Annotated in this window: 55 protein-coding genes (2 of these 55 only partly in view); 24 read left to right on the forward strand and 31 right to left on the reverse strand. The window is 62.5% G+C overall.

What is annotated here, in order from left to right:
* The 12 genes from katG to E4T66_RS12360 all read right to left on the reverse strand — a co-directional run.
* On the reverse strand, positions 1-25 hold the start of the coding sequence (gene katG, locus E4T66_RS12310) for a catalase/peroxidase HPI (protein WP_136849340.1). 2,159 nt of this gene lie to the left of the window's left edge; the window shows 25 of its 2,184 coding nt (coding positions 1-25); its start codon is at positions 23-25; its stop codon lies off the left edge, out of view.
* A gap of 151 nt (positions 26-176) precedes the next feature.
* On the reverse strand, positions 177-764 hold the full coding sequence (locus E4T66_RS12315; protein WP_136849341.1) for an SAM-dependent methyltransferase: 588 nt from the start codon (positions 762-764) through the stop codon (positions 177-179).
* A 17-nt stretch (positions 765-781) separates the two neighbouring features.
* On the reverse strand, positions 782-1,513 hold the full coding sequence (locus tag E4T66_RS12320; RefSeq protein WP_136849342.1) for a queuosine precursor transporter: 732 nt from the start codon (positions 1,511-1,513) through the stop codon (positions 782-784).
* A gap of 81 nt (positions 1,514-1,594) precedes the next feature.
* Entirely contained in the window at positions 1,595-2,764 is a 1,170-nt protein-coding gene (locus E4T66_RS12325) for an osmoprotectant NAGGN system M42 family peptidase (RefSeq protein ID WP_136849343.1), read from the reverse strand.
* Positions 2,736-4,538 (reverse strand): N-acetylglutaminylglutamine synthetase, encoded by a 1,803-nt coding sequence (gene ngg, locus E4T66_RS12330; protein ID WP_136849344.1) that lies wholly within the window; start codon positions 4,536-4,538, stop codon positions 2,736-2,738. The genes E4T66_RS12325 and ngg overlap by 29 nt, the downstream gene beginning before the upstream one ends.
* Before the next feature lie 10 nt (positions 4,539-4,548).
* A complete protein-coding gene (locus E4T66_RS12335; RefSeq protein WP_136849345.1) occupies positions 4,549-6,333 on the reverse strand; it encodes an N-acetylglutaminylglutamine amidotransferase in 1,785 nt (594 codons plus the stop codon).
* 8 nt (positions 6,334-6,341) lie between these two features.
* The gene (locus E4T66_RS21355; RefSeq protein WP_169577597.1) at positions 6,342-6,836 is read right to left on the reverse strand and encodes a MarR family winged helix-turn-helix transcriptional regulator; all 495 of its coding nucleotides are present in this window, start codon (positions 6,834-6,836) and stop codon (positions 6,342-6,344) included.
* 109 nt (positions 6,837-6,945) lie between these two features.
* Entirely contained in the window at positions 6,946-7,710 is a 765-nt protein-coding gene (locus E4T66_RS21360) for a hypothetical protein (protein WP_169577598.1), read from the reverse strand.
* On the reverse strand, positions 7,707-7,907 hold the full coding sequence (locus tag E4T66_RS12345) for a hypothetical protein (protein WP_136849347.1): 201 nt from the start codon (positions 7,905-7,907) through the stop codon (positions 7,707-7,709). The genes E4T66_RS21360 and E4T66_RS12345 overlap by 4 nt, the downstream gene beginning before the upstream one ends.
* A gap of 56 nt (positions 7,908-7,963) precedes the next feature.
* On the reverse strand, positions 7,964-8,905 hold the full coding sequence (locus E4T66_RS12350) for a hypothetical protein (protein ID WP_136849348.1): 942 nt from the start codon (positions 8,903-8,905) through the stop codon (positions 7,964-7,966).
* 27 nt (positions 8,906-8,932) lie between these two features.
* The gene (locus E4T66_RS12355; RefSeq protein WP_211242891.1) at positions 8,933-10,612 is read right to left on the reverse strand and encodes a hypothetical protein; all 1,680 of its coding nucleotides are present in this window, start codon (positions 10,610-10,612) and stop codon (positions 8,933-8,935) included.
* 27 nt (positions 10,613-10,639) lie between these two features.
* On the reverse strand, positions 10,640-11,221 hold the full coding sequence (locus E4T66_RS12360) for a hypothetical protein (RefSeq protein ID WP_136849350.1): 582 nt from the start codon (positions 11,219-11,221) through the stop codon (positions 10,640-10,642).
* 280 nt (positions 11,222-11,501) lie between these two features.
* On the opposite strand from E4T66_RS12360, the gene E4T66_RS12365 reads away from it, so the two are divergent.
* Complete coding sequence (locus E4T66_RS12365) at positions 11,502-14,225, forward strand: tetratricopeptide repeat protein (RefSeq protein ID WP_136849351.1); 2,724 nt, start codon at positions 11,502-11,504, stop codon at positions 14,223-14,225.
* A gap of 102 nt (positions 14,226-14,327) precedes the next feature.
* Here E4T66_RS12365 and E4T66_RS12370 read toward each other — a convergent pair whose 3' ends face one another.
* The 6 genes from E4T66_RS12370 to E4T66_RS12395 form a co-directional block, all read right to left on the reverse strand.
* Entirely contained in the window at positions 14,328-15,764 is a 1,437-nt protein-coding gene (locus E4T66_RS12370; protein WP_136849352.1) for a T-complex 10 C-terminal domain-containing protein, read from the reverse strand.
* A gap of 230 nt (positions 15,765-15,994) precedes the next feature.
* A complete protein-coding gene (locus E4T66_RS12375; protein WP_136849353.1) occupies positions 15,995-16,858 on the reverse strand; it encodes a hypothetical protein in 864 nt (287 codons plus the stop codon).
* 214 nt (positions 16,859-17,072) lie between these two features.
* The gene (locus E4T66_RS12380) at positions 17,073-18,494 is read right to left on the reverse strand and encodes an NAD(P)(+) transhydrogenase (Re/Si-specific) subunit beta (RefSeq protein WP_136849354.1); all 1,422 of its coding nucleotides are present in this window, start codon (positions 18,492-18,494) and stop codon (positions 17,073-17,075) included.
* 10 nt (positions 18,495-18,504) lie between these two features.
* Positions 18,505-18,816 carry an NAD(P) transhydrogenase subunit alpha part 2 gene (locus tag E4T66_RS12385; RefSeq protein WP_136849355.1) on the reverse strand — a complete coding sequence of 104 codons (312 nt, stop codon included), beginning with the start codon at positions 18,814-18,816 and terminating at the stop codon, positions 18,505-18,507.
* 14 nt (positions 18,817-18,830) lie between these two features.
* Positions 18,831-19,958, reverse strand: coding sequence for an NAD(P) transhydrogenase subunit alpha (locus E4T66_RS12390; protein ID WP_136849356.1), 1,128 nt, complete (start codon positions 19,956-19,958; stop codon positions 18,831-18,833).
* 181 nt (positions 19,959-20,139) lie between these two features.
* Positions 20,140-21,021: a DUF6279 family lipoprotein gene (locus E4T66_RS12395; protein WP_136849357.1), complete on the reverse strand. Its 882-nt coding sequence runs from the start codon at positions 21,019-21,021 to the stop codon at positions 20,140-20,142.
* A gap of 44 nt (positions 21,022-21,065) precedes the next feature.
* Between E4T66_RS12395 and E4T66_RS12400 the strand changes: the two genes are divergently transcribed.
* The 8 genes from E4T66_RS12400 to E4T66_RS12435 all read left to right on the forward strand — a co-directional run bounded on the left by E4T66_RS12400 (position 21,066) and on the right by E4T66_RS12435 (position 28,980).
* The gene (locus E4T66_RS12400) at positions 21,066-23,141 is read left to right on the forward strand and encodes an adenosylcobalamin-dependent ribonucleoside-diphosphate reductase (RefSeq protein ID WP_136849358.1); all 2,076 of its coding nucleotides are present in this window, start codon (positions 21,066-21,068) and stop codon (positions 23,139-23,141) included.
* Positions 23,142-23,161: 20 nt separating this feature from the next.
* A complete protein-coding gene (locus E4T66_RS12405; protein WP_136849359.1) occupies positions 23,162-23,926 on the forward strand; it encodes a ribonucleoside-diphosphate reductase in 765 nt (254 codons plus the stop codon).
* A gap of 417 nt (positions 23,927-24,343) precedes the next feature.
* On the forward strand, positions 24,344-25,024 hold the full coding sequence (locus tag E4T66_RS12410; protein ID WP_211242892.1) for a hypothetical protein: 681 nt from the start codon (positions 24,344-24,346) through the stop codon (positions 25,022-25,024).
* A 25-nt stretch (positions 25,025-25,049) separates the two neighbouring features.
* On the forward strand, positions 25,050-25,877 hold the full coding sequence (locus E4T66_RS12415; protein ID WP_136849361.1) for a DUF6602 domain-containing protein: 828 nt from the start codon (positions 25,050-25,052) through the stop codon (positions 25,875-25,877).
* A gap of 79 nt (positions 25,878-25,956) precedes the next feature.
* Positions 25,957-26,868 (forward strand): AbiTii domain-containing protein, encoded by a 912-nt coding sequence (locus E4T66_RS12420; RefSeq protein ID WP_136849362.1) that lies wholly within the window; start codon positions 25,957-25,959, stop codon positions 26,866-26,868.
* A gap of 174 nt (positions 26,869-27,042) precedes the next feature.
* Positions 27,043-27,465, forward strand: coding sequence for a DUF1801 domain-containing protein (locus E4T66_RS12425; protein ID WP_136849363.1), 423 nt, complete (start codon positions 27,043-27,045; stop codon positions 27,463-27,465).
* A 175-nt stretch (positions 27,466-27,640) separates the two neighbouring features.
* Positions 27,641-27,931 (forward strand): sll1863 family stress response protein, encoded by a 291-nt coding sequence (locus E4T66_RS12430; RefSeq protein WP_136849364.1) that lies wholly within the window; start codon positions 27,641-27,643, stop codon positions 27,929-27,931.
* Between the two features lie 119 nt (positions 27,932-28,050).
* Positions 28,051-28,980 carry an MBL fold metallo-hydrolase gene (locus E4T66_RS12435; protein ID WP_136849365.1) on the forward strand — a complete coding sequence of 310 codons (930 nt, stop codon included), beginning with the start codon at positions 28,051-28,053 and terminating at the stop codon, positions 28,978-28,980.
* Positions 28,981-29,145: 165 nt separating this feature from the next.
* On the opposite strand, the gene E4T66_RS12440 is transcribed toward E4T66_RS12435, so the two are convergent.
* A complete protein-coding gene (locus tag E4T66_RS12440; protein ID WP_136849366.1) occupies positions 29,146-29,925 on the reverse strand; it encodes an SDR family oxidoreductase in 780 nt (259 codons plus the stop codon).
* Positions 29,922-30,251 (reverse strand): nuclear transport factor 2 family protein, encoded by a 330-nt coding sequence (locus tag E4T66_RS12445; protein WP_136849367.1) that lies wholly within the window; start codon positions 30,249-30,251, stop codon positions 29,922-29,924. The genes E4T66_RS12440 and E4T66_RS12445 overlap by 4 nt, the downstream gene beginning before the upstream one ends.
* 94 nt (positions 30,252-30,345) lie before the next feature.
* Here E4T66_RS12445 and E4T66_RS12450 point away from each other — a divergent pair, with 94 nt between their 5' ends.
* From E4T66_RS12450 to E4T66_RS12465, 4 genes are all read left to right on the forward strand, one after another.
* Positions 30,346-30,723, forward strand: coding sequence for a winged helix-turn-helix transcriptional regulator (locus E4T66_RS12450; protein ID WP_136849368.1), 378 nt, complete (start codon positions 30,346-30,348; stop codon positions 30,721-30,723).
* 64 nt (positions 30,724-30,787) lie between these two features.
* On the forward strand, positions 30,788-31,957 hold the full coding sequence (locus E4T66_RS12455; RefSeq protein ID WP_169577599.1) for an aromatic ring-hydroxylating oxygenase subunit alpha: 1,170 nt from the start codon (positions 30,788-30,790) through the stop codon (positions 31,955-31,957).
* A gap of 97 nt (positions 31,958-32,054) precedes the next feature.
* Positions 32,055-32,855 carry a phytochelatin synthase family protein gene (locus E4T66_RS12460; RefSeq protein ID WP_169577600.1) on the forward strand — a complete coding sequence of 267 codons (801 nt, stop codon included), beginning with the start codon at positions 32,055-32,057 and terminating at the stop codon, positions 32,853-32,855.
* Positions 32,856-32,988: 133 nt separating this feature from the next.
* Complete coding sequence (locus E4T66_RS12465; protein ID WP_136849371.1) at positions 32,989-33,804, forward strand: GGDEF domain-containing protein; 816 nt, start codon at positions 32,989-32,991, stop codon at positions 33,802-33,804.
* A gap of 157 nt (positions 33,805-33,961) precedes the next feature.
* Here the strand turns inward: E4T66_RS12465 and E4T66_RS12470 are convergent, their stop codons facing one another.
* From E4T66_RS12470 to E4T66_RS12480, 3 genes are all read right to left on the reverse strand, one after another.
* Positions 33,962-35,473: a M28 family peptidase gene (locus tag E4T66_RS12470; RefSeq protein WP_136849372.1), complete on the reverse strand. Its 1,512-nt coding sequence runs from the start codon at positions 35,471-35,473 to the stop codon at positions 33,962-33,964.
* Complete coding sequence (locus E4T66_RS12475; RefSeq protein WP_136849373.1) at positions 35,470-36,762, reverse strand: lipase family protein; 1,293 nt, start codon at positions 36,760-36,762, stop codon at positions 35,470-35,472. Before E4T66_RS12475 ends, E4T66_RS12470 begins: the two co-directional genes overlap by 4 nt.
* 151 nt (positions 36,763-36,913) lie before the next feature.
* The gene (locus E4T66_RS12480) at positions 36,914-38,488 is read right to left on the reverse strand and encodes a M28 family peptidase (protein WP_211242893.1); all 1,575 of its coding nucleotides are present in this window, start codon (positions 38,486-38,488) and stop codon (positions 36,914-36,916) included.
* A gap of 155 nt (positions 38,489-38,643) precedes the next feature.
* Between E4T66_RS12480 and E4T66_RS12485 the strand changes: the two genes are divergently transcribed.
* Entirely contained in the window at positions 38,644-39,468 is an 825-nt protein-coding gene (locus tag E4T66_RS12485; RefSeq protein WP_169577601.1) for a helix-turn-helix domain-containing protein, read from the forward strand.
* Between the two features lie 28 nt (positions 39,469-39,496).
* On the opposite strand, the gene E4T66_RS12490 is transcribed toward E4T66_RS12485, so the two are convergent.
* On the reverse strand, positions 39,497-40,312 hold the full coding sequence (locus E4T66_RS12490; RefSeq protein WP_136849376.1) for a DUF2189 domain-containing protein: 816 nt from the start codon (positions 40,310-40,312) through the stop codon (positions 39,497-39,499).
* 97 nt (positions 40,313-40,409) lie between these two features.
* On the opposite strand from E4T66_RS12490, the gene E4T66_RS12495 reads away from it, so the two are divergent.
* The 4 genes from E4T66_RS12495 (at position 40,410) to E4T66_RS12510 (ending at position 42,964) form a co-directional block, all read left to right on the forward strand.
* Entirely contained in the window at positions 40,410-40,613 is a 204-nt protein-coding gene (locus E4T66_RS12495; protein ID WP_136849377.1) for a hypothetical protein, read from the forward strand.
* A gap of 72 nt (positions 40,614-40,685) precedes the next feature.
* Positions 40,686-41,159 (forward strand): GNAT family N-acetyltransferase, encoded by a 474-nt coding sequence (locus tag E4T66_RS12500; RefSeq protein ID WP_136849378.1) that lies wholly within the window; start codon positions 40,686-40,688, stop codon positions 41,157-41,159.
* A 186-nt stretch (positions 41,160-41,345) separates the two neighbouring features.
* Positions 41,346-42,365, forward strand: coding sequence for a GGDEF domain-containing protein (locus E4T66_RS12505; RefSeq protein WP_169577602.1), 1,020 nt, complete (start codon positions 41,346-41,348; stop codon positions 42,363-42,365).
* A gap of 167 nt (positions 42,366-42,532) precedes the next feature.
* Positions 42,533-42,964: a nuclear transport factor 2 family protein gene (locus E4T66_RS12510; RefSeq protein WP_136849380.1), complete on the forward strand. Its 432-nt coding sequence runs from the start codon at positions 42,533-42,535 to the stop codon at positions 42,962-42,964.
* Positions 42,965-43,035: 71 nt separating this feature from the next.
* On the opposite strand, the gene E4T66_RS12515 is transcribed toward E4T66_RS12510, so the two are convergent.
* Positions 43,036-43,695, reverse strand: coding sequence for a TetR/AcrR family transcriptional regulator (locus tag E4T66_RS12515; protein ID WP_136849381.1), 660 nt, complete (start codon positions 43,693-43,695; stop codon positions 43,036-43,038).
* Positions 43,696-43,841: 146 nt separating this feature from the next.
* Between E4T66_RS12515 and E4T66_RS12520 the strand changes: the two genes are divergently transcribed.
* The 5 genes from E4T66_RS12520 (at position 43,842) to E4T66_RS12540 (ending at position 52,019) form a co-directional block, all read left to right on the forward strand.
* On the forward strand, positions 43,842-44,657 hold the full coding sequence (locus tag E4T66_RS12520; RefSeq protein ID WP_136849382.1) for an alpha/beta fold hydrolase: 816 nt from the start codon (positions 43,842-43,844) through the stop codon (positions 44,655-44,657).
* The gene (locus tag E4T66_RS12525) at positions 44,654-46,165 is read left to right on the forward strand and encodes a carboxylesterase family protein (RefSeq protein ID WP_136849383.1); all 1,512 of its coding nucleotides are present in this window, start codon (positions 44,654-44,656) and stop codon (positions 46,163-46,165) included. Before E4T66_RS12520 ends, E4T66_RS12525 begins: the two co-directional genes overlap by 4 nt.
* An 87-nt stretch (positions 46,166-46,252) precedes the next feature.
* A complete protein-coding gene (locus tag E4T66_RS12530; RefSeq protein WP_136849384.1) occupies positions 46,253-47,821 on the forward strand; it encodes a carboxylesterase/lipase family protein in 1,569 nt (522 codons plus the stop codon).
* Positions 47,822-47,862: 41 nt separating this feature from the next.
* The gene (locus tag E4T66_RS12535; protein WP_169577603.1) at positions 47,863-50,508 is read left to right on the forward strand and encodes a TonB-dependent receptor; all 2,646 of its coding nucleotides are present in this window, start codon (positions 47,863-47,865) and stop codon (positions 50,506-50,508) included.
* A gap of 2 nt (positions 50,509-50,510) precedes the next feature.
* Positions 50,511-52,019: a M28 family peptidase gene (locus E4T66_RS12540; protein ID WP_136849386.1), complete on the forward strand. Its 1,509-nt coding sequence runs from the start codon at positions 50,511-50,513 to the stop codon at positions 52,017-52,019.
* Positions 52,020-52,121: 102 nt separating this feature from the next.
* On the opposite strand, the gene E4T66_RS12545 is transcribed toward E4T66_RS12540, so the two are convergent.
* The 6 genes from E4T66_RS12545 to E4T66_RS12570 all read right to left on the reverse strand — a co-directional run bounded on the left by E4T66_RS12545 (position 52,122) and on the right by E4T66_RS12570 (position 56,695).
* The gene (locus E4T66_RS12545; protein WP_136849387.1) at positions 52,122-52,835 is read right to left on the reverse strand and encodes a hypothetical protein; all 714 of its coding nucleotides are present in this window, start codon (positions 52,833-52,835) and stop codon (positions 52,122-52,124) included.
* A 154-nt stretch (positions 52,836-52,989) separates the two neighbouring features.
* Positions 52,990-54,477 carry a chloride channel protein gene (locus E4T66_RS12550; RefSeq protein WP_136849388.1) on the reverse strand — a complete coding sequence of 496 codons (1,488 nt, stop codon included), beginning with the start codon at positions 54,475-54,477 and terminating at the stop codon, positions 52,990-52,992.
* 57 nt (positions 54,478-54,534) lie between these two features.
* On the reverse strand, positions 54,535-54,846 hold the full coding sequence (gene ppnP / locus E4T66_RS12555) for a pyrimidine/purine nucleoside phosphorylase (protein WP_136849389.1): 312 nt from the start codon (positions 54,844-54,846) through the stop codon (positions 54,535-54,537).
* Between the two features lie 90 nt (positions 54,847-54,936).
* On the reverse strand, positions 54,937-55,110 hold the full coding sequence (locus E4T66_RS12560) for a rubredoxin (protein ID WP_136849390.1): 174 nt from the start codon (positions 55,108-55,110) through the stop codon (positions 54,937-54,939).
* A gap of 230 nt (positions 55,111-55,340) precedes the next feature.
* Positions 55,341-55,514, reverse strand: a complete 174-nt coding sequence (locus E4T66_RS12565; RefSeq protein WP_136849391.1) for a rubredoxin — start codon at positions 55,512-55,514, stop codon at positions 55,341-55,343.
* Between the two features lie 29 nt (positions 55,515-55,543).
* Positions 55,544-56,695: an alkane 1-monooxygenase gene (locus E4T66_RS12570; protein WP_211242894.1), complete on the reverse strand. Its 1,152-nt coding sequence runs from the start codon at positions 56,693-56,695 to the stop codon at positions 55,544-55,546.
* Between the two features lie 482 nt (positions 56,696-57,177).
* Here E4T66_RS12570 and metH point away from each other — a divergent pair, with 482 nt between their 5' ends.
* Positions 57,178-57,671, forward strand: the start of a protein-coding gene (gene metH, locus E4T66_RS12575; RefSeq protein ID WP_136849392.1) for a methionine synthase. The gene runs 3,304 nt beyond the window's last position; the window shows 494 of its 3,798 coding nt (coding positions 1-494); the start codon lies at positions 57,178-57,180; its stop codon lies off the right edge, out of view.

The raw sequence follows: 57,671 nt of genomic DNA on the forward strand, positions 1-57,671 counted from the left end.
CGGGACACTTGCTTTCGGAAGACATCGCGCGCTCCTCAAATCGTCGGGTGGGCTTGCTACGGCGATGACAGTACCGATTGCGAGATATTTAATAAAATTGATTGTTGGTAATTGTTTGATTGTTTTTGACTATGTTCGTGCCGGAAGTGCGGCGTCATGCCGCCCGACGGCAGTGCCTAGATCTTCTTGCGCCTGATGAACTGGACCACGGCGGCCTCGCCGGTGTGGTAGCTGCCTTCACGCACCTCGCGGACCTGCTCGCGCAGCAGCACCGGTTCGCAGTTCGGGAAGCCCTGCGTGATCTTGGCCGGCGTCATCAGCAGATCCAGATCCTTGGGACCGCCGGTATCGCGGCCCAGCTGATCCTCCGAATACGCCTCCAGCAGGATCAGTCCGCCGGGCTTCAACGATCGCTCAACCAGCGGATAGAGGCGGTTGCGGATCACACTCGGCAGGTGCGCAAAAATGGAGATCACCGCGCCGTAGGCGCCGGGCTCCGGTTCGAACTCGGCGAGATCCGCCACCAATGTCTGAATCTCGACGCCCTTGGACTGGGCCAGCGCCTGCGCCTTGGCCAGGCCCACCTCGGAACTGTCGACGCCGAGCACCTTCAGACCCAGCGACGCCAGGTACACACTGTTGCGACCCTCGCCTTCGGCCAGTGACAGCACCGGACCGTGCAGCATCCCGGCGTTCTCGGCCAGAAACGTATTGGGCTCGGTGCCGTAAATGTATTCCTTGGCGGCGTATCGTTCATTCCACATCGGATGCTCCTGCGCGCTTATTCCTGAACCTTGTGCCGGTGACCTTCATCCTTCAGCGAGAACGGTGTGAAGTGGGTACCGTCATCGTAGATGTCCACGCCCTCGGCGTGCTTGAGACGACCGACAACGAAGTAAGTCACCGGCGTGAACACCACTTCGACCGACAGCTTCATCAGGAAGTTGAAGATCACCACCGCGATCAGCGCGTCGTTGGTCCAGACGCCGAAGAACGCGATCGGATAGAACAGCAGCGAGTCGGCGCCCTGTCCGGCGATCGTCGAACCGATCGTGCGCGTCCACAGAAACCGCCCTTGCGTCCACAGCTTCATCTTCGCCATCACGTAGGAATTGACGAAGTCACCGACCCAGTACGCGAGAATGCTGGCGGCAACGATGCGTGGTGTGCTGCCGAAGACGATCTCCAGCGCCGGCTGCAGGGTCTGGTTCCACGGTTCGTCCGGGCTTGGTGTCATGCCGACGACGATGGTCGACATGATCGTGGCGAAAATCATCGCGCCAAAGCCGGCCCAGATCGCCCGCCGCGCGCGGGCGTAGCCGTACACCTCGGTCAGCACGTCGCCGAAGATATAGGCAACCGGAAAGAACAGATTGCCGGCGCCGAAGCTCAGCGGTCCGAACAGCGGCAGGTCGACCGTGCAGACCTTGCCTGGCCCGATCAGGTTCGAGCACAGCAGCACCGCCACCATGCCCGCGACCAGAAAGTCGTAATACCGAAACGCGCGCTGCATGGCGCTCCTCGTGGCTCGATGCGCCCAAGCTAACCGATCGCCCGCCGCTCGGGAATACGTGCGGCGGGCAAAGCGCTGCGCCTACAGGAATTCCTTCGGATGCGGCAGCGGCTCTGGCGCCTCCAGGTCTTCCGGCTTCCACTGATGTGGAAAGCCCTCGATCGAACCCACCACCTTGCGATCACGGGCAATCACCGGACCATTCTGGGCGTACAGCGAAAGCAGTTCGGCAATCGAGACCAAAGCCGACATGTGCGTACGCTCGTAGCCATGCGACGAATCCGCGCCAAAGCCGATCAGCGCATGACGGATGTCGAAGCCCGCGCGCAGCGCCGCAGCCGAGTCGGAGAAGTAGTACGGAAACACATCGCGCTGGTGATCGACGCCGTGCTTCTGGCACAGACCGATCAGCTCGCGCGTCAAGTGATAGTCGAATGGACCGCTGGAATCGCAGATCGCAATCGTCACCCCGTGCTCGCGCGAATTCTGGCCTGGCGCCGGAATCGCGATGTCGATGCCGATCATCTCGCTGATCTTGTCATCGAGAATCGCGGAGGCGCCGAAACCGACTTCCTCGGTGACGGTAAACATCGGATGAAAATACACCGGCAGCGTCACGCCGGATTCGACGATGGCCTTGACCGCGGCCAGCAACGCCGCAACGCCGGCCTTGTCGTCGAGATGCCGCGACGAGATGTACCCGTTCTCGTGAATCTCGGGCTGTGGATCGATCGCGATGAAATCGCCAACGTTGATGCCGAGCTTCCGCAACGCTTCAGTGCTCTGAGCGTACTCGTCGATGCGTAGCTCGACATGGTCCCAGGAGATCGGCTGGGTATCGACACCGTCATTGAACGCATGACCCGAGGCCATCAGCGGCAGCACCGTGCCACGGTAAGAGTTGTGATCACAGAACAGCGTGACCCGTGCGCCCTCGGCGAAGCGGCTCGACCAGGTACCCAGCGGCAGCATCGACAATCGACCATTGGGCTTGAGCGAGCGCACCGTCGCCCCCAGCGTATCCAGATGCGCAACGACGGCACAGGCGGGACGATCAGTCTCACCCTTGATCGTCGCGCGGATCGCACCACGCCGGGTGATCTCGTACGGCACGCCCAACTCGTCGAGCTTGCCGCAGGTGTAGTGCACCACTTCGTCGGTCAGCCCGACCGGGCTGGGAATCGCCAGCAGCTCCAGCATTGTCTGTCGCAGGTACTGCGCATCAATGGGTAGTTTCTGCGTCTTGGGCATAGGTCGTCTCGCGCGTGATGCTGAATGGGAACATGAAATCGAGAAAGCGCTCGGCGGTCGGTTGCGGCTCGTGATTGGCCAGCCCGGGGCGCTCATTGGCCTCGACAATGACGTAGTCGGACAGCGCCGGCGAGCGCACCAGAAAATCCAGACCGGTGACCGGAATCTCCAGCGCCTTGGCGGCATCCACTGCCGCCGCGCACAAGCGCGGATGCAAAAAGTGGGTGACATCGTGCAGCGTCCCGCCGGTATGCAGATTGGCGGTCTTGCGTACCGCCAGCTCGACACCTTCGTCGAGCACGGCATCCATCGCGTATCCGGCCAGGCGCACGCAGCGCTCGGTCTCCGCATCCATCGGAATCGTTGACTCCCCTCCGGTTGCGGCAGCACGACGGCGCGACAGCTTGGCGATCAGCTCAGCGATACTGTGCTGACCGTCGCCGGTGACGACCGGTGGCTTGCGCAAAGCCGCAGCGACCACCTTGTAGCCGATCACCACAATGCGCAGATCCTGCCCCGGGCAGTAGCGTTCAATCAGCACCGTGCTATCGAACTGGCGTGCCCGCTCGATGGCCTCGCGCATCTCGCCGGCATCACGCAGATCCACGCTGATGCCCTGGCCCTGCTCACCGTCGGACGGTTTGACCACAACCGCTCCGTGCTGCTGAAGAAAGGCGACATCATCATCGCTGCCATCGGCCTCGCGCTGCTCCGGCACCGCCAGACCCGCTGCCGAAAGAATGCGCTGGGTCACGCGCTTGTCCTGGCAGCGCGACATCGCTATCGCCGTCGTCAGCTCCGACAACGACTCGCGGCAGGTGACGGAACGCCCACCGAGAGTGAGCCGGAAATAGCCCGCGGACGCATCCAGAATTTCGACGTCGACGCCGCGGCGTCGTGCGGCATTGACGATGATCCGCGCGTAGATATTGAGCGCCGCGTCATCTGGCGCCGGACTGGTGAACAGACGTTCGTTGATCGCGTTCTTGCGCTTGATCGAAAACACCGGCACGCGCTCGAAACCCAGCTTTTCATACAGTGCGATCGCCTGCTCGTTGTCGTGCATCACCGACAGATCCATGAACGCACGATCACGCAGACGGAAATGCTCGGCCAGATGGCACACCAGCGCCTGACCGATTCCCGGCATCGTCGCGCCCGGGTCAACCGCCAGACACCAGAGACTGGAGCCTCCTTCTGGATCGCCGAACGCATGCACGTGATCGACGCCGGTCACCGTTCCCAGAATCGCGCCGCTGAACGGATCTTCGGCAACCAGATACGTGATGTTGGGCGAGTCACGATGCGTCCACAGGAACCCGGGATCAGCCGGCACCATCTGGCGTGCAAGGTAGATGCGGTTGATCGCCTCGGCATCTTCCATCGAATTCAGGCGACGGATGCGGTATGCGACCGCGACATCATCGGGCATCGCGAAGGACTGCAGCGCCAGACGGAACGTATGTGATGGATCGAGAAACAGCTGCTGCGGTGCCTGCGCCAGGATCACATGCGGGTCCCGCACATAAATCGCGATGTTGCGCGCGCCCGCACGCTCGCCCTGGACCTCTCGTGCAACGTCTTCCGGCTGCGCGTAGGTATGCGCCAGGATCAGCTTGCCCCAGCCGCATTCCAGTGCCACATCCTGCCGGTTCGGCTGATCCGCCTCATCGGCAAACGCCGGCCGGTGATGCGCCAGACTCGAAGGACCGATCACCGCATCGCGATCCTTCACGCGGCTACGTGAGCCCGCCCGGGGTTTTTTCGATGTCATGTCGGCACTCCTAGACTTTATGTGCCTGCAACCAGCCTTCCAGCGCAGCCAGTTGCCACAGCTTGGATCCACGCAGCGGCGTGATGTGCGCCTCGGGGTCCCGATACAGCATGTCGATGTAGCTGCGTTGAAACAGCTGGCGCTCACGCGCGACCGGCGCATCCAGCAGCGAACGCGCGTAGTCGAGAAAATCCCCCTGCAGATACTTCAGCGCCGGCACCGGGAAATATCCCTTGGGCCGGTCGATCACCGCCGCCGGAATCACCTTGCGCGCGGCTTCCTTGAGCACGTATTTGCCGCCCATCTCCGGTTGATCCGGCGCGATCTTGTATCGCCCTGGCGTACGTGCGGCCAGCTCCACCATCTCGTGGTCGAGAAACGGCACGCGGGCTTCCAGACCCCACGCCATCGTCATGTTGTCGACGCGCTTGACCGGGTCGTCGACCAGCATGATGTTGGTATCCAGCCGCAGCGCCTTGTCGATCGCATCCGGCGCGTGCGCCTGCGCAAAGTGTGCGCGCACGAACTCCAGCGAATGGTCGCTGCCGAGAAAACGCGGATCGACCACCTGCGCATACTCCGCTTGCGTACGATCGAAGAACGCCTGCCGGTAGGTGTCCAGTGGGTCGTCGGTCTGCATCATCGGCGGATACCAGTGATAGCCGCCGAAGACTTCGTCCGCGCCCTGTCCGCTCTGCACCACCTTGCTGTGCCTGGACACCGCCTCGGACAGCAGATAGAACGCGACGCAGTCGTGCGACACCATCGGTTCGCTCATCGCGGCGATCGCCTCGGGCAGCCGCGGCAGCAAGGTGCGGCTGTCGATGAAGATCTTTTCGTGATCGGTGGCGAAATGCTCGGCGACGATGTCCGAGTACTGGAACTCGTTGCCAGCTTCGGTGCCGACATCCTCGAAGCCGATCGAATACGTGCGCAGGTTCGACCCTGCTTCCGCCATCAGGCCAACGATCAGGCTGGAGTCGACGCCACCCGACAACAGCGCGCCGACCGGTTCGTCCGACACCAGCCGTCGCTTCACCGCCAGACGCAGCGCATCCAGCGTCAGATCGCGCCAGTCCTCGAAGCTGCGCGCCTCGTCGTCGGCGTCGCGCTCGAACGAGGGCGACCAGTAGGTTTCCTCGCGCGTCTTTCCATCGGCTTCGACGAACATCAGCGTCGCCGGCGCCAGCTTGCGCACGCCCTGCAGGATCGTATGCGGCGCCGGCACCACGGCGTGGAAGTGCAGATAGTGATGCAGCGCGACCGGGTCAATGTCGCGGTCGACGTCACCGGCCTGCAGTAACGCCGGCAAGGTCGAGGCGAAACGCAGTCGTGCGCCCTTGCGTGTCCAGTACAGGGGCTTGATGCCGAGACGGTCGCGCGCCAACAGCATGCGGCCCGAATCGCGCTCCCAGATTGCGAAAGCGAACATGCCGTGCAGGCGCTGGACGAACTGCGCGCCCCAGCAGTGGTAGGCCTTCAGCAGAACCTCGGTATCGCCTTCGGACCAGAACGAATACCCCAGGCCCTTCAGCTCAGCGCGCAGCTCGGGATGGTTATAGACCGCACCGTTGAAGACGATGCCGAGCCCCAGCGTGTTGTCGATCATCGGCTGCTGCGCATGCTCCGACAGATCCATGATGCGCAGCCGTCGTTGTCCGACCGCCAGCGGACCCATCTGGAACAGACCCGCACCATCGGGGCCCCGACGCGCCTGCGCGTCGGTCATCTTCGCAACTGCACCGATATCGGCGAGCTGTCCATCGTATCGGCGCTCGCCGGCGAAACCACACATCGCAACTCCTAGTTTGGTTGATCCATCAGTTCACTGGCCTGCGGCACAGACACGCCGCGTGCCTCAGAGTGGGGTTCGGTTCGCATCAAACTGCCGATGCGCTCGACCGCAGCCAGCAGTGCCTCGCGCTCGGCCTCCGGCAACGCCGCAAAACCACGCACGAAGTCGTCGCGCATCAAGGCTGGCGCCACATTAAGGCGATCACGTCCCTGCGGCGTCAGCGTCACCAGCACGCGGCGCCGATCCTCGATCGCACGCATGCGCGCGATCAGGCCGCGGTCTTCGAGGCGATCAAGAATGGAGGTCACGGTGCCCTGGGTCAGGCTGACGCGGTCGGCCAGGCGCCCGGCCGTGATCGGCGCGGTTTCATTGCGCAACGCTTCAAGCAGCAGCAGTTGCGGCAGGGTCAGCCCAGCACTGTGCTCGATTGCCTTGGAGTAGGAATCGAGCGACTGCGCGATACGGCGCAGGGCACCCAGCAATGGCAGAACGTGAGAGGACATGGCAGATGCTTTGAACTCAAAGCATTGTGGCCGCAGCGTCCCTCCGATGCAAGCTGGAACGACCCAAGCCTTTGAGTCCGCCGCCGTTTCTTTGCCTTCGAGAGAAGGATCAGCGGCGCTGCAGAATGATCTTGCGGCCGTTGCCCTCCAGCACCAGATAGGCGCCGGAGAATCGATACGCGGTGGCCGGGGCGAACGCCGGCTGCCCGTCGGCGCGCAGATACAGGGTGCCGTCGCGCCCCTGCCACTGGCCGCTGAATTCGATCGTGCGGCCGCCATCGTGGCTCCAGCCGCTGCCCCCGCCAGCGGACTCGACCCATTGCAGGACACGGCCATCCGCGTCCAGTTGCATCGTGCGGCGTGTGGCAAACGAGGCAATGCCCGAACCGCCGGGGCTGTTGATGACCTCCTCGTGGATCCACACGCCGATCAGGCGCGCGTCCAAGGCGCCGTCACTGCCGACACCGGGTGCACCAGACGCAGCCTCGTCCCGCGCGCTCGCGGTCTCGCGGACGAAACGCACCTGCCGTTCGCTGCTCTGCCCGCTGAACGGATTGGTGATCTTCACCGTGGCATCGAATGCATCCGCATCGAGACGCCCGACGATCGTGCCCAGTGCAATGCCGTACTCCGCATCGCTGATCTGCAGCACCAGCGGTTCGAGTTGCGCCGGGCCGCGCAGCAGCAGACGGATCGCACCTTCGTTCAGTTCGCCGTTGATGACGGCATCGGTCTGCTGCAGGTCCATCACGGAGGCAATGCCGTCGACGACGGCGACATACCGGCCCATGGAAACGGTCGCCGCATCCGCCGCCGCGGAACACAGCACGCTCACGACCAGCGCGATCAACCAGCGATGCAGCCTGGATTTCATCGGTCGATCTCGACACGGCCGCGCAGACGATCGACCTGCGCCACACCGGACGCGTCGAACCCGTCGTTCGCCGAGATTGCCGAAACGCTGGTCGACGCCAGCGCGCTACAGCGTGCCACTCCGGCCGGCACGTTGAGCTCGACGCGGTTCCCCGCACGGCTGGCGCGATCGATCACCGGCCCATCCGGCGAACGCATCGCGGACTGAATCCGGGTCGCGCCGACGGCTGGGCGATTGCGATGCGCCGGCACGTTCAGTCCCGCAGCCGGACATCCACCACGACCTGATTGTTTTCGAAGCGCAGTTCGTCGAACCTGCGTCCGTCGTTGACCCGCGCGAACAGCTGCGTGCGGTCGACCAGATCGGTTTTCGGAAACGACGCCATCGGCGTCTTCCGGCGAACGATCGCGTAAGCAACGAACTCCGCACGCGGCGCCAGTCGCGGGACGTCGATGCCCGCGTTCAGATCGAGCGAGCTGGAGATCGGAAACGCGTACTCGCCGTGCGTGTCAGCACACACCGGAGCCAGGTCTGGCGTGGACGCTAGACGGCCGACACAGAACTCGCGCGGATCGAGGAACGTGAAATCGCCCTTGAACGGTGCGTTCGGCGGAAAGCCGAAGATGAGCTGTGTCGCTTCGGAGTCGCGCGTGCCGATATTGCGGACACGCACGCGGATTGACGCCGCCTGCGGCCCCAGCGGCACATTCAGCGTGCTGCTGCCGGAACAGCCGGAGGACACCCCGTCGGTGCAGCCGTGCGCCTCGATCAAGGTCACCTCGAGATCCGGCTTGCCGGCGTCGGTCGCCGCGCGACGGCAAACGAAACTTCCGTCCGTTTTGCGGATCGGCGAGCCGCCGTTGAAACAGACCGGTTTCGCGCTTTCGCCCAGATCGCCGTCGACACAGAAGAAACGTCCATCCGCGCTGCGTACGAGCGTCTGTGCGCCGTTGCAGTTCGGCACGCGCCGACTCTCGTCCGCGTCGAGTCCCACGACGGGACGCACACAGATCAGCTTGCCGTCGATTAACGCCCGCACCTCCCCGGCGTTCGGACACGCCAGCTTCTGCGCGCTCCGATCGGTCGAGAAGCGGGGATCGAACTGGGCCGTTGCCATTGTGGCAGCACTCAATCCGATGACTACCAATACCGTCATCGCCAATTGCCGCAATCCGAGCCATCGCTTTGTGTTCATGATGCCGGTCTCCTGAGTTCGATCACGTCACACACGCCCGAGCATCAGGCTTTCCTCGATGGCTTCACGCTGATCCGCCGGCTCGTTGCCAACGCGCAGCTTCAGGTCGCCGCGCTTGGGCGTGCGCAGCCAGTGCGAGCGTTCCAGGCGTTTGATGATCGCGTTGACGTCGCTGTTGGGGTCGACGCGCTGGTGCCACAGCTCCAGCAGCGACTCCACCGTCTTCGAGCGGCGACCGGGTGAATCCGGCGTGTCGTAACTCAGCGGCAGCGACGGCGTCACCAGAATCAGCAGCGATTCCTGGCGCTGCGAATCGACGCTGTGACTGGTCAGCCAGTTGGCGACCGGAACGTCGCCGACCACCGGCACCTTGGAGAACGACTTGTCCTGCACTTGCTCGGACAGTGCGCTGAGCACCAGGGTCTGACCGAACTCGACATCGGCGGTCGCGCCGACCGACTGGCGGAACAGCGCCAGCGAATTCTCGAACGTGCCGATCTGCTCCTGGGTCAGGAACGAGCGCGAGGCGTCGAGCCGGAACGTCACCCGCCGGTTGTCGATGTATTCCGGTGTCACCACCAGCTGCACCCCCACATCAATCGGCTGCAGACTGCCGAGATTGACGCCGCTGACTTCGACGTTGATCGTGCGCCCGGCGAAGAACTGCGACTCGCGCCCAAGGTGGGCCGTGATCGACGGTCGCGCCACCACGTTGTAGTACTGCCCCGAGTCGTTGAACAGATTGAGGCTGTAGTCGAGTTGCGGACTGGAGATCTGTGAGGTGATCGTGCGCGTGCTCTGTCGCGTGAGTCCCTCGCTGAACTGCTGCAGCACGTTCGAGTAGCCGTACAGCACGCGCAGGCCGTCGAACAGATTCACGCCGCGGTTCTTATTGTTCAGCATCGAGCTGAGCAGGATCGTGACCTCGACCACGACCTGCGTCGGCGCCGGCTCGGGCCTGGCCGCGCGTACCGGCGCCGCAGCGGTGTCGTCGATGCCGGCATCCGATGCCGTCCCGGTATCGGCCTGCGCCAGTTCGAGATACTCCGCCACGCGGCGCTCGAAGTAGGCGTCCTCGGCCGGGTCGTCGTTGAGTCGCGCGGCACGGCGCGCCATCGTCATCGCTTCCGGTTCTCCCTGCACCGCCAGCGCCAACGCCGCCAGACGCTGTGCGTCCTCCCGTTCCGAAGCGAGCTGGACCGTACGCTTGGCCGCGAGGTACAGCAGCGGCGTGTCCTGCCGGTGGTAGGACGCGACGCCCAGACCGTAGAACGCCTCCCAGCGCTGCGGCTGATCCAGCGCCGCCTCGGCAAAGCGCGACTGCGCCGCCGCCCAGTCGCCCCGCTCCAGCTCGAGCGCGCCCAGTCGCAGCAGGGCCCAGTAATTGCCGCTGGCAAAGCGGGCCGCATTGGCATAACCGACTTCGGCCAGCTGCAGCCTGGCGCGGTCGGTCTTGCGCGCACTGTTCTCCTGCGCCAGCGCGTACAGGAACTGCAGATGACCGTTACGCAGGTCCTGCTGCACCAGCCGCGCCAAGGGCGGCTCCGCGTCCGCCCACGCGCCGCCACGCAAGGCCGCGGCGGCTACCGACCAATCATCGGCCGGGGCGCCCGTCGCGACATCACGCTGCGGTTGCATCGCACAGGCGCCCAGCCCCAGCGTCAGCGCCGCGACTGAGAACATGCGGACGGTCGAAAGTCTTTGCATCATGTCATCCCCCTGGAAATGGTCGCGCTAGCGGCAGCGCAGCCGCTGTATGCCGTTGAGATCGGTTTCACTGGTCGGCACCGCCTGGCGGCCGCAGCAATAGGCCTGGTCGCCGGCGGCGACGATGGTTCCGGCCGGCGCGCAGACCGTGTTGAAATCGACGACTCCGCTGGTGTTGCGCGCCTGCGGCGAGAAGCGGCGGGTCCAGTACAGGCCGCGGCGCAAGCGGTCCTGCGCCTTGTCCCATTCAACGGCGCAGAACGCGCCGTTGCCGGCACCGCCGGCTGCGGAATTCGAACATCCGCGCCCCTGCGGATGCAGGAAGCAGCAACTGTCGTGTTCGATGCTGCCGGCGCTGACCATGCACTCCAGCTCGCTGGTGCCGAGCGCCGGCCGGCAGTACGCGACCCGGCCGGCGGGTCCGCCCAACTGGCTGCAGCCGTCCCCGGTGGCGCCGAAGCAATACGGCGAAACCCGCGCCGCAGCCGGCACACCAGGCGGGGTCATCTGCGATTGCGACGGCACGCTGATCGCGGCCAGCAGCAGCACCGCGACGATGCCGCCGGACAGCCCGCGGACGCCCCGGCACAGGGCCGCCAGCCGCTTCAAGATCGCACCCGGGCGCCCGCCGTTCGCGCGGCGCGGTACAGATGCAATGGGGATCGGACAGCGTGGCGGAACATGGCTCCTCCTGGTCGATGGGCCGCAGACTGATCCCGTGCCGGTTCGAAATCCTGACCAATCGCCGACGAATTTCCGACGATTTGCGTCCATGCCCTTCCGGCCCGCGGAAACACGGCAAAGCCGGACTACAATCCCGGCGACGACGCATCTGTCCGTGGAATCGAATGAGGGGATTCGATGAGCGCCAACAGCACCCGAAGCATTCATGCCGCACACCACTGAACCCGGCGCGACCACGACCAGCGCCGTGCGCGGCATGCGCTGGCGTTTCGGGCGTTGCGGCTTCGACGGCTCCAGCCTGAGCCTGAGCGTCGACGATCAGATCGTGCCGCTGGAACCCAAGCCGCTCGAACTGCTGATGTTCCTGCTGCTGCACGCCGGCGAAGTCGTCACTAAAGAGGAGTTACACGAAAACATCTGGCCGGGCCGGGTGCTGTCCGAATCGGTGTTGACCAAATGCGTCGCGCGGCTGCGCAGCGCGATCGGGGACGCCGACCAGTCGATGATCCGGACCGTGCACGGCTATGGCTACCGCTTCGCCGCGGAGTTGAGCGTCGAGACCGCCACACCGGAGGCGCCGGCCCCGGCACTAGGGCTGCAGGCCGGCGATGCGCCACCGCTGCGCCCGCTGTGGCGCCTGCTCCGGCCGCTGGGTCACGGCGGCAGCAGCGAAGTCTGGCTCGCCGAGCACAGCAAGACGCGCGAGCAGCGCGTGTTCAAGTTCGCCCTGGGGCCGGACCAGCTGTCCGCGCTCAAACGGGAGATCACGCTGTTCCGCCTGTTGCAGCAGACCTACGGCGAGCGCCGTGACGTCGTCAGGCTGCTGGACTGGAATCTCGACGATCCGCCGTACTTCATCGAAACCGAACTCGTCGCCGGCGGCACCCTGCCGGACTGGTGCGAGGCCCAGGGCGGGATTGCGACAGTGCCCACGGCGACGCGACTGGAACTGATCGCCCAGGCCGCCGAGGCGCTGGCCGCGGCACACACCGCCGGCATCCTGCACCGCGATCTGAAGCCGGCGAACCTGCTTATCGACACCTCTGCCGAGCGCCCGCAGGTCAAGCTCGGCGATCTCGGCTGCGGACAGGCGCTGGATGCCCATCAGCTGCATCAGCTGTCGATCACGCGCATGGGCTTCACCCAGGCCCTTGACGGATCGACCGAAGGTACGCCGCTGTACCTCTCGCCGGAACGGCTGGCGGGTCAGCCGCCCACCGCCAAATCCGACATCTATGCGCTGGGCGTCATGCTGTATCAGGTGCTGGCGGCGGACTGGCGCCGACCGCTGGCGCCCGGCTGGGAACGCGACATTGACGATCCTCTGCTGCGCGACGACATCGCCGCAGCTGCCGCCGGTCGCGCCGAGGAACGCATCGGTGATGCTGCCGAGCTGGCGTGGAACCTGCGCCACATGCGCGAACGCCACCAACGGCGCGAACATGAAACCGCGCAACAGCTTGAAGCCGAACGTCTGCGCAGCGCACTGGACCGCAGTCGTCAACGCAGGGGCTTCACCCGTGCACTGGTTGCGGTGCTGATCGTCGGCATCTGTGCAACCAGTTTCGGTCTGTGGCGCGCACGCGAAGAAAGACGGCAAGCCATTGCAGCGCGCGAGGAAGCGAGCGCCGCCGTGCGCTTTCTCAGCGATGACGTACTGGCCGCAACCGATCCGTTCGGGGGCGGGCGACCGCGCCTGAGCCTGCATGGACTGCTCGACGAAGCGGCTCCCAAACTTGTCCAACAACTCGACCGCTTCCCGGTCGCGCGCGCGCAGATCGGCCTGGCCATGGGCCGCGCCTACGAAGGTCTGGGCGACTGGAGCGGCGCGCGACAACGGCTGGAAACCGCGCTCAAGGAAGCAGTCGGCGCGCTGGGCGAAGAAGCTGACTTGAGCCTGGCGATCGCCGATCGCCTGGCCTATGTCAGCCTGTTGCAGAGCCGCTACGACGAATCCGAGCGTTTGTTCGAGAAGGTCTACAGGATCCGCAGCGCGCGTTTCGGGGAACACCATCCGGATACGCTGGCCACCCGTGACGGCATGGCGTGGCTGGAATACGAGCGCGGACACTATGCCGACGCCGCGCAGCGCTATGAAGCGCTGATCAAGGACTACGGCGACACCGATCCGGAGGGCCTGACCAGCGTGCGCTGGAGCCTCGCTGACTGCGATCTGGAACTCAACCGCAGCGCCAAAGCCGAGCAGCTGATGCGTATGGTGATCGCCAACTCCACTGCCCTGCAGGGCGCGCACCACCCACGCGTGCTGTGGCAGATGACCACGCTGGGCGACGTGCTGATGACGCAGGGTCGCTATGACGAGGCGGCGCAGATCTTTGATCAGGCTTACACGGGGCTGGTCGCAACGGTGGGCGAAACCCATCCCTACACACTGACCGCGCTGCATTTTCGCGGGGTGCTGCAGCTCGAACGCGGTGATCCGGTGGCGGCGCTACCGCTGCTGCGTCGCGCCTACGAGAATCGGGCCGGCATCCACGGTGAGGACCATGTCTGGACGCGGTTCTCCGCCAACCGTGTCGGCGAAGCGCTGATCCAGCTGGGCCTGGTGTCCGAGGCGCTGCCGTTGCTGCAGAAGACCTACGCCGCCGCTGTCGCAGCACAGGGGCCGGCGCATCCCAATGTACTGCTGATTGTCCACAGCTACGCCGATGCATTGATCGCTGCCGGCCACAACGAAGAGGCCGAATCGCTGCTGCTGCGTGCGCTGGCCGACAGTCAGCAGTCGCTACCGTCCGACAATCTGCGCATCGCCTACCTTCGCCAGAGCCTGGGTGAACTGCGCGCGCAACAACACCGAACGGAGGACGCGAAGCGCGAGTTGACCGCCGCGCATGCCATCTATGTCACCGCACTCGGCGCCGCCCATCCGCAGACCCAGCGCGCCGAGGAACGTCTGCGCCACATCTGATTCAGGGCACTGACGGCCCACAAAAAAACCGGAGCTCGAGTGGAGCTCCGGCCAGGTTCGCTGCAATTCGACGGCGCCATGCCGTCACGACCGCGGCACGCGCTACTTGTCCTTGGACGACTGCGTGTCGTCGGAGTCGTCGTCATCGCCCTCGTCCGCCGAACGCCCGCCGTTCAGATCCGTCTGCGATCCGACTCTGCCCAGCGTGTCACCGACACGATCCTGTTCGCGTCCGGGACCGGTATTGACCGTTTCGTCCGGACCCGGATCGACCGCGCCCAGACTGCCATTGAACTTGGGTCCCGAAACCGAGCCGCTTTCGCGGATGCCCGAACCCACCGGCTGTCCGAACAGGCTGTGCCCCATCGACTGCTGCGACGGCACCGCGCCCGAGCGGGCGACGCCGCTGCCGGTCTCGCCGCGATCCGGATTCACCGTGCCACCCGCCTTGGCCGCCTCCTTGATCTGGAAGTTCTTGTCGCCCAGCTTCTGACGGAGAAACTCTTCCTTGCTGACGTTGCCGTGGTCCTTGTCCGGGTCGGGCCGGCCCGCGGCCTCCTGCTGGTCGATCACCTTGCCGTCCTTGTCGTGCGTCACCGAGCTGCCGTCCGGCTGAATGGTTTCGCGCGTACCGTCCGGCTTTCTGACGTCGACCGAGCCGTCCGGATGCACCGTCGCCGAATGGCTGCAGGCATCGTTGTGACAGATCAGCTTGTCGTCCTTGGGCGGCTTGGCCTCGTCGCCACCGCCCGCGGGCTTGCCAGCGCCCGGCGTCTCGCCCTTGGAAATCGCATCGATCTCCTCGAAGCGCTTGCCGCCCATCACCAGGCCGGTAACCCTGCGCTCGTTCAGGCCGAGGTCCTTCGCCAGCGTGCCCTTGCCCCGGTTCTTCAGCTCTCCGTCCTGGAACGAGCCGGTCGGACTGGTGAGGCCTTCACCGTCAGCGATCGCGCCCTTGTCGATTCCGCGCGAGCGAGAATCGCTGGCCGCGGCCGCCTCACCCAGCGGGCCACCCATGCTGCCGCCGGTCAGGCCCTTCACGGGATTGCGCGCGCCGGCCGAAATGGCGGCGTCCGAGACTGCTTTGTCATCGATCTGCGGCCGCTCCCCGAAACCGTTGTCGAACTTCGGGCGTTGCGACGCCTTGTCCGCGGTTTCGTTGATCAGCAGCGTGTTGGCCGAACCATCACGAATATTGCCGGCGTCCTTCAACGCTTGCGCCGGATCGGACGACTTCGATCCCGAGCTGGTCTTGACACCGCTGCGGTCGTCCCGGCTCAGGCCGGGCAGGCTCGGCTGCGGGCCGCCAGGGGCTTCCTCGTTAACGTCCTTCTTCTGATCCGGTCCGTCCTTGGGATCCTGGAGCTTCACATCGGCCTTGAGCTTCGTCTGTGCCGACACGGCCGGCTTGGGGGCCTTCTTCTGGCTGGTGGCCAGATCCTTGTCGCCAGCCTGGGCGGGCCCTGCCAGCACCAGGCTCAACAGCGTCGCGGCGGCCAGGCCGCGCAACAGCGGCGCGGCGGTTTCTTCGGTATTCATGACAGGTCTCTCCTTCAGTCGGGTGCGGCATCGATTGCGCGCAGCCCAACAGTAAGCAGACCGTTCCACCGAATCCTGACCAAACCCCGCCGAAGCCCCGACGATTTACGTCCGCCGCCATTGCCGGGGCCCGCATTGTGACGGCGCGCACATCCGGCAAGCCCCGGCACCCAAAAAAGGCCCCGTTTCCGGGGCCTTTTCGGGGCTGGCTTTCGCTCATCTGCACGCCATCATGGAACCAGGCCCAGCAGCCGGTTCTCCAGACTCAGATCCAGATCGACATCGGTTTCTGCCGCCGAATGCTGGTTGTAGCCAATCGCGGCATAGGCAGCGCCGTTATGGAACACACTGCCGCTGCTCCGGATCGTCAGCCGATAGTTGCCATTGGCGATCGACAGCACCTCTTGCAGCGGAACGTCAATGAAGACGCCGCCTGACGCTTCCGTGGAAACCGTCCGAGTGAAGATCACTTCATCCGGATTGCCGACCACAGCGATCCGCTTCAGTTCGATCACGACGCTGGCGCTCGCTGGCTTGTAGGGCGGTGTGAAATAGGGATTGACCGGATCGGTTGCGCGTACACGCAAGTTGCCGGTGATGCGCACAACCGTCGGGCTCAGAACATTCAGCGTATTGAAATCGACAGCAATCAGTCCCGAATGGGTGTCACGGATCGTTCCGCTGTTGGGTCCGGCCACGTGACTCAGGCCCTGAACAGAGATCCCGGCGTGCGTCAGATACCCCAGACAATTGGTCTGCAGATCCTGGAACGCGGTGCTGTCCGATTCCACCAGCGTCGTGCCGTTGTAGACCGGTGGCTGGATGTCGCTGTGCGCCGCGATCAGCGTGCCGGGCTGATCGGTACGCACCTGGTCTTCTGCGGCGCAGACCCGGCCCGGCACTGGTTCGCCGTCGGGATAGCACAGATGCGAGGTCACGCCGGGCACAATGGCGTATTCCTCGGACGTTGCCGTCGCAACCTCGGCCGTCACCTGCGCCTTGCCGAGCTTGATCGTGGGTAGGGCTGCCGAAGCAGGTGCGGATGCGAGCGTCGCGGCAAGTACGGCGCCGCCTATCAAAGCAGATTTGAACATCACCATCTCCCCTGTCGTCGAGGCCGGCGGAATGCCGGCCCTGAGACACTAGAAAAGGGACGTCGCCAAGTCCTGACCACCGCCCGTCAGAGTTGTGACGATTTACGGCCGAACAGCAACAACGGTGCGCTGAGTCGCGGCGGCGGAGGTTTGCGCCGCATCCATGAAAAAAGGCCCCGTTTCCGGGGCCTTTTTGAAATCGCTGCAAAAAGACTCAGTGGCCGCCGCCGTCCAGCGACTTGACCGCCTGGATCATCGCCACCATGACCTTCTGGGCATCGCCGTAGACCATGTTGGTGTTGTCGCGGAAGAACAGCTCGTTCTCGACGCCCGAGTAGCCCTTGCCCTGGCCGCGCTTGACCACATAGACCTGCTTGGCCTGGTCGACGTTGAGAATCGGCATGCCGTAGATTGGCGAGGACTTGTTGGTGCGTGCCGCAGGGTTCACGGTGTCGTTGGCGCCGATGACGATGGCGACGTCGGCTTCCTTGAACTCGCCGTTGATGTCTTCCATGTCATAGATGATGTCGTACGGCACGCCAGCTTCGGCGAGCAACACGTTCATGTGACCGGGCATGCGGCCCGCGACCGGATGGATCGCGAACTTCACATCGACGTCATTGTCCTGCAGCAGCTTCACGAACTCATAGAGCTTGTGCTGCGCCTGCGCCACCGCCAGACCATAGCCCGGAGCAATGATGACCTTGGACGCATAGCGCATGTTGATGCCGGCATCGCCTGCATCGACCGGCCTCATGCTGCCCTGGATTTCACCCTGTTCTTCGTCGCCGGTGGCGCCAAAGTTGGAGAACAGCACGTTCGACACGCTGCGGTTCATCGCCTTGGCCATCAGCAGAGTCAGCAGCGTACCGGCCGAACCCACCACCATGCCCGCGATCATCAGCGCCGGGTTGTTCAGCACGTAGCCTTCGAAGCCCACGGCCAGACCGGTGAACGCGTTGTACAGCGAGATCACCACCGGCATGTCGGCGCCGCCGATCGGCATCGTCATCATCACGCCGTAGACCAGCGCCAGCGCAAAGAACAGGCCGAGCACCGGCATCGTCACGCCGCCGTGCAGATACACGGTGTAGGCGCCAATGCCGAGCAGCACGACCAGCAGGCTTCCGTTGATGGCCTGCAGGCCGGACAGACGCAGGGTCTTGTTGATGCGGCCGTCGAGCTTGGCCCACGCGATCAGCGAGCCGGACAGCGAGACCGAACCGATCAGACCGCCGAGCACCGCCAGCGACAGGCCGACGCTGCCGTGCGTCTTGTGACCGAACAGTTCGATCGCGGCGATCGCCGCCGCCGCGCCACCGCCCATGCCGTTGTAGAGCGCGACCATCTGCGGCATCGCGGTCATCGCGACCTTCTTGCCGCTCCACCAGGCCCAACCCAGGCCGAGCGTCAGCGCGACCGCGGCGAGGATGATGTTGGTCGTCAGATGCGGCTTGGCCGCCTCTTCCACGTCCAGCGTGTAGAGGAAGCTGGCGAGCACGGCAACGACCATGCCCCAGCCGGCGACGACGATGCCGGAGCGCGCCGTCACTGGCGACGACATGCGCTTCAGACCGTAGATGAACAGAAACGCCGCGGCGAAGTAAGCCGCGTCAATGATCAGTGCTGCATTCATGACGTTCCCCTTAGCCCTTCTTCTTGTCGGAAGGCTTGAACATTTCAAGCATGCGTTCGGTCACGACGTAGCCACCGGCCGCGTTGCCCGCGCCCAGCAGCACACCGAAGAAGCCGATCGCCTGCTGCAAGGTGCTCGATGCGTTGAGCAGCGCCCACAGCGCGCCGACCACGACGATGCCGTGCACGAAGTTGGAGCCGGACATCAGCGGCGTGTGCAGAATCGACGGCACGCGGCCGATGATCTCGAAGCCGGTGAACGCGGCCAGCATGAAGATGTACAGGGCCACGAAGCCCGTCAGTACCGTGGTTGCGTATTCCATGGAACGTTATCCCCTTAAGCTTCCACGGCCTTCTGGGCCGCTTCGTTCTTGATCTCGCCGGCGTGCGTCAGGCAGGCCTTGGCGAGCACCTCGTCTTCCCAGTTCAGTACAAACTTCTTCTCGGCGTCGAACATCAGCTCGATCAGGTTGTACTGGTTCTTGGCGTACAGCTCGGACGCATGCTCGGCCAGCATCGACGGCACGTTCAGCGGCGCGACGATGGTGACCTGGCCGACCTGGATGGTCTTGCCCGGCTCGGTGTACTCGCAGTTGCCGCCGCCTTCCGCAGCGAGGTCCACGATCACCGCACCGTTCTTCATGCCGTCGACCTGTGCCTTGCTGATCAGCTTCGGCGACGGACGGCCCGGAATCGCGGCGGTGGTGATGATCAGATCCGCCTGCTGGATGTGCTTGGTCACAACCGCGGCGATCTTGTCCTTTTCTTCCTGCGTCAGCTCACGCGCATAACCGCCTTCGCCACGCGCATCGACACCGGTGTCGACGAACTTGGCGCCCAGCGACTCGGCCTGTTCCTTGGTTTCCGGACGCACGTCGTAGCCTTCGGTCATCGCGCCGAGACGGCGAGCCGTCGCCAGCGCCTGCAGACCGGCCACGCCCAGACCCATCACCAGGCACTTGGCCGGACGGATCGAGCCCACGGCGGTGGTCATCATCGGCAGGATGCGCGCGAGGTTGGTCGAACCCAGCAGCGCCGCGTAGTAACCCGACAGCGCGGCCTGCGACGACAGCGCGTCCATCGCCTGCGCACGGGTGATGCGCGGCACCAGCTCCATCGCGAAGCAGGTGATCTTCTTGTCACGCAGCAGCTTGACCAGCTCGATCTCGCGATGCGCATAAACAAAGGTCAGCAGTACCGCGCCGTCCTTCATCGCATCGACGACGTCGGCCGCCGGCGGCTGCACCGAGACGACGATATCGGCATCCGATACCAGCCCCTGGGGGTTGGCCGCGAAAGTGACATTCTTGAATGCACTGTCAGGAATACGGCTTGCGGCACCGGCGTCGGTCTGCATGTGAATCTCGCAGCCCAGTTTCACCAGCTTGTCAGCTACCGCAGGTACCATCGCCACCCGCTTTTCATTCGGGCGGGTTTCCTTGAGCACGGCAATCTTGACCGGCATGAACGGCTCCCCTCTGAAATCGCTTTTGAAGTCCCAACCAACCGCATCCGGCCTCGCTGCAGCAGGCCTTACGGACGCAAACGGGGTGCAAGTCTAGCGGATGATCTGGGGAATAACACCCAAATTTGGACGATCCGGGCGATAGCCCCAGTTTATCGTCCAACTCAATCGGATCAGGCGCTTACCGCGGCTCCACCGCCAGCGCGGCAAATGCGTCGGCGAGGTCGCGCAGCCGTCGCTGGGCGTGTTCCCGCTGTTTCGGACTCAGGGAGGGCAACAGGCGCTCGAACAGGTTCAGCCACTGGACCTGATTTTCAGCAAAGATCGCCTGCTGATCGGGTGTCCACAGACTGGAGCCCTCCGTCAGCAACGTCGTCATTTCAGGACAGAACGCCGGCGTCTGGCGCTGCTGCAAGGTCTCGCCCAGCGCCTCACGCCAGCTGCGGCGGTAGGCCACCCAGGCCGGCGCCACTGACGGCCGCGCCCGGTTCCACTCCGCGATCACCCCTCGCTGCGCGTCGTCCAGCGAGCCAAACCAGCGCCGCAACGCCTTGTCCAGCTCGCGTTCGGTGTCGTGCAGCACCTCGTCGGGCGGCGGCTCGATCTGCTCACGCACCAGCTCGGCGATGTCCTCGTCCGCCTCCGCCAGCAGCTCGTCGACCTGATCCGCACTGAGCCCCGGCCCCAGCGCGCAGGCCAGCGGCACCAGATGCGCCATGATCCGGTCCCAGGCCTCGCCGTAGTGCTCCGCAGTCCGGCCCAGCGCCTCCCGGCTCAGCGGTTGATCCAGCGCATCCGCCATGCCGCGCAGCTCGGCCACCCAGCGCGGCAGCTCCTCGCGGCGGTGCCAGCCCCAGAAGGTCTGGAACTGCGCATCAAACTGCGCCTTCTGCGCATCCGTCATCGAAACGTACTTGCCCGCCTCCCAGCGCGCGATGAAGTCCAGCCGGTTGTACACCAGGGAGGTCGTGCTGCAGGCGCTCAGCAGCCCGCAAAGCAGCAGCAGAGAGGCTCCGCGCCAGCGACTAAATCCGACAATGATCAAGGTCAGCTTTGCGCGCATTCCGGGCGTATGATCATGCGACGGTTCTTGCCGCCGGAAGGATTATGAAACAGCCGACTCCGCTCCGCGATCTTCCTCCGCTGCCGCTGCAGCAAGCCTCAGAGCTGATCGCCCTGAGCAAGTACTTTCTCCCCGGCGAGGATCTCGACAGCATGCGTCGACGCCTCGCGCAGGCGCTCGCCCGCTGCGAAGCCGACCCGGGCGCATGGGAGGAACGCTTCTATCACACGCTGCACTACGCCTTTCCGGCCGGCCGCATTATGGCCAACGCCGGCGCGGAGTCGTTCAAGCCGAATGTGTCGACGATCAACTGCACGGTATCGCGCACGATCGAAGACTCCATGGCCGGGATCATGGGCGCCGCCTCCGAGGCCGCACTGACGCTCAAGGCCGGCTGCGGCATCGGTTATGACTTCTCGACGCTGCGCCCGCGCGGCGCGCAGGTCTCCGGCGCCGGCGCCACCACCAGCGGGCCGCTGCCGTTCATGGACGTGTTCGACGCTGTGTGCAAGACCGTCTCCAGTGCCGGCGGGCGTCGCGGCGCACAGATGGGCTGTCTGGAGATCGGCCATCCCGACATCGAGGCCTTCATCCTGGCCAAGCGCCAAGACGGCCGCCTGCGCGCGTTCAACCTGTCCTGCCTGATCACCGACGATTTCATGCAGGCCGTGCGCAACGACGCCGAATGGTCGCTGGTGTTCCCCGCGTTCCCGGATGAGATGGAGTCGTCGCAGCTGGTCTGGCGCCGCTGGCCGCTGCATGACACCGACTACACCGTCAACGAACGCGGGCAGACCGCGTGCCGCGTGTATCGCACCGTCCGCGCACGCGACCTGTGGGATCTGATCATGCACTCGACCTACGAGTTCTCCGATCCCGGCTTCCTGCTGGTCGACGAGATGAACCGCATGAACCCGCTGTGGTTCACCGAACACATCCGCGCGAGCAATCCCTGCGGCGAGCAACCCCTGCCCCCGTACGGCGCCTGCCTGCTCGGCTCGGTCAACCTCGCCTCGCTGGTGAAGAATCCATTCACCCCGCAGGCGCAGTTCGACTTCGAAGCCTACGGTGAAGTCGTGCGCACTTTCGCGCGCATGCTCGACAACGTGGTCGAGATCAACGGCCTGCCGCTGCCGCAGCAGCGTGAAGAGATCATGCGCAAGCGCCGTCACGGCATGGGCTATCTGGGCCTGGGCTCGGCGATGACGATGCTCGGCCTGCGCTACGGCTCACCCGAGTCCGTCGCCTTCACCGACAAAGTCACCCAGCGCCTTGCGGTCGAGAACTGGCGTGCGGGTCTGGAGCTGGCCAAGGAAAAAGGCCCGGCACCCATCCTCACTGAAGAGTTCGAGATCACCCCCGCGCTGCTCGCACTGCGCCCTGAGCTGGCGCATGACGGCTATGCCGTCGGCGACCGCGTGCCGGGGCGCGTGCTGCACGCGCGCTACTCGCGTCATCTGCAACGCATTGCCGAAGTGGAACCGCAGCTGGTTGCCGAGCTGGCCGAAGTCGGCGCGCGCTTCACGCACGCCACCTCGATCGCGCCCACCGGCACCATGGCCGCGTCAGTCGGCAACAACGCCTCCAACGGCATCGAGCCGAGCTTCGCGCATTCCTACATCCGCAACATGATCGTGCCCGGCGAGAAGGCCAAGCGCGCGATCCGCATGGACTCGTACGAGCTGCTGGCGTACCGGCAGTGGGCCGATGCAAACGTCGACCCGGACAACCTGCCCGACGCCTTCCGCGGTACCGCGGCCGGCACCGACCCGCGCGAACACATCGACGTGCAGGCCGCTGCCCAGCGCTGGATCGACTCCTCGATCTCAAAGACCATCAACGTGCCGTCCGACATCGCGTTCGAGGACTTCAAGGACATCTATCTGTACGCGGTCGACAACGGACTCAAGGGCTGCACCACTTTCCGCTTCAATCCGGAAGTGCATCAGGGCGTACTCGTATCCGAAGCCGATCTCGCCAACACCGTCTATGAGTTCCAGCTCGCCGACGGCTCGCGCGTGCAGGTGCCCGGCAACGCCCAGATCGAATACGACGGCGGCACCTACACCGCCGCCAATCTGTACGACGCGCTCAAGGAAGGCTTTTACGGCCGGCTCTAAGCCCGCGCCCGGAGACACGCATGTCCGAATCCAAGAAGATCACCAGACTCGACAAACGCATCGTCGGCTGGAATGTGCTGCGCGACGGCCACGCCGCCAACAGCGAACCCGAGATCAACCCGCTGACCGTGCGCATCGACCGGCGCGAAGAAGGCAGCTGGGAATCCACCACCACCAAGATCAACCTGACCTCGGCCGGTGGGCGCAAGACGATCTACTTCGTCATCGGCTTCGGCGTCGTCTGCGGGCGCATGAACGGCAAGTCCGTCTGCATCGAGCGACCGCTGGAGTTCTTCATCCCAGCGGGGCAGACCTCCGCCGAACACCAGTGGGTGTCCGCCACCATGCGCACACTGTCACTCGCCGCACGCGGTGGCTTCCTGATCAAGGCACTGGCGGACCTGCGCAAGGTGTCCTGGGATCGCGGCCCGGTCTGGTACGGCAAGACCAAGTCCGGCAAAGGCATGGTGCACGACTCCGAAGTCGCCGCCATCGCCTGGGCCATCCAGCAGGAACTGCACAAGCGCGGCTTCCTCACCGAGCGCGGCAACGAGCGCCCGGTCGAAGCACTGGCCGAACACTACGAACGCACCCGCGGCTACCGCGACCGAATTCCCGTCGACAACCCGCATGTCGAATCACGCCCCAGCGAACCTGCAACGGTCGATGACGAAAACACCCTCGCCATCGTCGGCGTCTGCCCCGACCCGGACTGCCGCGGCGAGATGATCATGAAAGACGGCTGCCCAACCTGCCTGGATTGCGGCTACTCCAAATGTGGTTGACACACCCTGGATTGATTGCGGAACGTCCCAAATTGGGCTCGACGACCTCCCTCACGCGAGGGGGGGACGATGACGCACTTTCCAAGCGTGATTCCATGTGGCCCCTTCTTAATTTTTTATCCAACATGGGCTTACTGATGTGAATCTGACTTTGCCACCAGGTTATGCGTCATTTTTGTCGTTGAATTGGCGTTGGGCATCAGAAGCGAGACGTTTGGCATGACACTGGTAGCAGCTTGGGTTAGGCGTCACCAAACGACCTCAGAGCTATATGTCGCCAGTGACTCTAGGCTCAATGGCGGACGAGCCTGGGACATCGGAACCAAAGTGCTTGATCTCGGCCGAGGTGACTCGGTTATTGCTTTCGCAGGCCATACCGCTGACGCGTATCCGTTGATGCTGCAGCTGCAGTCAGCCGTGAAGATGCACCCGAAGATTGCATCCAGAGCATACGATCTAGCCCATCTTAAAGGACACGTTCTCCGCATCTTCAACGCAATGTGGAAAAGCATTTCCGCGCTTCCACGCGGCCAGGACATCCCCGATCCTGCTGAAGCGCGTTTTGTTCTTGCTGGGTATTCGTGGCGCTATGAGTCCTTCAAAATATGGACCATCTATTTTCATAAAGAGACGAATGAGTTCAAATTTAGAGAAGCGTCCTCGCATCGGAAGAAAGGCGGCGGCAACAAGTACTTCGCATTCATAGGAGATGACGCCAATCTGGCCAATGAGCGCGTTTATGAACTTCTCAGAGAAAGAAATCGAATCAAAAGCGCAGGCCTACAGATGGAGCCGTTTGAAGTGCTTACTGAGTTCATACGGGACGAGGCCAAGCCGTACATTGGTGGGGCTCCACAGGTGTACAAGATATACAAGCACCTAAACACCCTTCCTTACAACGTGTACTGGCCATCTCGGGCAGCGAGGACAATGTCATTTGGCGGTCGGCAATTACTTCCATACGAGAGGAATAAGTTCTTGGCGTTCGATCCAGATAGCTTTGAAGTTAGCGAACCAGAATGGCCAGAGGTCGCCGAGGCTGATGCCCAACCAGGAGCTCGAGCCGACGGTCTCGCCTTCGGCGAGCCCGCGGCTTAGCCCGGACGTTATGCGTCTATGAAACATGAATGACGTATTCAAGCTTCTTGAGCTGGAATCTAGAGAAATCGCGCACTTCTTTGAGAAGGCGTCTCTAGAGGGTAAAGGAACACCCCAGGAGGTCTCCGACCGGCGAGAAATCGCCGTAACGAAGTTCCTCAGAAAGTTTTTCCCTTTTCCTTATCAGGTCGCAAAAGGAAACGTCGTTGATAGCTTTGGCGCACGGAGTGCGTCGATAGATTGCTTACTCCTGAATCCATCTCACCCCCATACCATTGGAGACGACAGCAAGTACTCCATGATTTTTGCAGACGGCGTCGACGCCGCGATCGAGGTCAAGCCGCACTTGAATTCAGACGTAGAAATTTCCCGAGGATTGAAGCAAATCCAATCACTCAAAAAACTAAAGCGTGTCCGCACTGGCGTAATCGACGCATCGATATCTGCAGAAGAACGCGAGGCTTTCAAGCGGATACCGTCATTCATTTTCGCAGTAGACACCTACAAAGATATACGTTTACTCGTCGAGAAAATCGTAACGCACTACGAGCAAAACAAAGTTCCGTCACACGAGCAGTTTGATTTTATTGTGGTTGACCGCCAGATCGTTTTGTTCAACTCGCGCAAGAACTCGTATTTTCAGGTCAATTCTGGAACCGAAGGCATATGCTTCGTGGAAACAGAAGCCAACACGCTCGCCGTCTTCCTATACTGGCTAAATCGTCTGCCACAATCTCAGCTTCGAATGTCGTCTTCTGTCCTTGAGCACTATATTCCATGGAAAGTCGATTCAATGAAAACATTTCATGATCTAAACAAGCGTCTCTCAAGCATTTCGCTAACGGACGCATAACCAGAGCTTCTAGCCGACATCCTCGCCTTCGGCGAGTTCGCGGCTGAAGCTGAGCGTTAGGCTCTTTGGGAGCGATTTGATGAAGCTTCTAGATGAAATCGTGGACCTCCTGAGCGATCAGAGCGCCAGCCTTAGCGCAGCGCTGCTGAAGACTAAGATCCTGCTGCACAAGCTGGGGCACAAGGAGCTCGTCGAATGGGTGAACCATGAGCTCAACGGATATCCTGAGGACCAGGAGCTTCCGCCATATCGACTTCTACCGGCACAGGTGCTCGCCAATCTCGCAAACATGGCGTATCAGGTTAACGCCCACCCAATCCCACTGCTTCATCTAGAGGAGGGCTACAGGAACAGGCTCCAGAGGGCGGAAATGCGTCAGTCGCTAGCTGTCCTGGAGACATTCTCGAGCAGTAAGGGCGGGCATCTTGAAAGCGCCATCCCTATGGAAGCCAACCACATGCTCGGAGAGTCGCTGTCAAACGGGTTCATGATTCAAAGAGCGTGGTCGCAGATAAGTAAGGCTGATGTCGTTCAGATTCTCATCCAAGTCAGGTCTCGCCTTCTGGATTTTGTCCTTGAGCTACGTGAAAAGGTTGGAGATGATGCTGAGACGCTAACGGAGCAGAAGAAAGAGGCATTAGACGCTCCTGGCTTATTCAACAACGCCATTTTCGGGCACAACACGACAATCGTCGTCGGCAGTCATAACGTCCAGAATGTTCAAGGCCAGAACGCATCCGGCGACATTCTTGGTCTTGCCAAGGAACTCAAGCGCTGGAATGTTCCAGAAACTGATATTTCTGATCTTAAGACTGCCATCGACGAGGATAGAGGAACGCCTGACAATACCGAGAAAAGACTAGGTCCGCGCGTTCGAGGGTGGATGACCAAGATGCTTGCTAAGGCCGTAGACACGTCGTGGCAGGTCGAACTTGGCGTTGCCAGCAATGTGCTCTCAACAGCCCTGATGAAATTCTATGGCTGGCCATAAAGCGCCTAACAACAGCTTCAAGGCGACGTGAGCAGTTGACCCGATAAAGTAGAGCCTGTGGCCTAACTGAAAATGAGGGGTCGATGGCGAAAGCAGTGCGATATTAGGGGACAGACCACGGTTGATCCGCGGAATGACTATGTGGAGCAAGCCTCGCGACCATGAACATTTGATATGAGGCCACTCTTTCGCCTGACTGGCGCAATCAAGCATCACCGGGCGGTGGGCCGCTGGCTCGACAGCCACCCCGGCCCGCTCGGCGCAATCGCACGTCGCTGGCTTGACGTCATGCGCCGCTGCGGCGATGAGGTCTCGGAGGTTTTGCATGACGGCCAGCCCACGGCGTGCGTTGACGATGCCGCGTTTGCGTACGTCGCGGTCTTCACGTCGCACGTCAATGTCGGCTTTTTTCAGGGGGCTGAGCTGCCGGACCCGGACGGACTGCTTGAAGGCAGCGGAAAGTTCATGCGTCACGTCAAGCTCAGGCCAGCGGCAGCTGTCCATGATGCAGCACTGTCTGCGTTGATCCGTGCCGCGTATGCCGACGTAAAGGTGCGTCTTGCGGCGGAGAACGTCATCCGCGACGCCCACATCTGACAGCATGCTGAATTGTCGGGTACTTCGGCATTCAGCATCAGCGGGATCACCACAACCCACCGCATCGAGCGTTCGAGCGCGTTGGTATACGGCCACCACATCATCGCCATGGCAATGAAGCTGCGCTTCGGACAACGACGGGCGCATACTGAAGACAGCCAACCGGAGACGGCTCATGAACGACAAGGAACTGTATCAGCAGAAGAAGCAGGCTCAGCTGGACGAGTGGAAAGCGGAACTGGATAGACTCAAGGCCAAGGCTTCCGGCGCCAGTGCCGATGCACAGCTGGCCTTGAACAGGCAGATCGATGCACTCCAAGGCAAGATTGACCATGGCAAGACCAAGCTTGCTGAAATGAAACATGCCAGCGAAGAAGCCTGGGAGTCGATCAAGGAAGGCGTGGAATCCGCCTGGGATTCGATGAAGTCCGCGTTCAGTGACGCGGCGGACAAATTCAAGAAGTAATTTCAGAACCCGAGCCCAGTGCGAGCGCACAGCCCAGGGCGAAGAGGGTCGCTGGGCGTTTCAGAGTCCCCCACCGTATAGTCACTTTCCGACAGGTACGCTCCGGCGCGGACATCACCATGCAAGCTCTGCTTTTCGCTGCTGCCATTGCAATCTCAATTCCAGCCATGGCGTCCCCGGACCTGGCGGAAAAGGTCTGGATACACGGCAGCGAAGAGTGCGCGCTCAACCGCGATCCGCCGATCGACATATTCAAGTTCGATCCGGACACCACCATCCTGCGTCAGAACAAGTGCGTGAACTTCGAGGCACCGTTCATCTATGTGCTGTTCGGAACGCAGACTGCCTTGGTCCTGGATACCGGCGCGACCCGCGATGCCAAAAGCTTTCCGCTCTACGACACGGTGCAGACGCTGATCGCCGAGCGCGTTTCGGGCACGCAAAGCCAGAATCTGCAGATTACCGTGATTCACTCTCACGGCCACCGGGATCACAAAGCGGCGGACGCGCAATTTCAGGGGAAGCCCGGCGTGACGCTGGTGAAGCCGACCGACAAAGCGGTACGCCAATACTTCGGATTTTCAGATTGGCCTTCTGGCCTCGCGCACATTGACCTGGGCGGCCGCACGTTGGAGGCCCTGCCCGTTCCCGGCCACCAAGGGCAGGACATTGCGCTCTACGATGAAAGAACCGGCTGGCTGCTGACCGGCGACACCGTGTACCCAGGTCGGGTCTATGTGAAGAAATGGAGCGAGTATCGGTCCAGCATCGCGCGGTTGGCCGCTTTCGCTGAGACACATCCCGTTTCGGCCGTGCTCGGCAGCCATATCGAGATGGCCAGCGATGGAACGCTATTCCCGCTCGGCGCAACCTATCAGCCGCAGGAAGCGAGCCTGCAGCTGCACGTCGATGACCTGTCGGCGTTGAACCAGGCGCTGCAACAGGCTGGAGACAAGCCGCAGGAAATCGTCACCGGCAAGGTCATTGTTACGCCGCTCAATGTCGTACAGAAGGTGATCGGCACGCTGCTCAAACCGTTCGGCGGATAAAGGCGATCTGCTTACACGCTGCCTCCCGCGGTTCTGTTGCCGTTTGACGGCATTGAAGCGCCCATGCCCCGCGTGGCCGCGTGAACCGTTGCCCCAACCCGCCCTGCGGCAATCACCGCGATCCACCCGGCACGCGTGCCTTTCCGCTGCACTGCAGATCACGCGCTATGCCACCGGGACCGTGCCGCCGTCGATGACGTATTCGGTTCCGGTGATCGTCGCCGCCAGCGGTGACGCAAGAAACGCGATCAGGTTGGCGATTTCAGCTGGCTTCGACGGTCGCCCGAGCGGAATGCCGCCGAGCGAATCCATGATGATCTGCTTGCCTCCCTCGTAGTCCGTGCCGGCTTTCTCGGCCAGTCTCTGCGCCAAAGCGACGGAGGCATCGGTCTCGATCCAACCCGGCGATACCCGCACGACGCGCACGCCCTTGGGGGTGACTTCCTTGGACAGGCTCTTGCTGTAGGTGGACAACGCTGCCTTTGCCGCCGCATAGGCGGTCGTGGATTCCGGCAGCGGAAGGCGATCCTGAATCGACGTGACGTGGATGATGACGCCGGCGCCTTGCGCAATCATGCCGGGCAGCAGGGCGCGGTCCAGGCGCACCGCGGGAAACAGATTGCGCTGCAGCTCCTGATGCCACTCGGCATCGCCCAGCACTGCAAATCCCCCGGCCGGTGACGATGAGCCGCCCAGAACGTGAACGATCACGTCAACGCCGCCAAGCCGCCCGGCAACTGCCTTCGCGACGCTCGCACACCCTTCCGGCGTTGTCAGGTCCGCTGCGACGAAGCATTCATCCGGCAGGTGCTCCGGTGGTCGCCGCGCCGTTGCGAGCACACGCGCGCCGAGCTGACGAAACAGACTGACGACAGCGTGGCCGACCCCCTGTGTTCCCGCCGTCACCAGCACCCGACACCCGGACAGTCCCAGATCGAAGTTCATCCTCCGATCTCCAGTGCATCGATGCGATCCCCTCGCATGCGGAAGACATGCGTGAGCTCGACCGGGCTTCCGGGAAAATCACCGGACACCCTGGCCAGCACCATCAAGGTCGAATCCCGCTGCGTCACGTCGATCGGCTCCACGGTATAGGCGAACTTGCGCTGCGCCTCCCGCAGCCACGCGTCAATCGCCTCAGGCCCCCTGTGCGTCTGGCCCTCGTCCCGTACCGTTGCCGACTCGGTGAAGCACTGGTCCAGACCGGAGGCATGCTTGCCGTTGCAGATGTCCAGATACCGGGCAACTGCGGTGGGGAGTTTGTTCGACATACCGTGGGTTCTCGCAGGGTCGTTTGTGATGCGGACATCGTCGTTTCATACTCTCGCCTCATCAAGAACGCACTGAAAAGTAAGCGGCTCACCCATGCGTAAGGCCCACACCCCGGAGACAGCAGCCAGCGACGCAGAGGCTGCGCTGAAACTGCTCGACGGGCGCTGGAAACTGTTGATCCTGTTCCATCTGTTCGACGGCAAGGTCCAGCGGTACTCGGACCTTGAGAAACTCATTGCGGGCATTTCGCAAAAGATGCTGGCCCAGCAACTACGTCAGCTGGAAGCCGACGGCATCGTCGCGAGAAAGGTCTACCCGGAAGTGCCGCCCAAGGTGGAATATCGACTGACCGAGTGGGGGCAGGCCCTGTGTCCCGCGCTGGATGCACTGCTGCACTGGAGCGAGCAGAAGGACCGCACTGGAAGCACCGGCACGCACGAAGCACCTGCCCCGGAAATACAGAACAGCTAGGTCATCCCCCCAGCCCCGCCCTGCCGACCGCGATCAATACACCGCTGAATTCCGAGGAGACGGCATGCACCGCGATACCGAACTGCAGCTCACCGCATCCTGTGTCGAACTGGTGAAGGCAAACCGGCCGCTGTCGGGCAATGATGAAGTGCTGATTCCGGTCGACGAGTACACCGATGCGGACCGCTTCATGCGGGAGCAGCGCGATCTTCTGGGGCGCACCCTGATCGTAGCGGCCCATGCCAGCCAGCTCGCGGCACCTGGAGACTTTCTGACGCTGGACCTGATGGATACGCCGGTGTTGCTGACACGCGACAGTGACGGCAAAGCCCGCGCGTTTCTGAATGTCTGCCGGCATCGCGGTGCGACGGTGGAACTGCGCCCTCAGGGTAATACGAAGCGATTTGTCTGCCCGTATCACGCGTGGACCTACGACACGCGCGGGACTCTTGTTACGGCGCGTCACGCGGAGGGCTTTCCCAGCCTGGAGCGGGAGTCCACGCAGTTGCGCGAGCTGGCGTGTCGGGAGCGCGGCGGCTTCATCTGGGTCTGTCCGCGTGCCGATACTGCGGAAGCGGCGCTGACTGCGTTCCAGTCGACCGCAGCCGATGCATTCTTCACCGAGCTGGAAGGCCTGGGCATCGGCGACTACACGATCTTCGACAGCGAACACCGCATTTGGAATGCGAACTGGAAAATCCTGGTCGACGGCGGGCTGGAGTCGTATCACTTCCGCGTCGCGCACCGGAATACGGTGGCGCCATTCTTCGCGGACACGATCACGCCCTATGCATTCTTCGGCGATCACATCCGCACCGTGCTGCCGCGCGCAGGCATCGTGGATTACGCACAGCGCCCACGCAGCGAATGGTCAATCCGCGAATGCACACACCTGCTGTACTCGCTGTTCCCGAATGCGTCCGTGCTGGTGCAGGAAGGACACGCCGACCTGATCCGCATGATGCCGCTCGCAATCGATCGCACCTTGGTCGACATCATCACGCTGGTGCCCTCCCCCGGTGCGGCAGGCTTTTCCGAGAAAGCGCGGAACTACTGGTCGGCGAACCACGCATTCACGAAGAAGACGCTTCACGAGGACTTCGAGATTGCCGAGCAGATCCAGCGCGGCGTCAACACCGGCGCCAATACGCACTTCCGCTTTGCGCGCTTTGAAGGTGCGTTGAGCCAATGGCATTCGATCGTGGACGCGAAGCTGGAAGCCGGCAACACCTAGCTTGAATAATTGCGCCGGCTCAAGGGCTGTTGTGCAGCCCAGAGGGTGGGCTCCGATGATCGTGCTACGGTGTGCAACACATTGGGAGAAACGATCGATGTCATTCCGCGCGCGTTGGGTCTGTATGCCTTTGCTGGCCGCCGCATTTCTCGCGCCGGCGATGGCTCGCGACGAAGCACCTGCGATCCAGTCCAACGCACTGATCGCCTTTGCGTCCGACGAAGGCTTTGCGCGCCTCACCCGCGCTTCCGGCCATGCGGATTTCTCCGCACTGGCCAATCAGTTTGAAGCGCAGTCGAATCGGGGCTTTTGCGGACCGACCACCGCGACCATCGTGCTCAATGCGGTCCACGCAGGCAGCACCGACGCGCCGCGCGACAGCAGCCGGCTGCGACCGGAAGATCTCAAATATGCGCCGAAGGGATTCGACCTGACGGTGCCGCGATTCACTCAGGAAAACGTCTTCGACAAAGCCGGAAAGACCCGCGCCCAGGTCTTCGGCGAACCGGTCACGATCAATGGCAAGCCGACAAGCGACTATGGCTTCCAGCTGCGGCAGATCGACGAACTGCTCCGCGCCAACGGCCTGCCCACGAAGCTCGTTGTTGTTGATGACGACAAGCCGGAAGCCGACATCCGCGCTGACCTCGTCGCCAACCTGCAGCACGCCGGCGACTTTGTGATCGTCAACTATCAACGCAAGGCGATCGGACAACCGGGCGGCGCACACATCTCTCCGCTGGGCGCCTACGACGCGGAATCCGACTCCGTGCTGGTTCTCGACGTGAACCCCAGCGCGGCAGGCTGGGTCTGGGTGCCGATGCCCGTGATGATCAAGGGCATGCGCACGTTCGACACCATCGAGAATCGCGGCTACATCCAGGTTCAGGGGCATTAGTCGCAGCCCGACCGTGATCCCGTTCGGAATAGTGTTGAATCGTATCTGTCTCGCTCGACGCACAACTCGCCCTGATCGGCCCCTTTGAGTCGCATACCTGCATCTACTTCAATCCGAAGCAGCGAGGAAATCTATGTTCAATTGGCTTGCCTATGGATTGGTGCTTTCAGGGGTTGCTCTGCTGACCGGAGCATTGGTTCCTGTTCAGAAGCTGATCGCACAGGTTCCGCACGGCGTATTGCGCAGGCGCTGGACCGCCATGTTCGTGTTGGTCAGCCTGTTTATCTTCGGCTATCTCGGGTATGCCGTTGCGTTCTTGTCAGAGAGCGCGGGCTGGAACGACCTGATGGTTCCAGCAATTTTCTTCTTTGGTGCGGTCTTTGTCTGGCTCAGCACGTCCAACGCGCACCAGACCATCATGGATATGCGCCGCGTGGCGTTGCTGGAGCAGCAGACCATTACCGATCCGCTGATCGGCATCTATAACCGTCGCTATCTGGATCGCAGACTCGATGAGGAATTTCAGCGGGCTAGGCGCTATGCCGCTCCGCTGTCAGTCCTGATGCTGGACATCGATCATTTCAAGCACGTGAATGACACGCACGGCCATCAGGCAGGTGATTTGGTCCTGCACCATTTGGGAAGGCTGATCCTGGAGGCCATTCGCACTTCGGACATTGCCGCACGCTTTGGCGGTGAGGAGTTCGCGGTCATTGCGCCAAGTACGTCCGCAGCAAATGCAGTGGAACTTGCGGAGCGAATACGCAAATTCGTGGCAACGCATCCTCTTTCCGTCGTCGGCGAAAAGCAGCTCGAAATCCGCGTGACCATCAGCATCGGCGTTGCGCAGATCGAGCCAACGGATGTGGATGGAAACGCTCTGCTGTGCCGCGCGGACGCAGCGCTGTATCGCGCCAAGCAGAATGGGCGAAACCGCGTAGAGTCCTGATTCCCGTCTCGATGCCCCGCCCGCCACGACATCATTGACCGGCAATTCGCCTCTATAAGGACGGGTACAGGGTCAAGTCATGAGTCGGACTCCAATCCACAGTGCCACTCAATTTCGAACAACGTCAGCGGTGATCATGCCTTCGATCTGCACCGACTCACAGCGGCGATCGAATCTGCTGGCGGCTCATGCCGATGATGTCGGTCAGAAAATCGCGATGGGCTCGAACCGCGCGTGACAGCTGTTCCGGCGGAATTCGGTCCGGCGTATCTTCCACGGTGTGATAGTGCGGCGTCGCCATGGTCAGGTTCACGCTGGGCACATCGAGCGCACCCATCGATCCTTCCAGATCCCGGTTGGCGTTGACCTCGGGCACGGTCGGCAACGGCACGGCCAGCAGACCATATTGCAGCAGGTACGGCAGAAACGTGCGCTGCAGCGCCGGGTGCTTGGTGGTGAACAGCGCGCGCTCTTCATCGCCGGGACGTTCGATCATCAGACCCAGCATGTCGATGATGCCGGCGCCGGAAATGTGTTCTTCGCCATAAGCGGCCAGATGGTCGAGATTCACGAACAGATCAAGGTTCGGTACCAGGTCCTGATTCTTCGACAACCAGTTGGCGATGCCACCGTAGGGAAATCCGGTGTCATGCCCGGTGACGCCGACGAAGATCATGTCGCGCGGGCGTTGCTCGATTGGCAATGACCCGAAGTGTTCGGCCAGTCCGATCAGACCGGCGACGCCAGTGGCATTGTCCAACGCACCGGTGAACCAGGCATCGTAGTGCGCACAGATCAGGAGGGTGCCGTCGAGCTCACCCGACCCCGGCAGAAAGCCGACGACATCGCGCGTGGTGCCATCAACGTGTTGCGCGTTCAGCCGCCAGGTCGCCGTGCCGCCGTTGCGCGCCGCAGCGCGCATCTCTGCGATATCGCGCGCACCCATCTGAAACGCGGGGATCGGATTGTCGTCGAGATAGTTCTGACTGGAACTGGTGGGCCGGATCAGATTGTCCGGCGCATCCGAGGTCACGAACATGGCCGCCGCGCCCAGCTCGGCAGCGCGCTGATAGGTATCCGGGTAAGTCGCGAACACGTTCAACAACGCTTTGCCGGTGACGACAACCGCTTTGCCCTGAAGATCTTGCGCGAGCAGTTCAACTTCGGTGCCGAACCCAACGTCGACCAGCTCAGCCGTGCCCTGCCCGGCGTGCGTGGACCACATCGGGAAACTGTTGACGGCGCGCATGCCGCTGCCATCGGTCAGGAACGTTTCCCAGTCGATCAACTCCCATTTGCGGAAGCCGTAGGGTTCGATCTGCGTCTGCAGTCCGGCGTTGCTCAGACGCTGGGCCAGCCATTCGCCAGCGCGACGTTCTTCCGGATAGCCCGCCCAGCGCGGCTGGAACGCGCACAGCTCCTTGACCCAGCCGAACAGGCGCTCCGGCGCCATCGGATCGGCCTTGCCCACTGCGACACCGCTGTCGATCATCGCCGCCGGCTCGCTGCCGCCGCAGGCGATGATGAATGACGGCAGGGCCAGCGCACCTGTCGCCATCGCGGCGCGCCCGAGAAAGGCGCGACGACTGACCAGCGGGGCACTGCGACCCTCGAACAGCTCAAGGACGTTGTCTTTTTGTGGGGCGGCCACGAGGCGAGGTGCGCTCATTCCGAAAATCTCTCCATGATCCAGTCTGCAATTGAGGGCGCGGCCATATCCGCTGTCGGCGAATGTCCCGCGGGCCAGCGCGCATACGTCACATCGTTGCCGCGATCGCGATAGTCCTGGACCAGCTGCTCGGTGAACGGCAGCAGCGCGACCAGATCGAGCGTGCCGGCGTCGATGCGGATCGGAACGTCACGCCTCATCGGCAGCAGACGAATATCGTCTTCTTCCAGTCGACGCTTCATCTCTGCGACACCTTCGTCACCGCGTGGACCCTGCACGGCATCCGGACTCATGCCGCCCCAGGAATCGGGGCCGCTCAAGTCTTCCAGGCACAGGCGTTCGAGATCGGGCCACAGCTCAACCGCGCGCGGAGACAATCCACCTTCTTCCAGCATGAGCTTTTCGAAGGTCGGATCGATGCTCGCGATGCCCTTGAGCACCAGTCCCGCAAGTGCCACCACGCCGTTGATGCCATTGGCAGTGACCGGCAAGGGTTCGACCAATGTCACCAGCTTTTCGAGTTGCGTCACCGGCGTAATCGCAGCGACACCGATCAGATGCAGACCGCGTGCGTCCGGATGCTCGCTGCTGGCGGTGTTGAGCGCCGCAACGCCGCCTTCGGAATGCCCGACGACGACCCAGCGATCGCCGATCTGCGGCCAATGACCGGCCACCGCGGACGCCATGTCCCGCATCGCCTGGGCCAGCGAGTCCCCGCGCAGATACGGATGCGGCCCAGCCTCGCCCAAGCCTTCGTAGTCCGGCCGTGCGACCACAACGCCGCGACTGAGCAGCTGCCGTGCAACTTCGTCACCCTGCTGCATGCGCCGCAGCTCAGTCGAATCCGGCGTGCCATGCGTCGGGGCACAGTCGTCCGCGGCGCCCGTGGTCATGTGCCCGTAGACCACCAGGGGCCACTGCCCCTCGGCAAACATCTCGGTCTCGGGAATCAGCACCAGTCCGGAGGCCAGCGCCGGCTCACCCTGCACGTTCACCGTGGTATAGCGCACGAACAGGGCGCTTCCGGCGCCTTCAAGCTGACTGGTTTCTCCAGCCGGGCCGACCTCGACGATCGTTCCGGCGGGACGCGATCGCCATGCCGTGTCCAGTGCCGACGACTGTCCACCGGCTGTCAGCTGCGCATCGTCACCGGGCGCACACGCGCCGAGCAGCAGCGCCACGACGAGCACCGACACCTTCGTTCGGGATGTGAAGAACGACACACCGCTGCGCGGACGCACACCGGCCCGTGCCGCCGGCCTGGCCGTGATGGCTTGAAAGGAAAACATTCTCGTGCCCTTGAGTTCTGTGAATGGGGCGACTCTCGCTCAGCCTGCATGGTGGCGCATGCCACTGCGGCAGATTTGTATGAGATGCCTTTCATGCCGCATCCGAGCGCGCCGCGACGAAACCGGTTTCAGTCCGCAATCCAGCGCCGGCTCATAACCCCAGCTCCGGTCCGAGCGCAGGGATCGGCAGACCAATCAGCGCCGAAGGCGTCGCATCGATGGCCTCAATGATTTCCGCGAAGGCTTCAGCCACTGGCACCAGCTGGGCACGGTCAACTTTGTCCAAGGTATCGGCCGCGTCGTAGAGGTAATTCGGTCCGGCGATGAAGCTCGCCGTCGGCACGCCGTTGAGACAGACGAAGGATGCATCCGTGGGCACGCCCGCCGTCGCGCACAGTGCATGTGCGGACAACAGCACCGTGCGACGCAGATCGTGCTTGACGATGGCGTTGATCATCGCGGTCTTCAGGCCCAGGCCGAAGGTGTTCATGATCGCGCGCAGTTCCGGCTGATCGGTGATCACCAGTTCGCCGTTGTCCCCTTTCAGGCCCTGCTTCGCGATGTGCTCGAGCGTGACATTAGCAACGATGTTGTAGGGCGTTTCCTTTTTGACGATGTACTTTTCGGTAAACGCCTGGTGCCCCTGATAGCCGGTGAAGTGCGTATCGAAGGTTGCGAACATCAGCGTCTTCTCACGCGATTCGGGCGGCTTCGACGCAAAGTACTGCGCCTGTGCCAGCACCGACGCGGTGCCGCTGCCATCCTCGACCGCACCGTAGAACACCGAGTCGTGATGCGACTGCACCATGATCGTGTCCTTGCTCAGACCTTCCAGAAAGCCGACGACGGAGCGTGATTCGACAGCCTCCCGACTCCCCTCCATCACCATCGTCGCCGTCGCACTGCCGCCGTTGTCGGCGATCAGCTGCTTGATGCGCTCGCCTTCGGACGGTGACACCCAGAACCCGGGAATCGTCACACTCGTGCGGCGATAGAACTCGTTGTAGTACTTGTTGGACTCGAAGTAATCCGCGAGCACGCCGATGAACCCGGCAGCGCCAGCGTCCATGGCCGCATTCAGCACATCCGAATACGTGGTCAGGTAGGGATTGGCAATCAGCAGCGACGGCTCGACCACAGTCAGGCCCGGATCCCAGAAAAACTCGATCAGCGGCGTCAGCCCTGCCGACGGCAGGATGAACTTCAGATCGAACAGCACGATCTTGCCCTTGACGTCCTTCAGCGCCATCTCGAGCGGCGTCCCGAGGCCAACGTTCACCACCTCGGTCTGCAATCCTCCCGGCCCGGTGCTGAACACCGAGGGTTCGTCGGGGGTGACGAAGGAGAAGGCCGAGGGAAACGCATCCACGGGCTGTCCCGCGATCTCGACACTGCCCCGGGTTGCCTCCCACTTCCAGGAGGTCGCGACTTCGTAGTGAACGTCGGTCAGGCCCAGGCTTTCGAACTGACACTTGACGTAGGCCGCGGCGGCATAGCCCTCCGGCGTGCCGGTACGGCGATAGCCGATGCCGACGAGATCCTCGATCCACGAAAAGATCCGCGCCTCGCTCGGCATGCCCTGATGCGACGGATCTGTAGTCGGACTGCAAGCCTTGCCGGCACCGCCGTTGCCCGAACCCGGCTGCGTATCGACTGGCTGCCCGCTGCCACAGCCCACCATCAGGGCGCTCGCTGCGAGCGCCGCCCAAACCGTTTTCAAGTCCACCGCTTCTCCCCCGCATATGGGAATCTTGTGCGCTGCAGCACCGATTCCTGTGATCTGGTCGGCGCAAATTTATGGGACTCCTGCGGCGCGGGTTTGTATCATCTGCCTGTCATATGACGGTGGCACCGCACACGCAGCCGACCCCCATCACGCCCATGTCCACCCGCAAGAACGACGCCGAGGAACACCCCGCACCGCAGGGCGTCACGATCTATTACTGGCCGTGCAGCCTGGTGCTGCTCGCACGTTCGCTGCTGCTGGACCGGCCAACCGGCCCCCTGTCGGCAACGCTGCGCATCGCCTGTGCGAAGCCCTATTTCATCGAGGTGAACGGACAGCAATTACAGACGCGCGCGTCGCTGGTCGCGCCCAAGGCCGAGCGCAAGCGCATCTTCGCGGTCGACAGTGAAGTGGCGCTGTTCTACCTGCCGCTGGACATGCCCGAATATGCCGGTGTGCGCGCGGTGCTGGGCGACGCGTCGCTGGTGGAATTGCCGATCGAGATTTTCGAGCCGTTCATTCCGCGCCTGCAGCGCGCGATGCGGGAAGTGGTGTCGCCGCAGGAGATCAAGGATATCGTCGCGCAGGTCGTCGCTGCGATGACGCGCTACGCACCCGCGACCCGCACCGCCCCGGCGCAACAGGACGAGCGCGTGCTGAAAGCCTGCAGGGTGCTCGATGAGATGCCGCTGCGCGATGTCAGCCTCGAAGCTGTTGCTCGCCAGGTTCATCTGTCGTCGTCGCGTCTGCGCGATCTGTTCAAACAACAGACCGGCTTCACCATCGGAGACTACGCACGCTGGCGTGCCGTCTGGCGTGCGGCGCTGCTGTGGCAGCGGGGCCTGACGATCACGCGGGTTGCCGAGGAAGCCGGCTTTCACGATCTGGCGCATGCCGACCGCGCATTCAATCAGGTGTTCGGCATGAACCCGTCGTCAGTCATCGATCCCAAGTTCGTCACGCTCGTGAGCTGCGAGTAGGCCGGCGCCACGCCCGCAGCGCGAAACATCACGCTTCGTCCACCCGCGGCCAGCGCGAGGAATCGATGGTCTGCCGATACGCATGCCAGGTCGCGTGCCCGAGCAGCGGCAGCAACACGATGAAGCCGAGATAACCGGTCAGCATGCCGAGCAGCACGCACCCGACAATCACTCCCGCCCAGACCACCATCGCCGGCTTGTTGCGCAACACCGCGTTGACGCTGGTCACAACGGCGGTCACGGTGTCGACCTTGCGGCACATCAGCATCGGCAGTGAGAACGCACTGACGGCAAACACGATGGCGCAGAACAAGGCGCCGACACTGCTGCCGATGCCCAGAAACCAGAGCATGTCCTTCAGCGCCGGCTTGCCGGTTTCCGGAAAGAACACGTGAATGATGGTCGCGGCGCGTGCCCAGACCAGAAACACCACAGTCAGGATCACGGCAAAGACCATCGCATTGCCGATCTGCCGTTTGGCGTCGATCAGACTCTGGCGCACGCTGACGTCCCGTCCACGCTCCACCTGCATGCTGATCGAATACAGCGTCAGCGCCAGCCATGGCCCCATGAATACGAAGCCAGTAATCAGGCCCAGATACAGACCCAGTTCGCCCCAGGACCACGTCATTGCGGTGATGCCGACACTCAGCACGAACATGATCACGCCGAAAGTGAGACTTTGCCGCGGCGCTGCGCGCAGATCGCGCCATCCGAGCTTGATCCAGCCAAACGCGGCGTTGAGCGGAAGCTGGCGACAGGGCGCCACAAACGGCAGCGGCTCGTCGCTCTGCGCTGTCGAATCGCCTGTCCGCTGCTGCGGTTCTGGTGACGATAGTGTCATGGCGTCTCCTCACGCCTGGTTTGTGCTGTTATGCGATATCGTCCGGGCCGCCGTCAATGCGTAACCCCATGCCGCCCGTACCGCTGGAGCCTGTGTAATGAGCGTTGCGTCGATGCTGTGGAGCGTGCTGTTCGGATCGATCGGGTTCGGCTATTTCCTGTACGGCAAGAAGCAGGCTGCGATGGTTCCGCTGGTGTGCGGCCTGCTGTTGATGGTGTTTCCGTTCGGCGTGTCGAACCCCTACTGGATGGTCGCCGTTGGCGCTACCTTGATGGCGATTCCGTACTTCTATCGATCTTGATGCGATCGCTTCAGGTCATTCCACGCACCATGCGTGTACAAAATTTGCAGCAGTCCAGTCCATATTTCAGCCATGAACCTTCGCCGCTATAAAAACGATGACCTTGAAGCGGTCGCGCAGCTGTATACCGAATCGATCCACACGAATGCAGCGTCACACTACGACGTCGCGCAACGCGGAGCCTGGGCCCCGCGCCCACCCGATCTGGACATCTGGCGTCGGCGCATGGCGACATTGCAGATGCTGCTCGCCGAGGAAGACGGACGGCTTTGCGGCATGCTCGGTTATGAAGACAATGGCCACATCGACCTGCTGTTCACGGCGCCGGGGTGTGCCCGTCGCGGGGTCGCATCGGCGCTCTATTGCGCTGCGGAGTCGGCCTTGGCGGCGCAAGGGCTTAATGAATTGTTTACCGAAGCCAGCCTGGTCGCCCATCCGTTCTTCCTGCGCCAGGGCTTTGAAGTTGTAGAGGCGCAGCGAATCAACTGTCGTGGGGTTGTCTTGCCGCGATTTGCGATGCGTAAGCGGCTTGCCCCATGCCCCTGACGTCCTTGGGCCTCCCCGACACCACTCAGCACTCCGGGGCGCGCCGCTGGACGGCGCATGCCGCTCAACTGAAGGAAGTGCGCCTTACTATTTTGGACATGCCGGCTGCTCAGCTTGTGGAAGATGAGCCCATTGGCTCTTCCGGGCTCAGGATCGTCAGCCATGCCAAGCTGGAGAGCATTCGCCTTGAAGACAAAGGGCAAAAATTTTGCAGTCGAAGTGCTGGACGCTCTCAGTGCGCATATTGCGGTACTGGATGCCAGCGGCTGCATCATTGCCGTTAACGAGGCGTGGCGCGCTTTTGCTCGGAGCAATGACGGTGTCAGCGCAGATTTCTTCATCGGCACCGACTATGTCCAGGCCTGCTGTTCGGCATCGCACCGCGAGGAGGACGACACCGCGAAGCGCACCGCTGCGGGCATCCGCGCCCTGCTGGAGGGCGCCGACGACGAATTCTTGCTGGAATATCCCTGTCACTCACCCGCCGAAAAGCGCTGGTTCATTGTTCGCGCATCGGCATTCACCTGGAACGAGCATCGGTTTGTAGTCGTCGCCCATGAAAACATCACTGCGCGCAAGCAGGCCGAGATCGGCTTGCACGCGGCCAAGCAGGAGCTTGAGCAGACCAATCGCCTGCTGTCGCACGCACTTGAGCGTGAAACCCTGCTCGCACGGACGGATGCACTGACCGAGCTTCAGAATCGGCGTTACTTCATGGAGCTGGCCCGGCTGGAATTTGCTGCCGCAGAGCGTTACCAGCAAACCTTGTCGATCGCGCTCCTCGATATCGACCGATTCAAGCGAGTCAACGATCTCTATGGGCACCAGCAGGGCGATCAGGTCCTGAAACGGATGGCGGCCATCCTGCGTCGCGAGATACGTCAATCCGATCTTTCCGCACGTTTTGGCGGTGAAGAGTTCATTGTGCTGCTGCGCAATACCGATGCGCGCGATGCGATGCATCAACTGGACCGCCTGCGGACGCAGATCGAGGCGGCCGAGATTCCCGCGGCAAAGCAAGCGATTCGCATCACCGTCAGTATCGGCGTGGCGGAGAGACAGGCGTCAGACTCCCTGGATACCCTCATCGGCCGCGCCGATGCAGCGCTGTATCGCGCCAAGGCCAACGGTCGCAATTGCACGATCCTGGCTGATGCGCTTTCACCTGTCTTTGCGACAACGGAACCGACCGAACCGGAGTTCTGAAGCAACACTGGATCTGAGAGCTGCACTGCCCAGGGCGGCACGTCGCTTCGGGGGCACGCGACGGGCTCCGTAGTCGGTCCAGCTCAAACTTTCATGCATCCGGATCAGGTCAGCAGCGCAGTGAGACTGCACCTTAAGGACTCAGACATTGAGACTGAGAGGCACGCATGACGCCGCAACAACTTTCCGATCGCTTGGAGATCCAGGACACCCTGGTACGCTATTGCCACGCGGTGGACCGACGCGACTGGCCTGCATTCGAAGCCGTGTTCACGGACGACGCGCTGCTCGATTTCACCGCATTTGGCGGGCCGCGCGGGAATCGCAGCGAGATGGCCCGCTATCTGGAGTCCGTCATCGCGACAATGCAGGGCACGCAGCACACGATCTCGACCTCGCTGGTCGAGCTGGCCGGCGACACCGCGACTGCGCGCACCGCCGCACAGGTCATGATGATCAGTGCCACCGAGGGTTGCGGCAGCCATGTGCTGTTCGTGGGACTGTGGTATCGCGACCGTCTGCGCAGGACAGCGCAGGGCTGGCGCATCTTCGAGCGTGTGCAGGAATTCGGCTGGGTGCACAACGCCCCGCCCGCTTGATGCAAGCTGTATCAGGCGATGACACGTGCCACTGGCCGGCCCGCAAGCAGCTGGCCGCACCCCGCAAAAAACTAGTGGGCTGGCATCACGCCGACAATACGCCGCGCGTACTCGGCAAACACTTCGCCCACCTGCTCCGGGGTGCGACCCAGGTCCGGCGTATACCAGTACGACACGCGCAGACCCATACCGCCGATGGCGCGTAACGCCAGATAGGTATCCGGCACATCAAACACACCTTGCTGGATGCCGCGTTCGATGACGTCGACCAGCAAGCGTTCCGACTGCGCGCGCAAAGCCAGAATCGGCGCGGCCATCGCCTCCGACAGCGCATGCAGCTCGGCGGTGGCGACCACCGCGAGCATCGAATAATCGCAATGTGAGACCACATGCGCCCGCACCAGCGCGCTGAGCTGTTCGCGCGGATCCGGCTGCGCCGTCATCAGCGCGTCACGCAGGCGACGGTAATGATCGTCATGCGCGAGCTGGATGATCTCGGCCAGCACGTGCTCCTTCGAGGGGTAGTGCGCGTACAGCGTCGTTGCCTGGGCCTTGGCCTCGGAACAGATGTCCCGCACCGAGGTGCCGCCGTAACCGCGGTCGGCAAACAGGCGCAGGGCAGCGCTCAGGATGCGCCCACGCGCACCCTTGGGTGTGACGCCGGGCGGCAGGGCGGTTTCGACGGTCGCGATCCGGCGGTGGTTCTCGCGCGATGCAGCGGCTTTGGTCATTTGCCAACAATCGTTTGATTGGGTTCCGGCCCAATTCTCTATTGTCCATTCCTTCAAATCAATTTATATTCCATGAAAATCACAACAAACGTTTGTTATATTTTCTGTCGCGGCCGGCGCGGTCGCGCTTCTGTCCGGGGGCTGCAATGCCAGTATTGAAAGCGGATCACGGCGAGCTGCACTACGAGCGGGCTGGCTCGGGGCCGGCGCTGCTGCTGATCCATGGGCTGGGCAGCAGCAGTCGCGACTGGGCGCCGCAGCTCGAAGCCTTTTCTGCCAACCACACCGTCATTGCGCCCGACCTGCGCGGTCACGGCCGCACCCCTGGTGCCCGCGGTCGCTTTTCCCTGCGCGGCTTTGCCGAAGACGTCGCGGCAATCATGGCCGATGCCGGCTTTGCCGACGCCGACGTGGTTGGCCTGTCGCTGGGCGGCGCGGTCGCGTTCCAGCTCGCCGTCGACTATCCCGAGCGGGTCCGCTCCCTGACGATCGTCAACAGCAGCCCGAGCTTCGTTCCCAGGACACGGCGCGAACATCTGATGGTGCTGCAGCGGCTCCTGGTCATCCGACTGCTGGGCATGCGGCGCATGGGCCAGATCCTCGCCCCACGGCTGTTCCCGGACAACGCCGCCCTGCGGGATCTGTTCGTCGAACAGTATGCGCAGAACAGGAAGTCGGACTATCTGGCGACACTGAAGGCACTGGTCGGCTGGAGCGTGGCCGAACGCCTGCCGGACATCACCTGCCCGACACTGGTGGTCAGCGCCGACCAGGACTACACCCCGGTTGCAGACAAGCAGGCCTACGTCGATCAGATTCCGCAGGCACGCCTGGCCGTCATCGCCAACGCGCATCACGCCGTGACCGCCGAGCGACCCGACGCCTTCAACTGCGAGCTCGGCGAATTCCTGAAAGGCAAGCGTGCCGGACGCTCGACGAAGACCGCTGGAGAGAACGCATGAGATCACGCCGAGCCACGCTAGCCACGGTGCTGCTGACCCTTGCGACCTGGAGTGGCACTGCCACTCCGGCGACACCACCCTCCGGACCGATCACGACACGGAGCGGCGACATCCAGGGCCATGCGTCAGGCGCTGTCACCCGCTACCTGGGCATCCCCTTTGCGGCACCTCCAACCGGTGCGCTGCGCTGGCACCCGCCACAGCTACCGACGCCCTGGACCGGCGTGCGTGTCGCCGATCACTACGGATCCGCGTGCGCACAGATCGGGGGTTACTTCGCCAGCAACGACGAACAGACCTTCGACAAACCCTACGGCGACGAGGACTGTCTCTATCTGAATGTCTGGGCGCCGACAAACGCCGCAAAGCCGCGACCGGTTCTGATCTACATCCACGGTGGCTCGGGCATCTATGGCACCGCCTCGCTGCCGTTGTACGAAGCAACCCGACTGGCGGAAGGCCTCAATGCCGTTGTCGTCAGTCTGAACTACCGACTTGGCGTCCTCGGCAACGATCCACTGGCGCGACTGCACGGCGACGACGCACCGAGCCTCGCGCTGCTCGACCAGCTCCAGGCCCTACGCTGGGTCAAGGACAACATCTCGGGGTTCGACGGCGACCCGAGCAATGTAACCGTCATGGGGTACTCCGCGGGCGCCGTGTCGATCTGGGCCATGCTGACTTCGGCCGAGGCCAGCGGCCTCTTTCAAAAGGCCATGATCCTGTCCGGCATCCCACTGCGCACGCCGCCGGACAAGGCGCGCGCGTACGTCGAGTCCTGGCTGGCGCAGCTGTTGCTGCGTGATGGCCGCATCGACACGATTGATGCCGCTCCTGCGCAGCTTGCCGCTCTCGGAAACGACGGCATTGATGAATTTCTGGCGACCCGGAGTTCCGCGGATCTGATTGAAGCCGGACGCACACTCGGACCGTCTCCGGCTGAACCGGATACTGATGTCCAGATCATCAACAAGGTGCCAACGCTCTTTGGATCGGTGGCCAATGAAGCCAGCATGTTGCTGGTCAAGCGATACAGCACCTTGGACGCGCGTCAGATCTGGGCCCTGATCAACAGCAGCCGCAACGACCTGGGTGCCACGGATTTCTTCACACCCTGGTCGTATCTCAAATTTCGCATCGCCAGCTTCTTCGTCAACCGGAAGCTGCATGCGTTGGTGAACGCAGGTGCTGACCGTGTCGCCGCCGAACACGTACCGGTGTATCGCTACGCGTTTGATTGGGACGCCATTCCGCAACCGTGGCGCAAGGCCTTTGGCGCCTACCACGGTCTCGACGTCCCTTTCATCTTCGGCAACTTTCCCGCCGACGAACCGAACTTCACCCGCTTCTCGTGGACGCCGGAAACCGGTGAGGTCCGCGCGAAGATGCATCAGGCGTTCGTGGATTCATTTCGCGGCTTCATCGAGACCGCTGATCCCAATCAGTACGCAAGCACCATCCATTGGCAACGCTGGGATGAAGGGGCGCCCTACACGCTGATCCGCTGAGCAAGTTCCATAAGAAATAGAAGTCTGGAGAGAGAAAATGATGCCCGCCCAAAATGACTTTCAAAGCGAAACCGCCGGAGCCGCGCCATGCTGAGCCGCCACCGCGTCGGCGTCGGCGTCATCACACTGCTTGTCAGCGGATTCACGATCGCGCAGCCGTCCGCGCCCCCCACTGCTGACGCTTCAGCGCCGACGATCCAGGTGCAAACCGGTCAGGTTCTGCCCACGCAGCAAGACGGCGTTCTTCAAGCATTGGGCATCCCGTTTGCGAAACCTCCGGTCGGCGCCTTGCGCTGGCGCGCGCCTCAAGACGCAGCACCCTGGGATGGCGTCAGGGACGCCAGCCACTTCGGTAACGCCTGCGCACAGATCGGCAATTTCTACACCACCGACAACACAGCTGACTTCGACAAACCGTTCGGCTCTGAGGACTGCCTCTATCTGAACATCTGGGCCCCGGCCGAGGCGCATCAGCGTCCCGTTCTGGTCTTCATCCACGGCGGCGGCGGCGTCTTCGGCGCAGGATCCTATGGTGCCTATGACGGACGCCGTCTCGCCCGCGAACTCGATGCCGTCGTGGTCTCCACCAACTATCGCCTCGGCATCTTCGGCGGCATCGAAGTCGATGCATTGCGGTCGGGAGACCCGCTCAGCGACTCCGGCAGCCTCTGGCTGCTGGATCAAATCAAGGCGCTCGAGTGGGTCGCGCACAACATTGCCGCGTTTGGCGGCGATCCCGGCAACGTCACCGTCATGGGCCATTCCGCCGGCGGCGTCAGCGTCCTGGCCATGCTGCGATCCCCCCTGGCGACTGGAAAGTTCAGCAAGGCCGTCGTGCTGTCGGCATTCCCGGCGTACACCGAGCCCGAAGAAAGACAACAGCGCAGCACCACGTTCCTGACCCAGGTGATGCGTCGGGACGGGACGCTTGCAGACGAAAAAGAGCTCCAGAAACACCTCAAGCGCCTGGGCGACGAGGGCTTGCGCACGTACCTCTATGCCAAGCCAGCGTCTGACCTGATCGAAGCGTCACGCGGCATCCGCGCCGTGGTCGGCGGCGGCGATGACGCCGTGTTGCGCGCGCCGAAGACAGACCCCCACCAGGATTTCCCGAATCCAGTGCCGATGCTCATCGGCATGGTCGACAACGAAGCATCGATGCTGTTCCTGCTGGAGGGATTCAGCAAGCTCACCCCGCTGCAATTCTGGGATGTCGCCAATCAGGTCGACGCTGAACCCACACGCCGCGATCTGTTCACCTGGTTTGGTGACTGGCGCTTTCGGCTCAGCACGTCGATCACCAATATCTACCTTCGACACAAAGTCACCGATGCCGCCAACCGCCTCACCCAGGCAGGGGCGCCGGTCTATCGCTACTACTTTGACTGGAACGATCAGCCGCAGCCCTGGAGAAGCGTGCTGGGTTCGTACCACGGCCTGGACGTTCCATTTGTCTTCGGAAACTTCCGCGACAGCGAACCGAACTTCGGACGCTTTTCATGGACGCCCGAAACCGTCGAAGCGCGCGAAGCCATTCATTCCGCCATGGCCAAAGCCCTCAAGGGTTTTGTCGAGAGCGGAGATCCCAACCGATATCCCTCGCAGATGAAGTGGCCGCTGTGGGATGCGTCACATGAGATGACGGTGATTCGGTGAATAACAACGTACTCATGGTGGAGGCCGTGAAGATGCGCCAAATGAACTTTCGATTTTCCGCGATCGGCATCGCGCTGATGGCGTTTGGCGGCCTGGGCCCCGTCTCGCCGTCATTGGCCCAGTCCGAATCGGGCGATTTTGATTTTGAATCCCTGTTCGCGGAGTCCGGCGACAACGCCGCCGATCGCAACACCGGCGAGGCGGCGACTTCCGACAGCACGCCCGCGCAAACCACCGACAGTGTTGCTGCAGCATCCGACGAACCGGCAGCAACGGACACAGAAACCCTCGACACCATTCCTGTCGATGCGCTCTCGCCGCAGGAACCGCAACCGACCACGCCGAAGCCGTCGTCACGGCGACTCGAGGAAATTGTGGTGGTCGCGCAGAAGAAAGCAGAGCTGATTCAGGATGTGCCGATCTCGATTTCAGTGATCGACGAGAAATTCATCAATGACTGGTCGATCACCGATCTCAATACCGCTGCCCTGTATACGCCTAACGTGAAGGTTGCCGACGCGGGTTACTTCATCCTGCCGCGTATTCGCGGATTCGGCACCGATCAGAACAACAAGGCCTTTGAACCCCCGGCGGGCGTTGCACTCGACGGCGTCCCCTACACCCGACTGGAGTACTTCACCGCGGCAACGTTTGATCTCGCGCGCATGGAGGTTTACCGCGGACCGCAGGGCACAGCGTTTGGGAAGAACACGACCGCCGGATTGATTCACCTGATCACGAACTCTCCAAGCGAAGAGACAGAAGGCTTTTTTGATGTGCAGTACGGCAACTATGACCGCCACCGTATCGAAGCCGCGGTTGGCGGGCCAATGGTGGAAGGATTCCTGAATTTTCGCATCGCCGGTCTGTCCGATGACCGTACCGGTTTCATCCGCAACAGCGCCACGGATCAATCGCTGCACGGGGCGGACCCCTACGGTCGCGGCACAAACCGCAAAGGGCTTCGCCTCAAACTCGACTTCGTCGATCTGGCGGGATCTCGGCTGAAGCTGTCGGCAGAGACGGTCAAAGTCGAGTTGAGCGGGGCTGGCCTCGAGATGTACAACCCAACGGACACGCTGGCCGCCGCCATCCGACGTTATGAACCCAACACGGACTTCATTCGAGGCAACAACGTCAACACCATTGACGACAAAGATTTCCGTAACGTCGCAATCGACACCTACAACGCCGAGTGGCAGTACGAAATCGGCGAATGGAGCCTGACCGCATTGGGCGGTTATTCGGTACTGCGCGACGACGCAGCACTGGATACCGATGCAACGCCGGCACCCGCGATCTTTGCCGCAGACAAGGACACGTCACCGACGGTGACTGGAGAACTACGCCTCCAGTCACCTCAACTCGATGGATTGCTCGGACTCAATAACGTGTTTGGCTTGGACCTGGGCACCAGCGAAGTCCTGGGCGGTCTCTACTACCAGGGTCGGGATATCAAAGGCGACGGCATCGTGTTCCGCTTCGGCCTGTCCTACCTTGATCTACTGATCGCTTCGCAGGCATCGCAGAACGGCAGTCCGGTACCCAGTCCGGCACAGACGTTGCTCAGTCTGATTTATCCGTTGATTCCCGCGATATTCCAGAACACCAACTCCGATTACACCGAGGAAGTCACTCAGGATTTCGACCAACAGGCCGAGGCCAGCGCAGCATTCTCACAGTTCAAGTGGCAGCTGAATCCGGTGTGGGGCGTCGAATACGGCATCCGGTTCAATCACGAAACCAAGAAAGCGCAGCTCAATCAGTATTACTCCTCAAGCCCCTCGATCCTTCTTCCGCTTCTGGGGGTCACCGAATACCAGCATGACTTGAGTCGCTCCGAGGATAACGTTGCGCACCGGGTGTCATTGAACTTCGAACCTGGTGAAGACTTTGGCATCTTTCTTCACTGGGCCAAGGGCTTCCGTGGCGGCGGCTTCAATGCATTTTCCTTTGACGGCTCCCCCGGAACGCTCGACTTTGAACCCGAGACGGCGATCGACTGGGGACTGGACTTCAAGTCCACGTTGCTGGATGGAAGCATGCGCTTCAACGTTTCCCTGTTCCGTCTGGATGTGAATGATTTCCAGGTCCTGGTCAGCGAATCCACCAGCACCGGAATCGGCCTCGGGACCACCATGGTGCAGAACGCGGCCAAGGCACGTTCACAAGGTATCGAAGCCGACATGACCTGGCTGCCGACGGAGTGGTTCACGTTGTTCTCCACCTTTGGCTTGAACGACACCGAGTATCTCGACTTCACCAACAATGCCTGCGCGCCCGACAACAAGAACACCGACGGCGACGCGGATCCACTCTGTGATGTGACTGGAAAGCCCTTCCCACTGACGCCGAAATATACGGCGACCATGCTCGGCATGGTGACGCTTCCGTTGTCATCCAGTGGTTTGGGGATTCAGATCGGCGGAGGCTTCGACTATCAGTCGCAACAGTTTACCGACACCTCGCTCGACGACCGCTTTGTGCAAGGCAACGTCCTACGCTGGCGCGCAACGATTGGCTTCGGCAACGTTTTCCAAGGTTGGGCCTTCCGTCTTCAGGGCGAAAATCTCACGGACGAGCGCATCACGATTCGCCATGGACAGCTCATTCCGGGAATCGATGCCGAAGGTGTCGACGCACCACGGATGATCTACGGATCGTTCCGCTACACCTTCGGCAGCTGATCATGCCGACTCCATTCATCAAACTCGGACCGCTATTCGCGTCGGCCCTGATCTGTGCCGGGGCCGCACATGCGCAACACGCGATCGCCGAGATCACAACGGCATCGCCGCAGCTTGCGCCGTCCGAGGTGGTGATGGACTGGATCGAACAGATCGAGAAGCAAGGCCATCGTCGACCGGGGTACTCGGCGGATGAGTGGACTGAGCACTGGCTGCGCGATCGATTCAACGAATTCGGCCTGCAGGACGTGCAGCTGGATCCCATCGATGTTGTCCGCTGGGAGCCACAGCAGTGGTCGCTGCAGGTCTGGCATGAGAACGATGCCGATCACGTGCTGGAACTCGCGTCCTGGCCGGTGCCGCTGTCGGCGAACGCGGAGGCGCTGGAAGGTGAACTGCTGCTCTCCCAGGGGCCCGGCCCGCACACCGCCGGCAAGATCGCGGTGGTCGGCCTCGAACTGTTGTCCTGGCCACAACGCCGCATCCGCGACACGGTCGCGACCTGGGCCTATGACCCCGCCGGTGAGTTCGACACGCTGACGCAGGTGCTGCCGATGAGCGTGCGCTTCCAGAAGATCATGGATCCGGAGATCGCTGCCGGCGCCATCGGCTTCATCGGGATTCTCGACTTCCCGTGGGAGACCGATCGCTACTACAACCCCTACGACGCGCAGTCGCGTTCGATTCCGGGCCTCTACCTGAGCCACACGAACGGCGAGCGACTGAAGGCCTTCATGGCCGAAGCACCGACGCGTGCGCGCATCAGTCTGCAGCGAAAACAGACTTCTGCGACCTCCCACAATGTAACGGGCTCGCTGCCCGGCCGCTCCGATGACTGGGTCGTGATCGGCTCACATCACGACGGCCCCTGGAACTCGGCGGTCGAGGACGCCAGCGGCACAGCACTGGTGCTGGCCCAGGCCTATTACTGGTCGCAGCTGCCACGTGAAATGCGCCCTCACAATATGCTGTTCCTGCTCAACGGCGGACACATGTCCGGCGGCGCCGGCCTGCTTCACATGGCCGACTCACGCAAGGACTTCCTGCAACAGCGCGTTGTCACCGAAATTCACCTGGAGCACGCTGCACGCGAGGCGCGCGCGGCCGATGGCAAGCTGGTGCCGACGGACAAACCCGAAGTGCGCTGGTGGTTCACCAGCTTCATTCCACGACTCGAGCAGAGCGTCGCGCGAGCAATCTGCAAGGAGAATCTGGAACGCTCACTGATCATGCCGGTCGAGGGCTTTCCGTCACCGGAAAGCAAGCACCCGCCAACCGACGCCGCGTTCTTTCACCCACTGACGCCGATCGTCAGCTTCCTGACCGCACCGATGTATCTGTTCGATCCGGCGGATCGTCTGAACATGGTGCATGAGGACTCGCTGCTGCCGCTGACACGTGCGGTGATCGACATCGTCAACGACCTCGACGACGTCAGCGCCGCCGCGATTCGCGAAGGCATTTACGCGCCACCGCGCGCACAGCAGATGCAAGGTTGCGCCGCGTCCTGACCGGCTATGGCTGGCACCCACTTCGACTCAGCACACGGCCCCGAAGCGGTGGCCACCCAGTCGACTGCAGTCTCGCTTGAAGCTACCGAGCAAGCGGCGGTTTCAGGCGCACAATCGCAGCTGGCCCTGGTTGCGGCGGGCCAGCATGGCTTCAAGAAAGCGATGCAACTCGGCGGCTTCCTGCGCGGACAGATTGCGCACATCCACCCCGACCACCGGCGTCAGATCCTGCATCCCCACAATAGTGGTGCTGACTGACGGCAGCCGCAGGCCATCGGCTTCCAACGGCGCATACGGCCGCTGCAACTGAAGGGTGCGTCCAACTGGTTGCGCCTCCTGCAGATTCAGACCCGCATCATTCAGCTGCTCGCTCAATGCCTGCCACGCGGAACGGTACTGGCGCGCACTGGCACGCGCGGCACTCAAGGCTTTGGCATACGGCAGAAACAAGCGCCGGCGCAGATCGGCAGCCAGCGCATCGGCATCCCGCTGCGGCGACACTCGAACCTCAAGCACCTGCTGAAACGTCCGGCGCAGTCCGATGCGCTCGACGTTGGGCCACGCCGCTGCACGGCACAGCCACTCGCGCTCGCCAGATCGAATTTCGACACACCCTCCATCCGGACAGCGGATCAGCCATACCGGCTGCAGCGACAGGCGCTGAGCCTCGCTGCCCATCGTGGCGCGGCGTCCGCCGCTGGAACAGGAATCAAGGGTGTAGCCGTCGCCAAGGCGCTCACAAAGGGCCAAGCACAGATTCAGCGCCGCCGACTTGGTCTCGTCGGTCTGCACTCCAGCTTCAGGGCGAATGGACATGTCAAAGGTTCCGCAATCCGTGATCACGGAATCTGTTTTACGCCCCTGCGGGCTCAAAACCTGAGACCGCAACAATTCAGGTCTGATCAGTTGCCCAGCACCTGGACCGAGGCAGTCTCTCCGCGAACAAACAACCACTGCGCAGAGGAACGAACTACTGCTGTTGCGGCGGCAGATTCGAATCTGGATTCGATTGATGTTCTGACGACTGTGGTTCAGCCCCGATGGCCGCGTCTGGGGCGTCCGCGATGTGCGCGGGGGCAGCCACCGCCTCGAGCGGTTCAAGTACCGGCGCCGGCTCGATCGGCACCGCGACTGCGTCGTCGGTTTTCGCCGGGGGTGCCAAGTCGATTGGCGGCGCCAGGATGTCACGCATCATGGCGCGGTACAGCGAGTCACGCCAGATCAGGCGCGCGACCGCAGCTGCCAGCAGGCTCGACGCCATCAGCGGCAGGATCATGCGTTGATCCAGGGTCATTTCCGACACAATTACCGCGGCAGTCAGCGGCGTCTGGGTGACTCCCGCGAAATACGCCGACATCGCCAACAGGGTTACCGCGGCGGCGGGAGCAAAATCGATCAGCCGGGAGAGGTCAGCTCCGAGACCCGCACCGACCGCCAGCGATGGAGAAAACACGCCGCCGGGAATGCCGCTGAGATAGGACAGCAAGGTCGCCAGCGCTTTCAGCAGCGGGAAAAACCACGACAGCATCTGCGGTTCCTCCAGCGCCAGTCGGGTTTCCTCGTACCCGCTGCCGTAAGTCGAGCCCAGACTGATCAACCCCAGTATCGCCACCGCCAGACCGCACAATGCCGGGATGCGCCAGCCATGCACCCCGGTGAGCCGACGCACCAGTCGTGTGCCTGCAAACAGGGTGCGACTGAACAGCCCCCCCGCCAGACCACCGACCAGTCCACAGATCAGTACCGCGCGCCATTCGCTCCACAACACGAGGTGCACGTCGACCACGCCGAGATAGACCCGGTGTCCGAGTATCGACATCGCCACCACGGCCGCGATGAACACGAGTACCAGCAAAGTGCCGCTGGTCTGCTCCTCGAGGCTGCTGGCGAGCTCCTCGAACGCGAACACGATGCCGGCGATGGGCGTATTGAAGGCGGCGGCAACACCGGCGGCGCCGCCGGCGAGAATCAGACTGCGCTGAGTGGTCGCATTGCTGCGAACCCCAACGACGTTGGCGATGGCGGCACCGATCTGCACGGTGGGCCCTTCGCGACCTACCGAGGCCCCGCACGCCAGACCCACAAGCGTCAGCAGCATCTTGGCCCCGGCGGTCTGCACCGACAGCAGGCGTTCGCGCAATGCCTTGCCTTCATTGCGCAGCGCTGCGAGCACCTGCGGGATGCCGCTGCCCGCGGCTTCGGGCGCGACGCGGACGGTGACCCACCACACCGCAACCATGCCCAGCGGCGTCAGCAACACTGCGATCCAGGGCCAATGCGCAACACCGCGCGCGAACTGCTGTTGGACAAATTCGCTGGACCAGGCAAAAGCGGATGCAGCCAGTCCGATCGCGGCAGCGGCGCTCCAATACGCCACACGCGGGCGCCAGCGGCGCCATGCGAGATTCAGCTGTCGCCAGCGCTGCTTCAGTACCGATCTGGATTTGGCGAACGTCACCGCAGAACGTCGCGACCGCCGCCGGTCTCCTGCGCGGAGCGGCGGCGGCGATTCAGGTCACTCGAAGTGGCATACGTAGTCAAGAGTTTCCAGCGTTTCGATGTCGAAGCTCGACTGACCCGGCACCGAGAACGCCTGCCCTGCGGTGTATTCGACCCAGCCGTCGGTTCCGGCCAGACGCACGCGACAACGACCACCGAGGACTTCCATCCGTTCCGGCGCGCCGGTGTTGAACGTCAGCGTCGACGGAAAGATTACACCGATCGTCTTGCGCACGCCGTCAGCGAGCAGCACCGTGTGACTGACGCAACGACCGTCAAAGTAGACGTTGGCCTTCTTGATGACACTGACGTTGTCGAATTGGCTCATGGCTCACCTTCAGACGAAACAGGGTCGCGCAGCGAGATCATCTGCGCGCGGAATCAGCTGAACCGCGCATCCGAAGCTGCGCGAAACGGATCAGTCGACCTCGACCATCTGGAAATCGTCCTTGGACGCACCGCAATCCGGGCAGGTCCAGTCATCGGGCACGTCGTCCCAGCGCGTTCCAGCGGGGATGCCGTCATCGGGCGCGCCGACAGCTTCATCATATTCGTAGTCACAGATCAGACAGCGCCACTTCTTGTACTGCATCGACTCGTTCCCGATTCCGAAATAAAAAGGCGGCGCATGTTACCCCATGCGCCTCCGGCATCTCCATCTATCCGACGCGATTCAGACCCTGGTCGACGGGCTGTAGCGCGCCACGATCTCGTCGCGGATCGACGGCTTGATATTGGCCTTGCGCATGTCACCCTTGAATAGACGTCAAAAAAACCCCGGCGACCCATTCGATCGCCGGGGTTCTGACCGCGCTCAATCCCTCAGGCGGCCTCGACGACCACCATGTGGAACTCGGCTTTCGGCGCACCACAGTCCGAACAGCTCCAGTCCTCCGGCACGTCCTCCCAGCGAGTGCCTGGGGCAATACCGTCGTCCGGCATGCCGAGCGCTTCGTCGTATTCAAAGTCGCAGATCACACAACGCCATTTGCGCATGTCAGGGTTCTCCAGAATTTCGCCGTGGTTCAGGCTGTCGCCGGGACGGCGAGCTTGTTGCGCAGTCGCGGGACGACGTTGGCCTTGGTCAGGTCGCCACCGTAATGGGCACGCACCTTGCGGTTCATGACCGCGAACCATAGCGGCGGACAGTACGCCAGCAGAATCATGCCGGCGTAACCGTTGGGCAACTGCGGGCTGTCTTCGAAGTGACGCAGGGCTTCATACCCGCGCAGCGGGTTGGCGTGGTGGTCCGAATGCCGTTCAAGACCATAGAGCAGCACATTGCTGAAGACATGATTGCTGTTCCAGGAGTGTGTCGGCTGGCAGCGCTCATAACGTCCGCTCGGCAGCTTCTTGCGGCACAGGCCGTAGTGTTCAAGGTAATTCACCACTTCCAGCAAGCTGAAGCCATAAACCGCCTGGATCAGCAGATACGGCAGCACAATCCACCCAAACGCCACAATCAGCGCGCCGAACAGGATCGGCGTCATTGCCCAGGCATTGATGGCGTCATTGCGCCAGTGCCAAGTCGGCAGCCCACGACGCTGCATCCGTGCCTTTTCGATCTTCCATGCGGAGCGCATGGCGCCGGCGATAGTGCGCGGCAGGAATGCGTAGAACGATTCGCCGTAGCGCGACGAGGCTGGATCTTCCGGCGTGGCAACACGCACGTGGTGCCCACGATTGTGCTCCGTATAGAAGTGGCCGTAGCCCGTCGGCGCCAGGGCGATCTTGGATAGCCACTGCTCGAAGGGATCGGTCTTGTGTCCGAGTTCATGGGCGACCGCGATCGAGATGCCCGTGACCATGCCGACCGAGATCGCCAGACCCAGGTATTCCCACCAGGCCAGTGACGCAGTGCCGGCCACCCACGCGCCCCAGATCAGGGTCGCATATTCCATCGGCACGGCCGAATACACCGCCCAGCGGTAATAGCGGTCCTTTTCCAGATCGGCCACTGCGCTTTCCGGCGGGTTGTTACGGTCCTCCCCAACCAGCGCGTCGGCAATCGGCACGACGATGTAAACCACCAGCGGCATGAACCACCAGAACAGCGACCACCCTGTCGCTTCCACCAGCAACCCGCCCATGATCGGAATCAACATCACCGGCGCGCCCAGCAGCCAGAGGTAACGTTTGCGGTCGCGCCAGCGGGGCGCCGTCATCACTGCACTCATGATCAGTTCTCCAACAGTCTCGAATCGGGAACGACTGGTCATGGCAAACCAATCGTTCAATTACATTAGTCAATGTATTTGTGACTGTCAATAATGTTTTGCTGCGACGCAGCGAATGGATATGCAGCAGAACATGCGGAAATCTTTATACGATTGATTTTTATGTGTTTTTTAAGAATTTTCGCCTGAAAAAACCATAAAAAAAGGCCAGACGGAGAGGTCTGGCCTTAGAAACCCGGAGGTTGGGGGTTCCGGGTTGGGGGGAGAGAGTACTGGGCTCTGCGTCGTGAAACCGGGGAAATCTCGCGTTGCAGTGCCGTTGGACATACGGTACGAAAGTCACGCGGCCAGAAGTACGGCATGGGGATGCGAGGCAGGTTTCGGCGGACAAGCGGTGAATCCCCCGCACAGAGCCTGCAGTATCCGCTCATCCGCATAAGCAGATATAATCTTGCTCTCCTATTCATGCACCCGCCCGCCCGATGAAACTGCACCCGTCTCACGCCCAACTCGAAACGCTGCTGCGCCAACGCATTCTGGTCATCGACGGCGCCATGGGCACGATGATTCAGGGCTACCGGCTGGAAGAAGCGGACTACCGCGGCACGCGCTTTGCCGATTGGCCCTCGGACCTCAAAGGCAACAATGATCTGCTGGCACTGACGCAACCGGAAATCATCCGCGAGATCCACAGCAAGTATCTGGAAGCCGGCGCGGACATCATCGAGACCAACAGCTTCAATGCGCAGGTGGTATCGCTGGCGGACTATGGCATGCAGTCGCTGGCCTATGAGCTGAACGTAGCGGCCGCACAGTGTGCTCGCGCCGCGGCCGATGAGTGGACCACCAGAACACCAGACCGCCCCCGCTTTGTCGCCGGCGCACTGGGACCAACGAGTCGCACCTGCAGCATCAGTCCGGACGTCAACGATCCCGGCGCCCGCAACATCAGCTACGACGCCCTGGTGTCAGCGTA

It is taken from the genome of Sinimarinibacterium arenosum (assembly GCF_005047655.1).
Lineage (GTDB): Bacteria > Pseudomonadota > Gammaproteobacteria > Nevskiales > Nevskiaceae > Solimonas.

Coding starts and splice junctions, on each gene's coding strand:
- E4T66_RS12365 (WP_136849351.1), top strand. CDS start 11,502: ATGCCGCACACCACTGAACCCGGCGCGACCACGACCAGCGCCGTGCGC.
- E4T66_RS12450 (WP_136849368.1), top strand. CDS start 30,346: ATGCGTAAGGCCCACACCCCGGAGACAGCAGCCAGCGACGCAGAGGCT.
- E4T66_RS12485 (WP_169577601.1), top strand. CDS start 38,644: ATGTCCACCCGCAAGAACGACGCCGAGGAACACCCCGCACCGCAGGGC.
- E4T66_RS12465 (WP_136849371.1), top strand. CDS start 32,989: ATGTTCAATTGGCTTGCCTATGGATTGGTGCTTTCAGGGGTTGCTCTG.
- E4T66_RS12425 (WP_136849363.1), top strand. CDS start 27,043: ATGAGGCCACTCTTTCGCCTGACTGGCGCAATCAAGCATCACCGGGCG.
- E4T66_RS12445 (WP_136849367.1), bottom strand. CDS start 30,251: ATGTCGAACAAACTCCCCACCGCAGTTGCCCGGTATCTGGACATCTGC.
- E4T66_RS12395 (WP_136849357.1), bottom strand. CDS start 21,021: ATGCGCGCAAAGCTGACCTTGATCATTGTCGGATTTAGTCGCTGGCGC.
- E4T66_RS12570 (WP_211242894.1), bottom strand. CDS start 56,695: ATGAGTGCAGTGATGACGGCGCCCCGCTGGCGCGACCGCAAACGTTAC.
- E4T66_RS12520 (WP_136849382.1), top strand. CDS start 43,842: ATGCCAGTATTGAAAGCGGATCACGGCGAGCTGCACTACGAGCGGGCT.
- E4T66_RS12335 (WP_136849345.1), bottom strand. CDS start 6,333: ATGTGTGGTTTCGCCGGCGAGCGCCGATACGATGGACAGCTCGCCGAT.
- E4T66_RS12545 (WP_136849387.1), bottom strand. CDS start 52,835: ATGTCCATTCGCCCTGAAGCTGGAGTGCAGACCGACGAGACCAAGTCG.
- E4T66_RS12385 (WP_136849355.1), bottom strand. CDS start 18,816: ATGGAATACGCAACCACGGTACTGACGGGCTTCGTGGCCCTGTACATC.
- E4T66_RS12380 (WP_136849354.1), bottom strand. CDS start 18,494: ATGAATGCAGCACTGATCATTGACGCGGCTTACTTCGCCGCGGCGTTT.
- E4T66_RS12515 (WP_136849381.1), bottom strand. CDS start 43,695: ATGACCAAAGCCGCTGCATCGCGCGAGAACCACCGCCGGATCGCGACC.
- E4T66_RS12355 (WP_211242891.1), bottom strand. CDS start 10,612: ATGCAAAGACTTTCGACCGTCCGCATGTTCTCAGTCGCGGCGCTGACG.
- E4T66_RS12460 (WP_169577600.1), top strand. CDS start 32,055: ATGTCATTCCGCGCGCGTTGGGTCTGTATGCCTTTGCTGGCCGCCGCA.
- ppnP (WP_136849389.1), bottom strand. CDS start 54,846: ATGAGCCAATTCGACAACGTCAGTGTCATCAAGAAGGCCAACGTCTAC.
- E4T66_RS12560 (WP_136849390.1), bottom strand. CDS start 55,110: ATGCAGTACAAGAAGTGGCGCTGTCTGATCTGTGACTACGAATATGAT.
- E4T66_RS12315 (WP_136849341.1), bottom strand. CDS start 764: ATGTGGAATGAACGATACGCCGCCAAGGAATACATTTACGGCACCGAG.
- E4T66_RS12475 (WP_136849373.1), bottom strand. CDS start 36,762: ATGTTTTCCTTTCAAGCCATCACGGCCAGGCCGGCGGCACGGGCCGGT.
- E4T66_RS12435 (WP_136849365.1), top strand. CDS start 28,051: ATGCAAGCTCTGCTTTTCGCTGCTGCCATTGCAATCTCAATTCCAGCC.
- E4T66_RS12530 (WP_136849384.1), top strand. CDS start 46,253: ATGCTGAGCCGCCACCGCGTCGGCGTCGGCGTCATCACACTGCTTGTC.
- E4T66_RS12510 (WP_136849380.1), top strand. CDS start 42,533: ATGACGCCGCAACAACTTTCCGATCGCTTGGAGATCCAGGACACCCTG.
- ngg (WP_136849344.1), bottom strand. CDS start 4,538: ATGACATCGAAAAAACCCCGGGCGGGCTCACGTAGCCGCGTGAAGGAT.
- E4T66_RS12495 (WP_136849377.1), top strand. CDS start 40,410: ATGAGCGTTGCGTCGATGCTGTGGAGCGTGCTGTTCGGATCGATCGGG.
- E4T66_RS12470 (WP_136849372.1), bottom strand. CDS start 35,473: ATGAGCGCACCTCGCCTCGTGGCCGCCCCACAAAAAGACAACGTCCTT.
- E4T66_RS12500 (WP_136849378.1), top strand. CDS start 40,686: ATGAACCTTCGCCGCTATAAAAACGATGACCTTGAAGCGGTCGCGCAG.
- E4T66_RS12320 (WP_136849342.1), bottom strand. CDS start 1,513: ATGCAGCGCGCGTTTCGGTATTACGACTTTCTGGTCGCGGGCATGGTG.
- E4T66_RS12455 (WP_169577599.1), top strand. CDS start 30,788: ATGCACCGCGATACCGAACTGCAGCTCACCGCATCCTGTGTCGAACTG.
- E4T66_RS12415 (WP_136849361.1), top strand. CDS start 25,050: ATGAATGACGTATTCAAGCTTCTTGAGCTGGAATCTAGAGAAATCGCG.
- E4T66_RS12405 (WP_136849359.1), top strand. CDS start 23,162: ATGTCCGAATCCAAGAAGATCACCAGACTCGACAAACGCATCGTCGGC.
- E4T66_RS21360 (WP_169577598.1), bottom strand. CDS start 7,710: ATGAAATCCAGGCTGCATCGCTGGTTGATCGCGCTGGTCGTGAGCGTG.
- E4T66_RS12345 (WP_136849347.1), bottom strand. CDS start 7,907: ATGCGTTCGCCGGATGGGCCGGTGATCGATCGCGCCAGCCGTGCGGGG.
- E4T66_RS12370 (WP_136849352.1), bottom strand. CDS start 15,764: ATGAATACCGAAGAAACCGCCGCGCCGCTGTTGCGCGGCCTGGCCGCC.
- E4T66_RS12535 (WP_169577603.1), top strand. CDS start 47,863: ATGAACTTTCGATTTTCCGCGATCGGCATCGCGCTGATGGCGTTTGGC.
- E4T66_RS12490 (WP_136849376.1), bottom strand. CDS start 40,312: ATGACACTATCGTCACCAGAACCGCAGCAGCGGACAGGCGATTCGACA.
- E4T66_RS12565 (WP_136849391.1), bottom strand. CDS start 55,514: ATGCGCAAATGGCGTTGTGTGATCTGCGACTTTGAATACGACGAAGCG.
- E4T66_RS12325 (WP_136849343.1), bottom strand. CDS start 2,764: ATGCCCAAGACGCAGAAACTACCCATTGATGCGCAGTACCTGCGACAG.
- E4T66_RS12375 (WP_136849353.1), bottom strand. CDS start 16,858: ATGTTCAAATCTGCTTTGATAGGCGGCGCCGTACTTGCCGCGACGCTC.
- E4T66_RS12540 (WP_136849386.1), top strand. CDS start 50,511: ATGCCGACTCCATTCATCAAACTCGGACCGCTATTCGCGTCGGCCCTG.
- E4T66_RS21355 (WP_169577597.1), bottom strand. CDS start 6,836: ATGTCCTCTCACGTTCTGCCATTGCTGGGTGCCCTGCGCCGTATCGCG.
- E4T66_RS12440 (WP_136849366.1), bottom strand. CDS start 29,925: ATGAACTTCGATCTGGGACTGTCCGGGTGTCGGGTGCTGGTGACGGCG.
- E4T66_RS12420 (WP_136849362.1), top strand. CDS start 25,957: ATGAAGCTTCTAGATGAAATCGTGGACCTCCTGAGCGATCAGAGCGCC.
- E4T66_RS12400 (WP_136849358.1), top strand. CDS start 21,066: ATGAAACAGCCGACTCCGCTCCGCGATCTTCCTCCGCTGCCGCTGCAG.
- E4T66_RS12390 (WP_136849356.1), bottom strand. CDS start 19,958: ATGCCGGTCAAGATTGCCGTGCTCAAGGAAACCCGCCCGAATGAAAAG.
- E4T66_RS12525 (WP_136849383.1), top strand. CDS start 44,654: ATGAGATCACGCCGAGCCACGCTAGCCACGGTGCTGCTGACCCTTGCG.
- E4T66_RS12350 (WP_136849348.1), bottom strand. CDS start 8,905: ATGAACACAAAGCGATGGCTCGGATTGCGGCAATTGGCGATGACGGTA.
- E4T66_RS12430 (WP_136849364.1), top strand. CDS start 27,641: ATGAACGACAAGGAACTGTATCAGCAGAAGAAGCAGGCTCAGCTGGAC.